At 55.3% G+C, this 55701-nt stretch carries 57 protein-coding genes and 1 other RNA gene (2 of these 58 only partly in view); 34 read left to right on the top strand and 24 right to left on the bottom strand.

The features are described from left to right. Nucleotides 1-1070, bottom strand: partial view of a CoA-acylating methylmalonate-semialdehyde dehydrogenase gene (locus tag ACR0IU_RS01415; RefSeq protein WP_039535334.1) — the 5' portion only. Its footprint begins 430 nt before the window's first position; the window shows 1070 of its 1500 coding nt (coding positions 1-1070); it begins with the start codon at nucleotides 1068-1070; the stop codon falls past the left edge of the window. 104 nt (nucleotides 1071-1174) lie between these two features. On the opposite strand from ACR0IU_RS01415, the gene ACR0IU_RS01410 reads away from it, so the two are divergent. The 3 genes from ACR0IU_RS01410 (at nucleotide 1175) to coaD (ending at nucleotide 3149) form a co-directional block, all read left to right on the top strand. Further along, complete coding sequence (locus ACR0IU_RS01410; protein ID WP_480714997.1) at nucleotides 1175-2077, top strand: LysR family transcriptional regulator; 903 nt, start codon at nucleotides 1175-1177, stop codon at nucleotides 2075-2077. Nucleotides 2078-2137: 60 nt separating this feature from the next. Then, complete coding sequence (locus ACR0IU_RS01405) at nucleotides 2138-2575, top strand: CBS domain-containing protein (protein WP_260025940.1); 438 nt, start codon at nucleotides 2138-2140, stop codon at nucleotides 2573-2575. A gap of 82 nt (nucleotides 2576-2657) precedes the next feature. After that, on the top strand, nucleotides 2658-3149 hold the full coding sequence (gene coaD, locus ACR0IU_RS01400) for a pantetheine-phosphate adenylyltransferase (protein WP_170539437.1): 492 nt from the start codon (nucleotides 2658-2660) through the stop codon (nucleotides 3147-3149). On the opposite strand, the gene gap (ACR0IU_RS01395) is transcribed toward coaD, so the two are convergent. From gap (ACR0IU_RS01395) to gap (ACR0IU_RS01385), 3 genes are all read right to left on the bottom strand, one after another. Then, nucleotides 3141-4145 carry a type I glyceraldehyde-3-phosphate dehydrogenase gene (gap, locus tag ACR0IU_RS01395; protein ID WP_480714996.1) on the bottom strand — a complete coding sequence of 335 codons (1005 nt, stop codon included), beginning with the start codon at nucleotides 4143-4145 and terminating at the stop codon, nucleotides 3141-3143. The genes coaD and gap (ACR0IU_RS01395) overlap by 9 nt on opposite strands. 81 nt (nucleotides 4146-4226) lie before the next feature. Next, nucleotides 4227-4370 carry a hypothetical protein gene (locus tag ACR0IU_RS01390; protein ID WP_008757368.1) on the bottom strand — a complete coding sequence of 48 codons (144 nt, stop codon included), beginning with the start codon at nucleotides 4368-4370 and terminating at the stop codon, nucleotides 4227-4229. 73 nt (nucleotides 4371-4443) lie between these two features. Then, a complete protein-coding gene (gene gap / locus ACR0IU_RS01385; protein WP_480714995.1) occupies nucleotides 4444-5445 on the bottom strand; it encodes a type I glyceraldehyde-3-phosphate dehydrogenase in 1002 nt (333 codons plus the stop codon). A 180-nt stretch (nucleotides 5446-5625) separates the two neighbouring features. Here gap (ACR0IU_RS01385) and ACR0IU_RS01380 point away from each other — a divergent pair, with 180 nt between their 5' ends. Both ACR0IU_RS01380 and ACR0IU_RS01375 read left to right on the top strand, forming a co-directional pair. Further along, entirely contained in the window at nucleotides 5626-6597 is a 972-nt protein-coding gene (locus ACR0IU_RS01380) for a DUF808 domain-containing protein (RefSeq protein WP_480714994.1), read from the top strand. A gap of 17 nt (nucleotides 6598-6614) precedes the next feature. After that, nucleotides 6615-7025, top strand: a complete 411-nt coding sequence (locus tag ACR0IU_RS01375) for a hypothetical protein (protein WP_480714993.1) — start codon at nucleotides 6615-6617, stop codon at nucleotides 7023-7025. A gap of 54 nt (nucleotides 7026-7079) precedes the next feature. Here the strand turns inward: ACR0IU_RS01375 and tkt are convergent, their stop codons facing one another. After that, nucleotides 7080-9104: a transketolase gene (gene tkt, locus ACR0IU_RS01370; protein WP_480714992.1), complete on the bottom strand. Its 2025-nt coding sequence runs from the start codon at nucleotides 9102-9104 to the stop codon at nucleotides 7080-7082. Between the two features lie 235 nt (nucleotides 9105-9339). On the opposite strand from tkt, the gene ACR0IU_RS01365 reads away from it, so the two are divergent. From ACR0IU_RS01365 to ACR0IU_RS01355, 3 genes are read left to right on the top strand one after another with little or no spacing between them, the layout of a single operon-like run. Continuing rightward, nucleotides 9340-10173 carry a hypothetical protein gene (locus tag ACR0IU_RS01365; protein WP_480714991.1) on the top strand — a complete coding sequence of 278 codons (834 nt, stop codon included), beginning with the start codon at nucleotides 9340-9342 and terminating at the stop codon, nucleotides 10171-10173. After that, nucleotides 10173-10565: a cell division protein ZapA gene (locus tag ACR0IU_RS01360; RefSeq protein ID WP_170469928.1), complete on the top strand. Its 393-nt coding sequence runs from the start codon at nucleotides 10173-10175 to the stop codon at nucleotides 10563-10565. Before ACR0IU_RS01365 ends, ACR0IU_RS01360 begins: the two co-directional genes overlap by 1 nt. Next, nucleotides 10565-10915, top strand: a complete 351-nt coding sequence (locus ACR0IU_RS01355; protein ID WP_480714990.1) for an MliC family protein — start codon at nucleotides 10565-10567, stop codon at nucleotides 10913-10915. The genes ACR0IU_RS01360 and ACR0IU_RS01355 overlap by 1 nt, the downstream gene beginning before the upstream one ends. Before the next feature lies 1 nt (nucleotide 10916). Here the strand turns inward: ACR0IU_RS01355 and grxD are convergent, their stop codons facing one another. From grxD to ACR0IU_RS01330, 5 genes are all read right to left on the bottom strand, one after another. Continuing rightward, nucleotides 10917-11279 carry a Grx4 family monothiol glutaredoxin gene (grxD, locus tag ACR0IU_RS01350; RefSeq protein WP_170469934.1) on the bottom strand — a complete coding sequence of 121 codons (363 nt, stop codon included), beginning with the start codon at nucleotides 11277-11279 and terminating at the stop codon, nucleotides 10917-10919. Nucleotides 11280-11528: 249 nt separating this feature from the next. Further along, nucleotides 11529-11765: a BolA family protein gene (locus ACR0IU_RS01345; RefSeq protein ID WP_010439863.1), complete on the bottom strand. Its 237-nt coding sequence runs from the start codon at nucleotides 11763-11765 to the stop codon at nucleotides 11529-11531. A gap of 142 nt (nucleotides 11766-11907) precedes the next feature. Then, nucleotides 11908-14067, bottom strand: coding sequence for a phosphoribosylformylglycinamidine synthase subunit PurL (gene purL, locus ACR0IU_RS01340; RefSeq protein WP_480714989.1), 2160 nt, complete (start codon nucleotides 14065-14067; stop codon nucleotides 11908-11910). Between the two features lie 190 nt (nucleotides 14068-14257). Then, a complete protein-coding gene (locus ACR0IU_RS01335; RefSeq protein WP_480714988.1) occupies nucleotides 14258-16495 on the bottom strand; it encodes a mechanosensitive ion channel family protein in 2238 nt (745 codons plus the stop codon). A 268-nt stretch (nucleotides 16496-16763) separates the two neighbouring features. Further along, on the bottom strand, nucleotides 16764-17672 hold the full coding sequence (locus ACR0IU_RS01330; RefSeq protein WP_170469946.1) for a LysR family transcriptional regulator: 909 nt from the start codon (nucleotides 17670-17672) through the stop codon (nucleotides 16764-16766). 169 nt (nucleotides 17673-17841) lie between these two features. On the opposite strand from ACR0IU_RS01330, the gene ACR0IU_RS01325 reads away from it, so the two are divergent. The 10 genes from ACR0IU_RS01325 to ACR0IU_RS01280 all read left to right on the top strand — a co-directional run bounded on the left by ACR0IU_RS01325 (nucleotide 17842) and on the right by ACR0IU_RS01280 (nucleotide 29258). Further along, nucleotides 17842-21261, top strand: coding sequence for an indolepyruvate ferredoxin oxidoreductase family protein (locus ACR0IU_RS01325; RefSeq protein ID WP_480714987.1), 3420 nt, complete (start codon nucleotides 17842-17844; stop codon nucleotides 21259-21261). A gap of 78 nt (nucleotides 21262-21339) precedes the next feature. Further along, nucleotides 21340-22218 carry a lysophospholipid acyltransferase family protein gene (locus ACR0IU_RS01320; protein WP_480714986.1) on the top strand — a complete coding sequence of 293 codons (879 nt, stop codon included), beginning with the start codon at nucleotides 21340-21342 and terminating at the stop codon, nucleotides 22216-22218. Nucleotides 22219-22226: 8 nt separating this feature from the next. Beyond that, nucleotides 22227-23036: a glutamate racemase gene (locus ACR0IU_RS01315; RefSeq protein WP_480714985.1), complete on the top strand. Its 810-nt coding sequence runs from the start codon at nucleotides 22227-22229 to the stop codon at nucleotides 23034-23036. Between the two features lie 94 nt (nucleotides 23037-23130). Then, a complete protein-coding gene (gene argC, locus ACR0IU_RS01310) occupies nucleotides 23131-24159 on the top strand; it encodes an N-acetyl-gamma-glutamyl-phosphate reductase (protein WP_480714984.1) in 1029 nt (342 codons plus the stop codon). A 7-nt stretch (nucleotides 24160-24166) separates the two neighbouring features. Continuing rightward, nucleotides 24167-24613, top strand: coding sequence for a cytochrome c maturation protein CcmE (ccmE, locus tag ACR0IU_RS01305; RefSeq protein ID WP_480714983.1), 447 nt, complete (start codon nucleotides 24167-24169; stop codon nucleotides 24611-24613). A gap of 123 nt (nucleotides 24614-24736) precedes the next feature. Then, nucleotides 24737-25348 (top strand): holin-associated N-acetylmuramidase, encoded by a 612-nt coding sequence (locus tag ACR0IU_RS01300; RefSeq protein ID WP_480714982.1) that lies wholly within the window; start codon nucleotides 24737-24739, stop codon nucleotides 25346-25348. Beyond that, entirely contained in the window at nucleotides 25339-25917 is a 579-nt protein-coding gene (locus tag ACR0IU_RS01295) for a holin family protein (RefSeq protein ID WP_480714981.1), read from the top strand. The genes ACR0IU_RS01300 and ACR0IU_RS01295 overlap by 10 nt, the downstream gene beginning before the upstream one ends. A 74-nt stretch (nucleotides 25918-25991) precedes the next feature. After that, nucleotides 25992-27956 carry a heme lyase CcmF/NrfE family subunit gene (locus ACR0IU_RS01290; protein WP_480715283.1) on the top strand — a complete coding sequence of 655 codons (1965 nt, stop codon included), beginning with the start codon at nucleotides 25992-25994 and terminating at the stop codon, nucleotides 27954-27956. Beyond that, nucleotides 27953-28408: a cytochrome c-type biogenesis protein gene (locus ACR0IU_RS01285; protein ID WP_170539483.1), complete on the top strand. Its 456-nt coding sequence runs from the start codon at nucleotides 27953-27955 to the stop codon at nucleotides 28406-28408. The genes ACR0IU_RS01290 and ACR0IU_RS01285 overlap by 4 nt, the downstream gene beginning before the upstream one ends. A gap of 73 nt (nucleotides 28409-28481) precedes the next feature. Further along, on the top strand, nucleotides 28482-29258 hold the full coding sequence (locus ACR0IU_RS01280; protein WP_480714980.1) for an enoyl-CoA hydratase-related protein: 777 nt from the start codon (nucleotides 28482-28484) through the stop codon (nucleotides 29256-29258). Between the two features lie 8 nt (nucleotides 29259-29266). On the opposite strand, the gene bmt is transcribed toward ACR0IU_RS01280, so the two are convergent. After that, nucleotides 29267-30280 carry a betaine--homocysteine S-methyltransferase gene (gene bmt / locus ACR0IU_RS01275; protein ID WP_480714979.1) on the bottom strand — a complete coding sequence of 338 codons (1014 nt, stop codon included), beginning with the start codon at nucleotides 30278-30280 and terminating at the stop codon, nucleotides 29267-29269. Between the two features lie 121 nt (nucleotides 30281-30401). Next, nucleotides 30402-30722, bottom strand: coding sequence for a DUF1476 domain-containing protein (locus tag ACR0IU_RS01270; RefSeq protein ID WP_170469973.1), 321 nt, complete (start codon nucleotides 30720-30722; stop codon nucleotides 30402-30404). A gap of 187 nt (nucleotides 30723-30909) precedes the next feature. Here ACR0IU_RS01270 and purC point away from each other — a divergent pair, with 187 nt between their 5' ends. The 6 genes from purC (at nucleotide 30910) to ACR0IU_RS01240 (ending at nucleotide 39155) form a co-directional block, all read left to right on the top strand. Further along, nucleotides 30910-31665, top strand: coding sequence for a phosphoribosylaminoimidazolesuccinocarboxamide synthase (gene purC / locus ACR0IU_RS01265; RefSeq protein ID WP_480714978.1), 756 nt, complete (start codon nucleotides 30910-30912; stop codon nucleotides 31663-31665). 100 nt (nucleotides 31666-31765) lie between these two features. Beyond that, on the top strand, nucleotides 31766-31996 hold the full coding sequence (gene purS, locus ACR0IU_RS01260) for a phosphoribosylformylglycinamidine synthase subunit PurS (RefSeq protein ID WP_010439914.1): 231 nt from the start codon (nucleotides 31766-31768) through the stop codon (nucleotides 31994-31996). Between the two features lie 26 nt (nucleotides 31997-32022). Next, nucleotides 32023-32691 carry a phosphoribosylformylglycinamidine synthase subunit PurQ gene (gene purQ / locus ACR0IU_RS01255; RefSeq protein ID WP_010439918.1) on the top strand — a complete coding sequence of 223 codons (669 nt, stop codon included), beginning with the start codon at nucleotides 32023-32025 and terminating at the stop codon, nucleotides 32689-32691. A 36-nt stretch (nucleotides 32692-32727) separates the two neighbouring features. After that, nucleotides 32728-34506 (top strand): sensor histidine kinase, encoded by a 1779-nt coding sequence (locus ACR0IU_RS01250; RefSeq protein WP_010439920.1) that lies wholly within the window; start codon nucleotides 32728-32730, stop codon nucleotides 34504-34506. Nucleotides 34507-34517: 11 nt separating this feature from the next. Continuing rightward, the gene (locus ACR0IU_RS01245) at nucleotides 34518-35852 is read left to right on the top strand and encodes a sigma-54-dependent transcriptional regulator (protein WP_010439922.1); all 1335 of its coding nucleotides are present in this window, start codon (nucleotides 34518-34520) and stop codon (nucleotides 35850-35852) included. A 510-nt stretch (nucleotides 35853-36362) separates the two neighbouring features. Further along, on the top strand, nucleotides 36363-39155 hold the full coding sequence (locus tag ACR0IU_RS01240; RefSeq protein ID WP_480714977.1) for an Rne/Rng family ribonuclease: 2793 nt from the start codon (nucleotides 36363-36365) through the stop codon (nucleotides 39153-39155). Between the two features lie 55 nt (nucleotides 39156-39210). Here ACR0IU_RS01240 and ACR0IU_RS01235 read toward each other — a convergent pair whose 3' ends face one another. Next, nucleotides 39211-39444: a sulfurtransferase TusA family protein gene (locus ACR0IU_RS01235; protein WP_480714976.1), complete on the bottom strand. Its 234-nt coding sequence runs from the start codon at nucleotides 39442-39444 to the stop codon at nucleotides 39211-39213. 105 nt (nucleotides 39445-39549) lie between these two features. Between ACR0IU_RS01235 and ACR0IU_RS01230 the strand changes: the two genes are divergently transcribed. The 4 genes from ACR0IU_RS01230 to ACR0IU_RS01215 all read left to right on the top strand — a co-directional run bounded on the left by ACR0IU_RS01230 (nucleotide 39550) and on the right by ACR0IU_RS01215 (nucleotide 43901). Next, on the top strand, nucleotides 39550-40302 hold the full coding sequence (locus tag ACR0IU_RS01230; RefSeq protein ID WP_480714975.1) for a cytochrome c biogenesis CcdA family protein: 753 nt from the start codon (nucleotides 39550-39552) through the stop codon (nucleotides 40300-40302). A gap of 87 nt (nucleotides 40303-40389) precedes the next feature. After that, nucleotides 40390-41601, top strand: a complete 1212-nt coding sequence (locus tag ACR0IU_RS01225) for a hypothetical protein (RefSeq protein WP_480714974.1) — start codon at nucleotides 40390-40392, stop codon at nucleotides 41599-41601. Beyond that, the gene (locus ACR0IU_RS01220; protein ID WP_480714973.1) at nucleotides 41598-42947 is read left to right on the top strand and encodes a cytochrome P450; all 1350 of its coding nucleotides are present in this window, start codon (nucleotides 41598-41600) and stop codon (nucleotides 42945-42947) included. The genes ACR0IU_RS01225 and ACR0IU_RS01220 overlap by 4 nt, the downstream gene beginning before the upstream one ends. A 72-nt stretch (nucleotides 42948-43019) precedes the next feature. Continuing rightward, a complete protein-coding gene (locus tag ACR0IU_RS01215; protein ID WP_480714972.1) occupies nucleotides 43020-43901 on the top strand; it encodes a fructose bisphosphate aldolase in 882 nt (293 codons plus the stop codon). Nucleotides 43902-43913: 12 nt separating this feature from the next. On the opposite strand, the gene ACR0IU_RS01210 is transcribed toward ACR0IU_RS01215, so the two are convergent. Genes ACR0IU_RS01210 through fumC form a run of 4 tightly spaced genes read right to left on the bottom strand, consistent with a single transcriptional unit; the run spans nucleotide 43914 to nucleotide 46364 of the window. Beyond that, nucleotides 43914-44516: a DNA-3-methyladenine glycosylase I gene (locus ACR0IU_RS01210; RefSeq protein WP_480714971.1), complete on the bottom strand. Its 603-nt coding sequence runs from the start codon at nucleotides 44514-44516 to the stop codon at nucleotides 43914-43916. Nucleotides 44517-44575: 59 nt separating this feature from the next. Next, nucleotides 44576-44797 carry a ribbon-helix-helix domain-containing protein gene (locus ACR0IU_RS01205; RefSeq protein WP_480714970.1) on the bottom strand — a complete coding sequence of 74 codons (222 nt, stop codon included), beginning with the start codon at nucleotides 44795-44797 and terminating at the stop codon, nucleotides 44576-44578. After that, complete coding sequence (locus tag ACR0IU_RS01200) at nucleotides 44794-44970, bottom strand: DUF4169 family protein (protein WP_170778704.1); 177 nt, start codon at nucleotides 44968-44970, stop codon at nucleotides 44794-44796. Before ACR0IU_RS01200 ends, ACR0IU_RS01205 begins: the two co-directional genes overlap by 4 nt. Next, on the bottom strand, nucleotides 44970-46364 hold the full coding sequence (gene fumC / locus ACR0IU_RS01195) for a class II fumarate hydratase (protein ID WP_480714969.1): 1395 nt from the start codon (nucleotides 46362-46364) through the stop codon (nucleotides 44970-44972). The genes ACR0IU_RS01200 and fumC overlap by 1 nt, the downstream gene beginning before the upstream one ends. Nucleotides 46365-46571: 207 nt before the next feature. On the opposite strand from fumC, the gene ACR0IU_RS01190 reads away from it, so the two are divergent. Further along, on the top strand, nucleotides 46572-47135 hold the full coding sequence (locus tag ACR0IU_RS01190; protein WP_480714968.1) for a hypothetical protein: 564 nt from the start codon (nucleotides 46572-46574) through the stop codon (nucleotides 47133-47135). A gap of 28 nt (nucleotides 47136-47163) precedes the next feature. On the opposite strand, the gene ACR0IU_RS01185 is transcribed toward ACR0IU_RS01190, so the two are convergent. The 7 genes from ACR0IU_RS01185 to ACR0IU_RS01155 form a co-directional block, all read right to left on the bottom strand. Continuing rightward, nucleotides 47164-47634: an SspB family protein gene (locus ACR0IU_RS01185; RefSeq protein ID WP_480714967.1), complete on the bottom strand. Its 471-nt coding sequence runs from the start codon at nucleotides 47632-47634 to the stop codon at nucleotides 47164-47166. A gap of 76 nt (nucleotides 47635-47710) precedes the next feature. Beyond that, nucleotides 47711-48961 carry a chromate efflux transporter gene (chrA, locus tag ACR0IU_RS01180; protein ID WP_480714966.1) on the bottom strand — a complete coding sequence of 417 codons (1251 nt, stop codon included), beginning with the start codon at nucleotides 48959-48961 and terminating at the stop codon, nucleotides 47711-47713. Beyond that, entirely contained in the window at nucleotides 48958-49773 is an 816-nt protein-coding gene (locus ACR0IU_RS01175; RefSeq protein ID WP_480714965.1) for a chromate resistance protein ChrB domain-containing protein, read from the bottom strand. Before ACR0IU_RS01175 ends, chrA begins: the two co-directional genes overlap by 4 nt. 127 nt (nucleotides 49774-49900) lie before the next feature. Further along, nucleotides 49901-50335, bottom strand: a complete 435-nt coding sequence (locus ACR0IU_RS01170) for an ester cyclase (protein ID WP_010439948.1) — start codon at nucleotides 50333-50335, stop codon at nucleotides 49901-49903. Between the two features lie 99 nt (nucleotides 50336-50434). Beyond that, nucleotides 50435-50782, bottom strand: a transfer-messenger RNA (tmRNA) gene (gene ssrA / locus ACR0IU_RS01165). A gap of 36 nt (nucleotides 50783-50818) precedes the next feature. After that, nucleotides 50819-51181, bottom strand: a complete 363-nt coding sequence (locus ACR0IU_RS01160; protein ID WP_480714964.1) for a DUF4345 family protein — start codon at nucleotides 51179-51181, stop codon at nucleotides 50819-50821. Between the two features lie 48 nt (nucleotides 51182-51229). Continuing rightward, nucleotides 51230-51961: a FadR/GntR family transcriptional regulator gene (locus ACR0IU_RS01155; RefSeq protein ID WP_480714963.1), complete on the bottom strand. Its 732-nt coding sequence runs from the start codon at nucleotides 51959-51961 to the stop codon at nucleotides 51230-51232. A gap of 89 nt (nucleotides 51962-52050) precedes the next feature. Between ACR0IU_RS01155 and ACR0IU_RS01150 the strand changes: the two genes are divergently transcribed. The 5 genes in view from ACR0IU_RS01150 to acuI are tightly spaced (at most 49 nt apart) and all read left to right on the top strand, a layout consistent with a single transcriptional unit that may run on beyond the window. Continuing rightward, nucleotides 52051-52842 (top strand): DUF2182 domain-containing protein, encoded by a 792-nt coding sequence (locus ACR0IU_RS01150; RefSeq protein ID WP_480714962.1) that lies wholly within the window; start codon nucleotides 52051-52053, stop codon nucleotides 52840-52842. Nucleotides 52843-52846: 4 nt separating this feature from the next. Next, complete coding sequence (locus tag ACR0IU_RS01145; protein ID WP_480714961.1) at nucleotides 52847-53551, top strand: DUF1326 domain-containing protein; 705 nt, start codon at nucleotides 52847-52849, stop codon at nucleotides 53549-53551. After that, on the top strand, nucleotides 53551-54057 hold the full coding sequence (locus tag ACR0IU_RS01140) for a DinB family protein (protein WP_480714960.1): 507 nt from the start codon (nucleotides 53551-53553) through the stop codon (nucleotides 54055-54057). Before ACR0IU_RS01145 ends, ACR0IU_RS01140 begins: the two co-directional genes overlap by 1 nt. Nucleotide 54058: 1 nt before the next feature. After that, the gene (locus tag ACR0IU_RS01135; protein WP_480714959.1) at nucleotides 54059-55153 is read left to right on the top strand and encodes a dimethylsulfoniopropionate demethylase; all 1095 of its coding nucleotides are present in this window, start codon (nucleotides 54059-54061) and stop codon (nucleotides 55151-55153) included. Nucleotides 55154-55202: 49 nt separating this feature from the next. Then, nucleotides 55203-55701: the 5' portion of an acryloyl-CoA reductase gene (acuI, locus tag ACR0IU_RS01130; protein WP_480714958.1), read on the top strand. 497 nt of this gene lie beyond the right edge of the window; the window shows 499 of its 996 coding nt (coding positions 1-499); the start codon lies at nucleotides 55203-55205; the stop codon falls past the right edge of the window.

Below are 55701 nucleotides of genomic sequence, written 5' to 3'. Positions count from 1 at the left end.
AGGCTAAAATCGCGGTTGTCGACAACCAGCTTCGCGCCTTGCTCAACACCCGAGTTGATCAGGCCAAGGATACGTTCTTTTGCAGCGGCAGTGACCACCGGACCCATGTCAACGTCGTCACCTGCTGTGTAGGGGCCGACTTTCAGCTTTTCGACACGCGGGATCAGTTTTTCGATCAGTGCGTCCGCGGTTTCTTCGCCAACCGGTACAGCGACCGAGATTGCCATGCAGCGTTCGCCAGCCGCGCCGAAACCCGCACCGACCAGCGCGTCAGCAGCCTGATCCAGATCGGCGTCAGGCATAACGATCATGTGGTTCTTAGCGCCACCGAAACACTGCGCGCGTTTGCCGTTGGCGGTTGCACGAGCATAGATGTACTGCGCGATCGGGGTCGAACCCACGAACGACACGCCCTGAATGATTTCACTGTCGAGCAGGGTGTCAACGGCCTCTTTGTCGCCGTTTACAACCTGGAACACGCCTTTGGGCAGACCAGCTTCGACAAACAGTTCAGCCAGCATCAATGGAACAGATGGGTCACGCTCGGACGGTTTCAGAACAACTGCGTTGCCGCAGGCCAGTGCCGGGCCAACGTGCCACAGCGGCATCATGGCAGGGAAGTTGAACGGCATGATCGAAGCGACGACACCCAGCGGCTGACGCATCGAATACATATCGATGCCCGGGCCCGCGCTGTCGGTGAATTCACCTTTCAGCATCTGGGGCGCGCCGATGCAATATTCGATTACTTCCAGACCACGCTGCAAGTCACCCTTCGCATCGGGAATGGTCTTGCCATGTTCACGGCTGAGCGCCTCGGCCAGTTTGTCCATGTCGCGGTTCATCAAGCCAACCATCGCCATCATGACCCGCGCGCGTTTCTGCGGGTTGGTCGCGCCCCAAGCGACCTGAGCTGCGGCGGCGTCCTCAATCGCTGCGGTGGTCTCGGCAACACTTGCCATCGGGCATTGATACTGCACTTCGCCCGTTGCCGGGTTGAACACATCGTCAAAGCGGCCAGATGTACCGGCGACATGTTCGCCGTTGATGAAATGGGTCAGGTTCTGCATGGCAAATTCCTCCGGATTAGGTTGCGCGCAGAATAGACTTGCGAAAATCACCTGAACAGAGGCAATATTTCAAATCAGTTTTGCAAAAATGCAAAGGGCGGGGCATGACGCCGAATTGGGATGATTTGCGGGTTTTCCTGGCAGTTGCTCGCGACGAAAGCCTTTCAGGGGCTGGGCGGGTTCTTAAGATAGACCCCGCGACTGTCGGTCGCAGAATCGCGCGATTGGAAGCGGCTTTGGACGCTGTGTTGTTCACGAAATCACAGCAGGGCTATGTGTTGACGACTGCGGGACAGCGTCTCATGGAGCATGGTCTACAGGCAGAAGAGGCTATGCGCGCGGCGACCGGTGTCATGTCGGGTTCCGCCAAGTCGCTGAGTGGTCAGATCAGAATTGGCGCGCCGGATGGAAGCGCCAATTACCTTTTGCCTCAGGTCTGCGCCAAGATCAGCGATGCCAACCCTGACCTCGATATTCAGATTTTGGCATTGCCGCGCATTATCAACCTATCCCGGCGAGAGGCCGACATGGCGGTCACTGTCAGTGCGCCCACTGCCGGGCAATTGCTGGTTCAAAAGATATCCGATTATCGGCTGCATATGGTCGCAACGAGAGAATACCTGAGTCGCCACGCTGAAATTCGATCCATTGAGGATCTGAAAGGGCACAGGATGATCGGCTATATCCCGGATATGATCTTTGATCGGGAACTTGACTACCTCAACGATATTGGTGTTGAGCGTGTCGCGCTTGCATCAAACTCGGTCTCGGTCCAGTTGCGGCAGGTGTCGCTGGGCACCGGGGTTTGTGTTGCGCATGATTTCACATTGCCGTTCCACACGGGATTGCAAAAAATACTGACGGATCAAGTGAGTCTAACCCGGGGGTTCTATCTGGTCCGCCATCAGGGTGACCAGCGCAATGAGCGGTTGAATCGGTTTGCCGAAGCACTGACACGTGGCCTGCGGGACGAAGTAGCGCGGCTGGAAGCCGAAGCTTCACCTTGACACCTTCAGACATTCCGGCAACGCTTAGAAAACAGTACGTTATTCCGGAGGTTTTTGCAGATGCTCGTTCAGGCCATTCTCAAGTCCAAAGCTGGCAGCGGCGTAGTGACGGTCGAACCATCGGCGTCGGTCTCGCAGGCCGCCGCAATTCTGGCGGAGAATCGGATCGGTACTGTGATCGTTTCCGAAGATGGCGGGCAGACGGCTTCGGGCATCCTGTCCGAACGTGATATCGTGCGCGAGCTGGCGGCCAGTGGCAGCGGGTGTCTGGACAAACCGGTCAGTACCTACATGACCAAGAAGCTTGTAACAGCCAGCCAACAGGACTCGGTCGAGTCGATCCTGTCGCAAATGACTGAAGGCCGATTTCGCCACATGCCTGTATTGGAAGACGGAAAACTGGTCGGCATCGTAACGCTGGGCGATGCGGTCAAGGCGCAACTGGCTGAACTAGCTATGGAAAAAGACGCGCTTGAAGGCATGATCATGGGCCACTGAACGCGGGGGCTGTTTCAGCCTCTTGCACCTGCGGCAAAGTTATGTTTGCTTGCGCAGAAATTTTGTTGCGCTGGAGAGCCCTATGCGGGTTGGATTATATCCCGGTACCTTTGACCCAATCACATTGGGCCATATCGACATCATTCGCCGTGCCGCTGCATTGGTGGATAAGCTTGTGATTGGCGTCGCTATCAACCGCGACAAGGGCCCTCTGTTTTCTTTGGAAGAACGAGTCGCGATGATCGAAGCCGAGTGTGCGCATCTCACCGAACAGACCGGAACCGAAATCGTAGCGCACCCATTTGAAAACCTGCTGATCGATTGTGCACGAGATGCCGGGGCGCAAATCATTGTGCGCGGTCTGCGAGCGGTCGCGGATTTCGAGTATGAATTCCAGATGGTTGGCATGAACCGCGCGCTGGACGACTCGATTGAAACGGTCTTCCTAATGGCCGAGGCTCGGCATCAGGCGATTGCCTCGAAACTGGTCAAAGAAATCGCCAGATTAAACGGGGACGTGTCGAAATTCGTCACGCCCCGCGTCAATGAAGCTCTTCGTGAGCGTTTAGGCTAGGGCACCCATCGCGGCGGCCGTGTCCAGCATTCGGTTCGAGAAGCCCCACTCATTGTCGTACCAAGCGAGGACGCGCACCAGCGTGCCGTCGGTTACTTTGGTTTCAGCCAGCGAAACGGTCGAGCTGTGTGGGTCGTGGTTGAAATCGATCGATACCAGCGGGCGATTCTCGGCTGCCAAAACGCCGGGGACTTTCGCGGCGGCTTCTACGAAGAGGGCATTGACCTCCTCTTCGGTTGTTGGGCGTGATACTTCGGCGACCAGGTCAACAACTGAGACATTGGGCGTAGGCACGCGAATGGCTTGCCCGGTCAACTTTCCGGCCAGTTGTGGCAAAACCAGACCCACTGCAGACGCCGCGCCGGTTGTCGTGGGAATCATCGACAGTGCTGCTGCGCGCGACAGGTAGGGGTCTTTCCCAGCTGTATCATGAACCGGTTGGCTCGCCGTGTAGGCATGAACGGTTGTCATATTGCCGTGCTTGATGCCAAGCCCTGCGTCCAGTGCTGCGGCCACGGGCGACAGGCAGTTGGTGGTGCACGAGGCGTTCGAGACAACGATATCGTTAGCGGTCAGCTCATGATCGTTTACGCCAAAGACGACGGTCTTCACACCGCCATCGCCGCGGGCAGGGGCGGAGATCAGTATTTTCTTTGATCCGTTTTTCAGATGCCGCTCGGCTGCTTCGCGGGTACGAAAGACGCCGGTACATTCCAGAACCACATCCACATCAGACCAGTCCAGTGCTTCGGGGTCTCGCTCGCTGGTCAACCGGATCGGTCCGGCACCAACATCCAGACCGGCGTCAGTCAGTGTGACAGGTCTGGGATAGCGGCCATGCACACTGTCGAACTCGAACAAATGTGCGTTCATTTCGGGTTTTGCCAGATCGTTGATTGCGATGATTTCAACATCAGTACGTCCGGACTCCATGACGGCTCGCAGAACGCCACGCCCGATCCGTCCAAATCCGTTGATTGCCAGCTTGAGTGTCATAATGCGCTCCGTCAGAATTCGGTCGATTGATGGTTAGCGCTAACAAAGCTAGATTGGCGCGAAAGTCAAGCAAAACCTCTGTCATCGCCAGAAGGCGAGCCAATCCAGGAAATCGTAGAGTTTCTTACCAAGGAACAGCAGGTGTTCGGTGCCGAACAGTGCAACGTCCAGCATCAGCCCACCCAGGATCAGGACTCCAAGCCAGATGGCGATTTGATTTGTCATTGCTGCGCCCTGAACGAAAATGCCCGCTCAGATAACCTGAGCGGGCATCAAGGTACAAGCGATGTGCGAAGGGTCAGTTAAGGCGGCCCATCGCTACGGCGACATCCGCCATACGCACCGAGAAGCCCCATTCGTTGTCATACCATGCCAGCACACGTACCATACGGTTGTCAACGACGCGGGTCTGGTCTGGCGCGAAGATCGAGCTCTCTTCGGTGTGGTTGAAATCGGTCGAGACCAGCGGCGCGCGCTCATAGCCCAGAACCCGCTGCATCGGGCCCTTGGCGGCTTCTTCAACGATCGCGTTAACCTCTTCTACAGTCACGTCGCGCGATGCGCGGAACGACAGGTCGACGGCCGAGACATTTGGGGTAGGTACACGGATCGCGGAACCGTCCAAGCGGCCCTTAAGGTTAGGCAGGACTTCACCCAGCGCTGCCGCAGCACCGGTTGTGGTCGGGATCATCGACATCGCCGCTGCGCGCGCGCGATACAGGTCGCTGTGACGACGGTCCAGAGTGGGCTGGTCGCCGGTATAAGCGTGGATCGTGGTCATGATGCCATGCTCGATACCGATGCCTTCATCCAGAACTTTGGCAAGCGGGGCAAGGCAGTTGGTCGTGCAGGAGCCGTTGGACACCATATTGTCGTTTGCAGTCAGGGTGTTGTGGTTTACGCCAAACACAATTGTCTTATTGACATTCTTACCTGGCGCCGAAAGCAGCACCTTACCAGCGCCGCGATCTAGGTGCGTCTTTGCCTTTAACCCGTCATTGAACTTGCCAGTACATTCCAGGACGACATCACAGCCTTCCCAGTCAAGCTCGTTCATGTCATAGGTCGAGAACATTTCCATCGGGCCACGGCCCAGATCCATGGTGTTGCCTTCGACAGACACTTCGCGCGGGAAACGGCCGTGAATGCTGTCATATTTCAGCAGATGTGCCGATGTTTCCAGCGGGCCAGTGGCGTTGACCTTGATCACTTCGATGTCGTTACGCGCCGATGCGGCGATGTGCGACAGTGTACAGCGGCCGATGCGGCCAAAACCATTGATACCGACCTTGATGGTCATCCGACGTCTCCAAACTGCGCTTGTGTTGCTGGCCATATAGCCGTGAAAACCGAATCTCAAAAGGGCAAAAATGGCATATTTTTAAGGTGTTAGCGCAAACCTGAGCCGGTTGCGCTAACGCTTGCGCTAAGGGTTGGATCAGGTAGTGTCGGCAACAGCGGATAAACAAGAGGATGCGCGATGAGTGGTCTGTTGGCCCTGTTGGATGATGTGGCAGGCATTGCAAAGGTTGCAGCGTCATCAGTGGACGATGTCGTAGCGGCGGCTGGCAAGGCCGGGGCCAAGACTGCCGGTGTAATAATCGACGACGCGGCGGTAACTCCGAAATACGTGCAGGGGTTCGCGCCGGCACGAGAATTACCCATCATCTGGCGCATCGCTCGCGGATCAGTTTTCAACAAGATTGTCTTGCTGTTGCCCGTGGCACTGCTGTTGGCGAACTTTGCGCCATGGCTGATTACGCCTTTGCTGATGATAGGTGGCTCGTATCTGTGCTTTGAGGGCGCCGAGAAGATTTTTCATGTCTTGTTCCCGCATGGCAGTCACGTCATCGAAGAAGACATGAAAAATCGTGACCCAGGGCATTTGGAAGAGCAGAAGGTCAAGGGGGCAATCAAGACCGATTTCATTCTGTCCGCCGAGATCATGACCATTGCATTGGCGGCTATCGAAGCGCCCAACATCTGGATGCAGGCTGCGACGCTTGCGGTGGTTGGGTTGGGTGTGACTCTGGCAGTTTACGGTTCGGTTGCGCTGATCGTGAAGATGGATGATGTCGGGTTGTATCTGGCTAAGAACGCACCGACGCCCGTAGGCCGAGGTCTTGGTCGGGGCTTGGTCAAAGCCATGCCCGGCGTGATGAAGACACTTTCAATCGTTGGAACTGCCGCGATGCTCTGGGTCGGAGGATCGATTATCATCCACGGGATGGAGGTTCTGGGCTTTGGCTGGTTGGGCCATCATATTCATGACTGGGCTTATGCGGTAGGACACGCAGTGCCTGCCCAATGGGAAAAAGCCGCCGAATGGATCGCAAAAGCGACAATGGATGGGGTGTTCGGTTTGGTTTGGGGGTTTGTGTTGATACCGTTGGCGACGAAGGTCATTGCGCCGATGATCGGGAGGTTTTCAAATAAGCCTGGAGTTCACTGAATCGAAGGCGTGAGGTGATGGATCTTAGTCATTTACCAGCCTTTCGACCGGTTCAATACCGCACCCGGTTTAAGTTGAGGGGGCTCGCTGCCAAACGTAAAGCAGCGGCATTGGCTGCCATGAACCTTGGTGCGGAACAAATGCCGTTTGAACCGAACGCGCTGTATCGGGTTCTGCATTTTCGGATCGATACGGCGGACAAAGCTGCCGAACGTGCCAGGTGGGCAGGCGGGCGAATGTTCGACCTGCTTACGGGTCAATCTGCGCACTTCATTGCGCTTTATGGAACGCATGTGCGGCAAGTTTTGTCTTGGGCAGGGCAAAACGTACCCGGAGGGATCGTGCCAGCGGAACGGTACGAACTGCGATTGGACTTTGCGAAATTGGCATATGAGGCGTTAAGGGCGAAATTGGGCCAGCCAAAATAAGAAAGGGCGGCCTAGAAAGCTGCCCTTTGTATCTACAACTGTTGAGCCGAGTGCTTACAGCCCCAGCAGTTCTTTTACCTTCGCGACGGTCGCATCTGCGGTAATGCCAAAGTGTTTGTAAAGCTCACCTGCCGGGGCCGATGCACCAAAGCTCGACATGCCAATAAACCCAGCTTTGGCTTCGCGGCCACGTTCACCCAGCAACCAGCGGTCCCATCCGCCAGCGCGTACGGCGGCCTCGATACCAACGCGGACGGCACCGGCAGGTAGGACGCGTTTGCGATAGGATTCATCCTGTTCGGCAAACAACTCCATGCAGGGCATTGATACGACGCGGGTGCCGATGCCCTCGGCCTCCAGCATCGCTTTGGCTTCCATGGCCAGCGAGACCTCGGATCCGGTAGCGATCAGGATTGCCTGACGTTTGGCTTCTGCGTCAGCGAGCACGTATGCGCCTTGTGAGGTCAGGTTTTTACCTTTGTGCTCGGTCCGCACTGTTGGCACGCCCTGACGGGTCAGCGACAGGACCGAGGGGCTGTCTTTGAAGGTAAGTGCCAGTTCCCAAGCTTCGGCAGTCTCAACAGTGTCAGCGGGGCGGAAGACATAGGTGTTTGGCGTTGCGCGCGAAATCGCCAGATGTTCCACCGGCTGGTGGGTCGGGCCGTCTTCGCCCAGACCAATCGAGTCATGTGTCATCACAAAGACCGTAGGCACCTTCATCAAGGCAGCCAGACGCATGGAAGGGCGGGCATAGTCAGTGAAAGCCATGAAGGTGCCGCCATAGGGGCGGATGCCCCCGTGCAGAGCCATACCGTTCATCGCAGCGGCCATGCCGTGTTCACGGATACCATAGTGGATGTAGCGGCCTTTGCGGTTTTCCGGCAGGAAAACGCCCATATCCGCCGATTTGGTATTGTTTGAACCAGTCAGGTCAGCCGAACCACCAATGGTTTCTGGCATGATCGGGTTCACCACGTTCAGAACCTTTTCGGACGACGCTCGGGTGGCCAGCTTTGGCTGCTCTTCCGACATCTGTTTCTTGAATGACCGGATGGCACCAGCCAGTTTCTTCGGCGCTTCAAACGCATAGGCACGGTTGAATTCCGCCTGCTTACGCTCGGAGATTTGCGCGAAACGCCCTTCCCATGCAGCGCGCTCGGCAGCACCACGTGTACCGATAGCTTCCCATGCGGCTTTGACCTCTGTGGGGATGACAAACGCATCATGCGGCCAGCCATAGCCATCTTTGGCCGCCTTCAACTGATCCTGATCGGTCAGTGCGCCGTGGCCTTTCGAAGTATCCTGCGCCGCGTGGCCAAGTGCGATGTGGCTCTCGCAGGCGATCATTGTCGGCTTGTTCGACTTTTTCGCCCGCACGATGGCGTCGTCGATGGCCTTGGGGTCATGACCGTCAATCTCAAGCACATGCCAGCCCGAAGCCGCAAAACGGCGCACCTGATCGGTGCGGTCGGCTATATCAACGGTGCCGTCGATGGTGATGTTGTTGTTGTCCCAGAAGACGATCAGCTTGCTCAGTTCGTGTCGGCCAGCCAGCGTGATCGCCTCTTGGCTAACGCCTTCCATCAGGCAGCCGTCGCCCGCAATCACATAAGTGTAGTGATCAACGATCTTCTTGCCGTAATGCGCGCGCTGTATTTCCTCGGCCATGGCAAAGCCCACAGCGTTCGAGATGCCCTGACCCAGAGGGCCAGTGGTGGTTTCGACACCGTCTATCAGGAAGTTCTCGGGGTGGCCGGCTGTTTTGGCACCCAACTGGCGGAAGTTTTTGATATCTTCCAGCGTAACGTCGCCATGACCAGTCAGGTAAAGCAGCGAATAGACCAGCATCGAACCGTGGCCCGCCGACAGGATGAACCGGTCACGATCCGGCCAATTCGGGGCAGAGGCGTCAAATTTTAGGTGCTTTTCGAACAATACAGTCGCAACATCGGCCATGCCCATTGGCATACCGGAATGGCCGGAATTTGCGGCGGCGACGGCATCGAGGGTCAGGGTGCGGATGGCCGCAGCCTTGTCCCAGTGTTCGGGGTTGGCATTGCGCAGCGCAGTCAGGTCCACGGGCGTTATTCCTTTGGGTTACGGGCAGATTTAGCGCTGAATACCATCCGTCTGACAAAGTGCAAGCAGAACCGGGTTCTGCGCCGAACTGGCGCTTCAAGAGCGGTGTGCAAGTGATTGAAACCAAACAGTGGGTATTTTCTGTTACATTCCGTTAGACTAGTGCAGAGAGCCGCCGCTTTTGATTCGGACAGGCGTATAGCAGAACGAACCTTGATAAAGAGGTGACAGGGGCATGAGTCAGATCGAAGAATTACAACGCCGTATCATTACTGCGATGGAGCGGATCGGCACCGGAGTCGAGGCACTGCAGGACGCTGAGCCCGCGGTCGATAATGGTGCTGCATTACGATCAGAACTTGAAGAAGAGCGCTTGGCCAACGCGCAGTTGGAAGAGCGGCTGAAATCGCTCATAGAAAGGCACGCTCTTGAGGTTGATGCACTCCGGGAGCAGGCGGGATCAGGAGAAGAAGTTGCTGCACTGCGTGATCAATTGGCCGAGGCGACCGCAAAGCTTGCAACGGTCGAGGCCGCGCGCGCAGAGTTAGCCGAGGCCAAGGCCGCTCTGGATAACAGCGACGAAGTAAATTCGCTGAAAGCCGAAATCGAAACCCTGCGATCCATGGAAAATGCCGCAGAAGAAGCCGAGTCGTTGCGGGCCGAGGTCGAGCAATTGACCCCCATCGCAGATCGCGCCGAAGAGATGGAGGCAGAGCTGTCCCGTCTGCGCGCTGAATTGGTCGATAGCGAGCGGCTGACCGAACTGAACGCCGAGCTTGAAATGCTGCGTGCCGAGCGTGCCAGCCATGGCGCGGCGATGTCGCGACTGGATGACGATTTGCAACGGTTGCGCAAGGCAAACGAACAGTTGCGTGGAACAGTGGATGAATTGCGCGCCGCTGCAGAAGAGGGTGTGACCGATGCAGACATGCTGAATCGCGCAACTGCTGCAGAGTTGGAGGCAACGCGTGCCGCAAGAGCCTCGGACGCGGCCGAAGCACACGCGGTTCTGGCCCGGCTCGAACCGTTGTTGACCCATGCCAATCTGGCTGAAGGAGAGGTTGAATAATGCCCGAGGTGACCATTCATATCGGTGGACGAGGATTTGATGTCTCGTGCCAGGACGGTGAAGAGCCCTTTCTGCAGGCCGCGGCCAAGCTTTTGGATGATGAAGCACAGGTATTGTCGGACCAGATCGGACGCATGCCTGAATCGCGCATGTTGTTGATGGCCGGACTAATGTTGGCCGACAAAGCTGCAGCGCACGAAGATCGCCTGAAGCTGGCCGAGGCAAAGCTTGTGGAAGCCGAAGCCGAGTTAAATCGTCTGCGTAGTCAACCTCTGCCCGAGCCCGAGCGAATTGAAGTTGCAGTGGTGCCGCCTTCGGTAACAGACACATTGGCGGAGATGGCCGCGCGTGCAGAAGCGCTGGCTGCGGTGATCGAGGAAAGGAACGCCTGATGGGCTTTGTTCGAACGGCAGCAGGGGCCGCGGTATTGTCTTTTTACGCTACGGCGGGTTTGGCCGAGATCGATATACTGTCTGTGACATTTAACTGCGAGAGCAACACGCAGGTGCCAGTGTCCTATTTCAACGCCGCAGATGGATCGGGTGCTGCCGCGATGCTGATTGAGGACCATTTAATTGCGCTGAAACAGGTTCAAAGCGGATCAGGTATTCGCTACGAATCTGTAGACGGGGCAGGGACATACACCCTTCGATCCAAAGGCTGGGAAGCTACGATCAGCCATCAGGCCCAAGGCAGCACAGCCCCCGAACGTGTCTTGTTCAAGGACTGCTCTAGCCGGTGAATTAGGCGTTTGCTTCACGGATTTTATCGGCTGCATCTTTGTCGTAGCCGACATTGTTTTCTTCAAACAAAGTATCCAGCTCTCCCGAAAGGGTCATCTCGGTGATGATGTCGCAGCCGCCGACAAACTCGCCTTTGACGAAAAGCTGGGGCACAGTTGGCCAATCTGAATAATCCTTGATGCCCTGACGGACAGATTCGTCCGCCAAAACATTCACGTCGGTATATTCGACACCCATGTAGTTCAATACACCAGCGACGCGCGACGAGAACCCGCACTGCGGCATCTCTTTGGTACCTTTCATATACAGCACCACGTCATTGGCTTTGACGGTTTCGTCGATCTGGGTTTTCACGTCGGTCATTTGGTGTTTCCTTTGCTCTTCGGCATTATTGCTTTGGCGTAGTCTTGAGGATTCTTCGGAATATGGGTCTGCGCCGAGCTAATTGCACCGTCATGTGAATTGTAGGAGGAATGCAGGAGGTGTTCTCCCTGTCCAGGTGGCGATCCTCGTCTTGTATTACGTCCCGCCTTTGAATGGTTCCAAGCTATGAGCGCGATCAACACAACAAAGACGGTGAATGTAATTGAGATTACAATCGCGTGCTCCATATTACTCCGGTACTTTCGTGGTCAGCGCCAGCGCGTGCAACTCTCCATCCGGGCCATCCATCTTGCCTTTCAACGCGGCATAAACAGCACGTTGTTGCTGAACGCGGTTCTTACCGCGAAAGCTTTCATCCACGACCATGGCAGACATGTGCACGCCATCGCTGCCACCAACCTGGATTTCCGCATCTGGAAAGCTCTCGCGTAGCAGAGTTTCAATTTCGTGGGCGCTCATCGGCATGTAGGTTTACTCCTGAAGGTCTTTCCCAAGATGTAGAGCGATGAGACGGGGCGTGCAAGATGGGGCCGGTTCCGTTCAACAACAATTCCTGCGCGCCGACACGCGCAAGAAATCTGTTTAATCGCACCAGAACAGAGATTGACTAGGCAACGGCTTCGGCAAAGCTGCTGCGGAACGTATCCGCCAGCTCGGCAAGCGAGACTTCGGAGCTGCCGATTTTGACACTATCCCCAATGAAACGTCCGACTGACACTAGGGGAACACCGGCCTGACCAGCTGCGATCATCAATGCTTCGGCCTGATCAAAGTTACAGGCGACCAGATAGCGCGCCTGATCTTCTCCGAACAGGAACTCGGTCGAGGCATCGTCGAGGCAGACGCCGACACCAGCAGCCTCGGCTAGTTCAAAAGCGGCTAGGGCAAGGCCACCGTCACCCAGATCGGTGCAGGCTTTGATCATTTCACGATTGGCGCGAATGAACTCTCCGTTGCGCTGTTCAGCGTCCAGATCGACATGTGGGGCGTCCCCGTCTTCGCGGTTGAAGACTTCGGCCAGCAGGGCCGACTGGCCCAGATGGCCTTGGGTTTCGCCGATAACCAGAGCGACATGGCCTTCACGAACCTCGTTGCCGATGATTTCATCGGCAGTTTGCAGCAGGCCCACGGCCCCAATCGTGGGAGTTGGCAGGATCGCCTGCCCATCAGTCTCGTTATATAGCGACACGTTGCCGGAAACGATGGGCATGTCCAAGGCTCCGACTGCGGCTCCGATACCTTGGATTGCCCCTACAAACTGGCCCATGATCTCAGGCTTTTCGGGATTGCCGAAATTCAGATTGTCAGTGGTGGCCAGCGGCTTGGCGCCCACGGCAGTCAGGTTGCGGTAGGCTTCGGCTACGGCCTGTTTGCCGCCCTCAACAGGGTTTGCGCGGACATAGCGCGGGGTCACGTCGCTGGTGAACGCCAGCACCTTGTCAGTACCGTGCACACGCACCATCCCAGCACCCAGACCAGGCGTGCGGGAGCTGTCGGCCATGACCATTGTGTCATACTGTTCGTACACCCATTGCTTACCCGCGTAGTTCGGCGAAGAGAGCAAGGCGCGAAGGCCATCAACAGGGTCGATCTGGGGCACATCTGTCAGCTCTTCCGCGTTGGGTGTTGGTTCCCATGGGCGGTCGTACTCTGGTGCCGTGGAAGACAGTTTGGAAAGGACGAGGTCTGCTTTGACTTCGCCGTTGTGCATGATCAGGAACCGGTCTTCGGCGATCGTTTCACCGACAATGGCGAAATCCAGATCCCATTTCTCGAAAACCGCACGGGCTTCGGCTTCAAGCTCAGGTTTGAGGACCATCAGCATCCGCTCCTGAGATTCAGACAACATCATTTCGTACGCGGTCATGTTCTCTTCGCGCTGAGGGACATTCTCCAGATCAAGGCGAACGCCTAGGCCACCCTTGTCTCCCATCTCAACGGCCGAACAGGTCAGCCCTGCCGCACCCATATCCTGAATCGAGATCACGGCGCCGGTCTGCATCAGTTCCAGCGTGGCTTCCATCAAGCGTTTCTCAGTGAAGGGGTCGCCGACCTGAACAGTGGGCCGTTTTTCTTCGATAGTGTCGTCGAATTCCGCCGAAGCCATAGTCGCACCCCCCACACCATCGCGTCCGGTTTTAGCGCCTAGATAAACAACAGGCATACCGACACCCGAGGCCGCCGAGTAGAAAATCTTGTCACTGTCGGCCAGACCTGCGGCAAAGGCGTTCACAAGGCAGTTGCCGTTATAGGCCGGATGGAACCGAACTTCGCCACCAACGCAAGGCACACCGAAGCAGTTACCGTAGCCGCCGATGCCTTCAACCACGCCATTTACAAGCTGACGGGTTTTGTGGTGGCCGGGCTCGCCAAAGGACAGCGCATTCATAGAGGCGATGGGGCGGGCTCCCATGGTGAAGACATCCCGCAAAATACCACCAACGCCGGTCGCGGCACCCTGATAGGGCTCAATGTAGGAGGGGTGGTTGTGGCTTTCCATTTTGAACACCACGGCCTGACCGTCGCCAATATCAACCACGCCTGCGTTCTCACCCGGGCCGCAGATAACTTGTGGGCCTGAGGTGGGCAGAGTGCGTAGCCATTTCTTCGAGGACTTATATGAACAATGCTCGTTCCACATAGCCGAGAAAATGCCCAGTTCGGTGAATGTTGGCTCGCGCCCGATGATCTCGAGGATCATGTCGTATTCCTCGGGCTTGAGCCCGTGTGCAGCAATCAGATCCGGGGTGATGGCGGGCTCTTGCATCTTCTGTCCTGTGTCCATAGTGGCCGAGATTGCGGGCCTTTTAGGGCAAGGGCGCTTCCGTGGGAAGGGTCAAGTCACCGCAGGGCCATTTAGAAAAGAAAATGCGGAACCGACAATGCCGCCGATTCCGCACATCTGGAGGTTGGCTTATAGATTGGCGCTGTAAAATCCCAGCGCCAATCCTACCGATTTAGGCCGGGTTCTGACCTTTGTTGACGGCATCAGCTGCAGCTGCACCGGCGGCCGCTTTTTGTTCTTCAGTCATATTCTCGCTGCCAGGTATCGCAACGCGCACCTCTCGGCGGGCGAAGTCGATGCCATTGGCGTTGAACTCTGCTTTCACGCGATTGAAGATTTCCTTCCGCAGCGTGAACTGCTTGCCCGGCTTGGCCATGAACTTGCCTCGGATGATCATACCGACATCATCAAAGTCGAACACACCCTGAGATTTGAACGGCTGCAGGAACCCATCTTTGTGAGTTTCGTCCTGCATCATCTCGGCACCGATCTTCTTGAAGATCTTTTTGACCTTATTGGGATCGGTATCGAAAGGCACAGTGAACTTGAGCTTCATGATGACCCAGTCGCGGCTGAAATTGGTCAGCTTTTGAATCTCGCCATATGGGATCGTGTGAACGGGCCCGCGATGGTGGCGCAATTGCATGGATCGGATCGAGATCTTTTCGACCGTTCCCATGGTGCCGCCGACATCGACATATTCGCCGACACGGAAGGCGTCATCGATCAAGAAGAAAATACCGCCTACGATATCGGCCACCAGTTTTTGCGCGCCAAATCCAATAGCCAGACCCAGAACACCAGCACCGGCCAGCAGCGGTGTAATGTTGATCCCAAGCGCACTCAACGCCAGCAGGCCAAAGATGACGCAGATTGTGACCTGTGCAGTGATCCGCAGCAAAGGCAGAACCGTTGCCAGACGCGAACCACCAGCACCGCCACCTTCGCCGCCAGCTTCTTCATCCAGCTCTTCCGCAGCAGTTTGTTCTTTCGCCAGACGACGATTGATCCAGAGCGAGACAATCTCGTTCAAGATGTAGCCGACTGCGATGATCAGCAGGAACTGGATGACCGCGCCACCGACTTCGGCTCCGATGCCAGCTGATGCGACATGGCGAAGGTCAAGTTGCCAGGCACGCGAAATCATGAGGACCACGAATAGTCCCGCAATAACCCGCCCAATCCGGATATAACTGCGCTTGGCCGAGCGATAGGCGCGTTCCGCCAAAGGTCCTTCACCCGAAAGCGGTGGCTGCAGATGGCGCACCAATCCACGTATCAACGTGTCTAGCGCTGGTGCGATCAACAGCCAGAACATAGTGGTGAAATGCGCCCCGGTTCCAAGCACGCGCAAGATTGCCGGATTACGCTGTGCCACGAGGAATTCAACGAGCAACCAGATCACCACCGACACGCCAATGGCGAAGTAGGGGTAATAATGCGCGACTTCCTCATCAAACTTGGTGCGATCCGGGTCTGTGCCCAGCATCATCTGCGACAGTCCTTCACGAGCAGTCCAGGCGATTACACCGATATAGATGTGGATTGCCGCATTCAGCCAAAAGCCGATGCGCGTCTCGCTTGGAGTAATTCCGTTGAGTCCATTGAAGCGGACAACAAATAGCGTGAAACCGATCAGGATCAGAAGGCCAATCAGATTTCTGTGCAGGTATTTAGCCCAGTGGTCATCAATATTCACCAAGCGGTATTGAGGTTTTTGCGGCGCGAGTACAAATCGCGACACAGCTGCCCCAAGACGCGGGACCCAAATCAAGAAGAATACGAATGGTGCGGCAAACGTGATTTGTTCGGGGGTCAGTAATGCGCGACCAAGCGCCCGGATAACCACGTAGAACACGATGAGACCGGCAATTTCGCGGCAAAACCGGCGGAATAGGTACTGCACGGCTCCCCTAAGGTCAGCTTCATCTCCGACTTCGGATGCCTTTGACCAGCGACGGGTTAATATGCTGAACAACTTTTCTGCTACATATCCGACCAGTAGGACCGATAGCACTAGCCCGATCAAGGTAAGGACCCCGGTTTCGTTGAATTTATCCGCAAAATTGCTGAACGCTTTTATTTGCGCACTGACGATATTGGGAACTGTCGTTAGTACTTGCGTCCAGGAGGTAACCATTTCCGCCCAGATCTCGTTCAGTTCAGTCAGCGGATCTTCGTGACCTTCCTTCTCTGCGGCATGTTTTTCCGCAACCGCGTCAAGGCGTTCAAGCAAGATCGCCCGCACCTGGTCATCAGACATACGCGCAACCAGATCATCGACTTGCTCAGGCGTTAGATCCTGGGGGATCGTAACCGTAGAAGTTGTGCTTGTGTCTTGTGCGTGCAGCGGCACCGCCAGAAACAAGACTGAAATCATCGCCAACAATAGGCGCAATGAATGGAACATGAATTAGCCCTCGAACACGATTTTAAGTGTTTTTTCGGGATCATAGGCTCGTGTATTCAATTTTCCCAGTGCTTTCCTGAGAATTGCCAAACGTAAGGCCAAAAAAAAGGCCGAGCACTAAGCTCGGCCGTAGTCCAACAGGGAGGTATGAAGATGATGAGCGTTACAGCATCATCGCCTTCAATTGCTCATTTAGGGATCAGTTTGTTAACGATCAAGGTTTAATAGGAGATAAGATCGTCATGCCCGCTATGCCCTGAGTGCATGGCTAGAGTTTCCCCATCTGCCTCAGATGTTTGCGGTGGGCGATGATTTCGTCCTGCACGAAATCACGAAAGGCCGCGATCCGCTTGGAATGGCGAAGCTCTTCGGGATAAGCGAGGTAAACCGGTACATCAGCAGTTTCAATGTCCGATAGGATCGGAACCAGATCGGGAAAGTCTTCGGTCACATAGTCGGGAAGGACACCAATTCCAAGATCGTGGAGTACACCTTGCAGAACGCCAAAATAGTTGTTCACAGTTAATAGCGATCCAGGATTATAGGTCATTAGGTGCTTTACCATCGAAGCGCCGGCCCCGACCTGAGGCGCGGATGGTGTCTGGCAGATCAGCCTGTGCTTGGTGATTTCTTCCAGTGATTCAGGTTTGCCACCGTGGCTGTCCAGATAGGCTTTGGTGGCATAGAGCATCATTTGCACTGTCATCAGGCGCTTGCGCACCAAATCCGCCTGACTGGGCTCTTTCATACGGATGGCGACGTCTGCTTCGCGCATCGGCAGGTCAAGAACGCGTTCTTCCAACATCAGATCAATATTGAGATCGGGATATCTTTCGTAAAGCTTTGGCAGTCGAGGTGCGAGCCAGAGCGTGCCGAAACCAAATGTGGTGGTAACACGCAAAACACCGAACACCTCGTCCTCACTGTCCCGAATTCTTGCAGCCGCAGTGTCCAGACGTTTGGACATTGCCGAAGTCGCGTCGAACAGCAATTCGCCTTGTTCAGTTAGAATCAGGCCACGGGCATGGCGGTGGAATAAGGTCGCATCCAGTGATTCTTCGAGAGCGCGAATTTGACGGCTCACAGCAGATTGAGACAAATTGAGCTTGTCCCCTGCATGTGTGAGGCTGCCTGCATCCGCAACCGCGTGAAATATTCTGAGCTTGTCCCAATCCATCGCCGCAACTTTCGTTATCTTTCGGCAGCCCTATATGAAACACGTAACAAATTCCACATTCAAACCGGGAAATCGTTACGGCAAAGGAGAAAATTGCTATACAGGTCAGCAATTGTGACCTAAAATACCTAAAGATACAGCACACTAATCCGACGAGGGGAGACGTCAGATGAGTCAGCCGAAGATCACGTTAAATGATCGGTTTGATCTATCCAAAAGCCCGGTTCTTTTGAACGGAACGCAGGCGTTGGTACGTCTGATGTTAATGCAGAAAGAACGTGACCGCGCGACGGGGTTTAATACTGCGGGTCTGGTTACGGGATATCGAGGATCACCCCTCGGGGCTGTCGATTTGCAGATGTCACGCGCTGAAAAGCAATTGGCCGAAAGCAATGTGACGTTTCAATACGGTCTGAATGAAGACCTTGCCGCCACCGCATTGTGGGGCAGTCAGCAAGCCGGGTTACGTGGCGACGGCAAGTTCGATGGTGTATTTGGCCTTTGGTATGGCAAAGGCCCTGGGGTCGACCGGTCCGGAGATGTGATGCGTCATGCCAACATGGCCGGTACCGCGCAACATGGCGGCGTCCTGATGGCCATGGGCGACGATCATACGGGCGAAAGCTCGACCGTCCTGCATCAGTCTGAATGGTCTTTGGTCGATATGTATATGCCAGTCGTCAGCCCGGCCGGAGTTCAGGAAATCCTGGATTACGGCGTCTACGGATTTGCGCTAAGCCGATTTGCTGGGGTTTGGGTCGGGTTGAAAACGATGAAGGACACGATCGAGGTCACTTCGGTCGTTGATGGTAGCCCCGATCGGATGCAGATAACGATACCACAGTTCGATATGCCCGAAGGAGGGCTGAACATTCGGCTGGGAGACACGCCGCATCTACAGGAAGCGCGGGTCATTGACTATAAACGTTTTGCGGCTGAGACGTTCTCGCATGCGAACAATCTGGACAAACGGGTCTGGGGAAAACCCGGTGCCAAGATCGGGTTTGTTGCCGCGGGCAAGAACTGGCTTGATCTGATGCACTCAATGTCACTGCTTAACATTGATGCAGACGAGGCTGAGCGACTTGGCATTACAACTTACAAGATCGGCCAGACCTTCCCTCTGGATATGAGGGGTTTCCACGATTGGGCGGAAGGTCTCGACCTGATTGTGATCGTCGAGGAAAAGCGCAAGCTGATTGAGGTTCAGGTCAAAGAGGCGATCTTCGACGATCGGCGTGGTCGTCGCGTTTACGGCTGGTACAAAGGCGGGGCAGGGACACTGCACCGCGAAGAGCTGTTCCCGACCCGAGGGGCGCTTGATCCAATCATGATCGCTGAAAAACTTGGGCAGATTCTGGTTGAGGAAGGCCATGATACTGATGGCGTTCGCGCAGGTCTTGCAAAACTGGACGAGGCACGCCGCGCTGATAATGCTCAGGAAATCGCAGCAAGATTGCCCTATTTTTGTTCAGGATGCCCGCATAATAGCTCGACCAAGTTGCCGGAAGGCAGCCGTGCCTATGCCGGGATTGGCTGTCATTACATGGTGCAATGGATGGATCGCGAAACTACCGGATTCACCCAGATGGGCGGTGAAGGGGCGAACTGGATTGGCGAGGCTCCGTTCTCGACCACCAAACACGTGTTTCAGAATCTTGGCGACGGAACCTATAATCACTCGGGCGTTCAAGCGATCCGGGCCGCGTTGGCGGCTGGCACCAATATAACCTTCAAAATTCTATACAACGATGCCGTTGCCATGACTGGTGGGCAAGAGAACGAAGGTGGTCTGAGTGCTGAGCGTATCGTTGCTGAGGTCAGCGCGATGGGTGTCAGCAACGTTGCCATCGTCTATGACGAAAAAGAAGATGTGAACTTCGGGGCGCTACCCTCGGGCGTCGAGACCTTTGAGCGTGCCAAACTGATGCAGGTTCAGGAAAAGTTCCGCGAATTCGAGGGCGTATCAGTCATTGTTTATGTCCAGACCTGCGCTGCCGAAAAGCGCAGGCGGCGCAAGCGGGGCACGTTCCCGGACCCGGACAAGCGCGTGTTCATCAATACCGATATCTGTGAAGGTTGCGGGGACTGCGGCGTCCAGTCGAACTGTGTCTCAATTGTCCCGAAAGAGACCGAGCTCGGGCGCAAACGTGCAATTGATCAGTCGAGCTGCAACAAGGACTTCTCATGCTTGAATGGGTTCTGCCCTTCCTTCGTGACGGTAGAAGGCGCGAAAATCCGCAAAGAAGCCACCACTGAGCTTGATTTACCTGACCTGCCGGAACCTGAGCTGCCGCAGATCGATGGAACCCATAATGTCGTAATCACGGGTGTTGGCGGCACAGGCGTCGTCACGATAGGTGCGGTACTGGCACAGGCTGCACAGATCGACGGTAAAGGGGCAGGCATGATGGAGATGGCGGGCCTCGCACAAAAGGGCGGTGCCGTTCATATCCACTGCCGGCTTGCAAACCAGCCAGAAGACATCAGCGCGATCCGTGTCGCCACTGGTGAAGCGCACGCGCTGATCGGCGGTGATCTGGTGGTCTCGGCTGGGGCAAAAACGCTGGGTCTAACGCAGACTGGTCGTACCGGGGCAGTTGTGAACAGCCATGAGATCATTACCGGTGATTTCACTCGAGATACCGAGTTTACTATTCCAAGTGATCAGCTGCAGCTTGCCCTGCAAGCACGGCTAAAGGATAGGGTCGCACTGTTCGATGCAACCGATCTGGCCCGCGCGGTGATGGGGGATTCGATCTATTCCAACATGATGGTCTTTGGCGCCACATGGCAGCGTGGCCTGCTACCGATCAGTCATCAGGCGATCATGGAAGCGATTGAACTGAACGGTGCGGCGGTCGAACGCAACAAACGCGCGTTCGAAGTTGGCCGCTGGGCTGTGACCCATCACGAAGAGGTCAACAAAATCCTAAGGCCGAACGTGGCCGATTTACCTAAATCGTTGGATCAGATGATCGATTTCCGCGCGGCACATCTGATCGACTATCAGAGCAAGCGATTGGCCAAACGCTATCGTAATTTGGTCGAAAGCGTCGATGATCAGAAGGTCCGTGAAGCGATCGCCAAAGGCTACCATAAGCTATTGTCCTATAAGGATGAATATGAGGTCGCACGGTTGCTGCTCGACAGTCGCCAGAAGGCAGAGGCCGAGTTTGACGGCGACTTCAAAATGACCTTCCATCTTGCACCGCCGACTTTGGGCACAAAGGGCGATAATGGACGTCCGGCCAAGAAAGCCTTTGGCGAGTGGTTTCTTGGCCCTCTGAAAGTGCTTGCAAAACTGAAAGTTCTGCGTGGCACTCCACTGGATTTGTTCGGTTACACGGCGGAGCGCAAAATGGAGCGTGCTTTGATCCGTCAGTATGAAAAGGATTTGAAAGAGGTTCTGCCCAAGCTGACACCCGAGACTAGCGATGCAATTACGGCGCTTGCCGCTCTGCCTTTGGAGATTCGTGGATTTGGTCCGGTTCTGGTCGCGAATGAGACCAAGGCCGCGAAACGGCGCGAAGAATTGCTGGCTGTTATCCGCGATGGCGGGCCTCAAATGCAAGCTGCGGCAGAGTGAGGCTTTACAATCCTGTCATAAAATCTAGGCAAATTGGTTACCTCGTCATATTTAGTCGGTAGCAAACCGGAGTAGCCAATGCCGACGCATCATCACGTCGCTCGTGACATATCCTACGCTCATTCCGCAGAAACGCGGGGTGGGCGTATGGTGATCAAGTTGATGGAAAACACGACGGGCCGCTTGCGTCTTATCCGTCGCGCAGATGGCTACGATCAGGAAGTCGCACAGGGACGTGATTTCTGGTCGGTGATGGTGGAACGCTATGGGCTGACATTGGATGTGGTCGGTGGCGCGTTATCGAATATTCCTAAAGATGGCCCGCTGATTTTGATTGCGAACCATCCATACGGCATTCTGGACGGGCTGATGATGGGTCATATCCTGTCTCAGACGCGCGGAGATTTTCGTATTCTTGCCAACCATGTCTTCCGCAAAGCTGAAGATTTGGATCGGATCGTCCTGCCAATCTCTTTTGATACTACCAAAGAGGCGATGCGGTTAAACCTTGAGACCCGCAAGACTGCTCTGAGCTATTTAAGCGACGGCGGCGCAATCGGGATATTTCCGGGTGGCACCGTCAGCACGGCTGCGAAGCCATTTGCGCATCCGATGGACCCGGGGTGGCGCGGATTTACCGCTCGGATGGTGGCCAAATCTGATGCGACTGTTGTGCCGGTGTTTTTTGATGGACACACCTCGCGATTGTTCCAGATTGCTAGCCATCTGCACAACACGTTGCGCATGGGTCTTCTAATCAAAGAGTTCAAGAAACGTGTTGATACTCCAGTGCGCGTGGTTGTTGGAGACCCCATCGGGCGCGACATTCTGGACCCATTGGGCAAGGATACGCGCAAGATGATGGATTTCCTGCGCAAAGCGACGTATGAGCTGTCTCCAGAGCCATTAAAGTCTTATGACTACGGCTATGAATTTGAGGAACGGCATCGCGCCTGAAGGGGCAAATGGCAGTAGGTATCTTTGATTCCGGGTTGGGCGGTCTAACCGTCCTGAACGCCGCGCAGAAACATCTGCCGGACGTGGATTTCCTGTATTTTGCGGACAGCGCGCATGCGCCTTACGGCGTTCGCGATGCCGAAGACATCTACAACCTGACCCGTACTGCCGTTCATGATCTTTGGGATCGCGGCTGCAATCTGGTGATTCTGGCCTGCAACACTGCCAGTGCTGCCGCTTTGCGCCGGATGCAGGAGGCGGGTGTGCCAGATGGTAAGCGGGTACTGGGCGTGTTCGTTCCTTTGATCGAAGCGCTGACCGAGCGGCAATGGGGTGACAATTCACCTCCGCGCGAGGTCGAAGTGCAACATGTCGCGCTGTTTGCGACACCCGCGACTGTGTCTAGTAGGGCGTTTCAGAGAGAACTGGCGTTTCGGGCGATTGGCGTTGATGTTGAGGCGCAGGCCTGCGGCGGTGTGGTCGACGCCATTGAGGATGGCGATATGATCTTGGCCGAAGCCTTGGTGCGCAGTCATGTTGACGCTCTGAAACGCAAGATGCCGGAACCGCAAGCGGCTATTCTCGGCTGCACCCATTACCCGTTGATGGCGGAAACGTTTCAGAATGCATTAGGCCCTGATGTGAAGGTCTATAGCCAAGGAGACTTGGTGGCTGAAAGCCTTGCAGACTACCTGAAACGTCACCCAAACATGCTTGGCGAAGGCTCGGGTGGGTTCATGACCACCGGCAAGCCCAGCACGGTGTCGGATCGCGCAACGCAATTCCTCCGACGACAAATCACCTTTGAAGCCGCCTGATTTTGGTCAAGGACGGCGCTTTTCTGATTTTGTAATTCGTTGACCGTCGCATCGGCGGTCACCCCATGTGACACATGAATGAAAGAGGTCTGACATGACCCATAAAATCGCAATTCTAGGTGCTTCCGGCTATACCGGCGCGGAACTGGTACGGCTGATCGCTGGGCATCCGAATATGGAGATCAAGGCTCTGGCCGCCGAGCGCAAGGCCGGGCAGACAATGGCGCAAGTGTTCCCGCATCTGCGGCATATGGATTTACCAGTGCTTTGCAAGATTTCCGAGATCGATTTTTCCCAGATCGACCTGTGCTTTTGTGCCCTGCCGCATAAGACCAGCCAGGAAGTCATCCGTGATCTACCCAACACATTGAAAATCGTTGACCTTTCGGCTGATTTCCGGCTTCGGGACGGAGGCGAATATCAGAAATGGTACGGCAACCCGCACGCCGCGTTGGGACATCAGGAAGAAGCCGTTTATGGCCTAACTGAATTCTATCGTGATGATATCAGTTCTGCGCGGCTCGTCGCTGGCACAGGTTGTAACGCAGCGACCGGGCAATATGTACTGCGGCCATTGATATCAGCGGGCGTGATTGATCTGGATGACATCATTCTGGACTTGAAATGCGCAGTTTCAGGCGCAGGTAGGGCACTGAAAGAAAACCTTCTGCACGCAGAGCTCAGCGAAGGAGCAAATGCCTATGCAGTTGGTGGGACACACCGGCATCTGGGTGAGTTCGATCAGGAATTTTCTGAACTTGCCGGTCGGACCGTTCATATTCAATTCACGCCACATCTGATCCCGGCCAATCGGGGCATTCTGGCGACCTCTTACGTGAAGGGTGATCCGCAGAGCGTCTATGAGACTTTGCAATCGGCCTATGAGGATGAGCCGTTCGTCGAGGTGCTGCCCTTCGGAGAAGCACCTTCAACCCACCATGTACGGGGGTCGAACTTTTGCCATATCGGTGTCGTTGGTGATCGGATCGAGCGCCGCGCAATCGTTGTGGCAGCTTTGGATAACCTGACAAAAGGTAGCAGCGGGCAAGCCTTGCAGAACGCCAACCTGATGTTAGGTGAGGATGAAACCCAAGGGCTGATGATGGCCCCTCTGTTCCCGTGAGGACGGTATGAAAACGCTCAAGAAACGTCGTCGAATACAGATCATTGTGCTAGCCGCGGTGGCCCTTGCCTTATCGACGGCGTTGATTGGGGTGGCCATGAAAGATGGCATCAACTTCTTCCGTTCACCCAGTCAAGTGGTCGCCGAGCCGCCTAAGCCGTCCGAAGTGTTCCGCATCGGTGGGCTTGTCGAAGAGGGCTCGGTCATACGTGGGCAGGGTGAAACTGTGTATTTCGTCGTCACCGATGGCGGTGAAAGCGTCAAAGTCGCATTCACGGGTGTCCTGCCTGATCTGTTTTCAGAAAACCAAGGCATGGTTGGGACAGGCAGCTATGTGAACGGTGTCTTCGAAGCCACTGAAATCCTTGCGAAACACGATGAAACCTATATGCCGAAAGAGGTTGTGGACGCATTGAAAGAGCAAGGTGTTTACAAAGAAGCCGGCGACAGCTGATCAGTTCCAAAGCATTGAAATCTTGAGGGCGTTGCGTGCAAGAAACACGCAGCGCCCTTTGTTCTATCGTCGGATTAACTTATTTGCCGGACCGTTAGCCTGACCACACTAAAGGGGGCGGGCATGCGGACGGTTCGACAGATCGCAGATGAAATCGTGGCGCGGGAAGGTGGCTTTGTCGACGATCCCGACGATCCCGGTGGGGCAACAAAATTTGGTGTGACGATCCACACCATGCAGCGTTTGGGTCTTGATCTGGATCGCGATGGTGCTGTGACACATCGGGATGTGAAAGCTCTGACCAGGGCGCAGGCCATAGACATCTTTGTCGACCAATATTTTGAAAGGCCTCGCCTTGGGTTGCTGCCCCAGACTGTACAGGCCTCGGTGTTTGATATGTACGTCAATGCGGGTTCGCAGGCAGTCAGAATATTGCAAAGCCTGCTGTGCCAAATGGGGTTTGAGGTCGCGGTTGATGGCGTGATCGGCGCCCAAACCGCACGTTCAACAGATGCTGCTGCCAAACCAAAACCTCAGGCCCTAACAGATGCCTATGGCGTCGCACGGCGTAACTATTATTTCCGGTTAGCAGATCGGAGGGTTTCACTACGTAAATATGCCCGAACTCGGGCCGGGGGCAAAGGTGGTTGGATCAAGCGCGCTGAAGAGTTTTTGTCTCCTCAATATCACCTGACGGATGCAGACTTTCAGAGGAGGATTTCAGGATGGGTTTGATCTCTGGACTTTTTGCCCTGTTGTTCGGTGGAGGCCGCAATGTGGTTCGTGAAACTACCGAGATATTTCGAGAAAATGCTGAAAGTGAGGCGCAGCGGACCACAGCGTTGCGCAGTGCGGCGATGGTGCAGTTCGGGGCCGAGTTCCAAGTTCCCAGAAAAGGGGGGTTTGATCGATTCATAGACGGGCTGAATCGTCTGCCGCGCCCGGCTTTGGCGTTGGGCACCTTGTGCCTGTTCCTTGCCGCTATGATCGACCCGCTCTGGTTCGCGGCGCGCATGCAGGGCATTGCACTGGTGCCGGAACCGCTGTGGTGGCTGTTGGGTGTGATCGTGTCATTCTACTTTGGTGCGAGGCATCAGATCAAAGCGCAGGATTTTCAGCGAGAGATCAATCAAACGGTGCTGCAAGCGCCAGAAGTATTGGCCAACCTTGCGACAATCCGTGAACTTCGCGAGGACAGCCCCGGCATCGCGGATACCCGGTCGGATGCGGCCTTGACCGAAGTAGTAATACAGGCCGATTTCAACCCGGCACTAGAAGATTGGCTACGGCTGCGCGCAGCCTGAGGCGCGACACTATGTGCGGCGATACTTGACGAATGTTAATGGCACATGCCGACCTGCCGCAGTATAAGCGCGTCATGATTACAGAGCTCGGCCATTTCGCACTGATCCTAGCCTTCCTGGTCGCCATCGTTCAGACTGTGGTGCCTCAGATCGGGGCTGCCAAACGATGGAACGGATGGATGGTTTTCGCAGAACCTGCGGCCATCGCTCAGTTTTTGCTGACCGCGTTTTCCTTTGGAGCACTGGTTTGGGCTTTCGTGGCGTCCGACTTTTCGTTGCGGATTGTGGTTGAGAACAGCCATTCCGCCAAGCCGATGCTGTACAAGATCAGCGGGACTTGGGGAAACCACGAGGGCTCGATGCTGCTATGGGTCCTTATCGTCACAATTTTCGGGGCGATGGCCGCGATCTTTGGCGGCGGATTGCCCCCGACGCTCAAAGCACGGGTTCTGTCGGTGCAGTCAGCCATCGCTGTTGCGTTTTTTGCGTTCATTCTGTTCACATCTAATCCGTTTGATCGCTTGCCAGTTCCACCTTTCGACGGTCGGGACCTGAACCCACTGTTGCAGGACCCGGGCCTAGCGTTTCACCCACCGTTTCTCTATCTGGGTTATGTCGGCCTGAGCATGGCCTTCAGCTTTGCTGTCGCGGCCCTGATCGAAGGCCGCGTAGATGCGGCATGGGGCCGTTGGGTGCGACCTTGGACGCTTGCGGCGTGGATTTTCCTGACCATTGGTATCGCACTGGGGTCTTGGTGGGCCTACTACGAATTGGGTTGGGGCGGTTTCTGGTTCTGGGATCCGGTCGAAAATGCCAGCTTTATGCCATGGCTGCTGGCCGCAGCGCTGCTGCATTCGGCCATCGTTGTCGAAAAGCGCGAGGCGCTAAAAAGCTGGACTATTTTGCTGGCGATCATCGCCTTCGGGTTCTCGCTGATCGGGACGTTTATCGTGCGCTCGGGGCTTTTGACCTCGGTCCATGCGTTTGCCAACGACCCCGAAAGGGGTGTGTTCATCCTGTTCATTCTGGTGATTTTCATCGGCGGCGCACTGACTCTGTTTGCAGCCCGTGCGCAGGCGATGGAAGCAAAGGGAGTGTTCGGGATGGTCAGCCGGGAAAGCGCGCTGATTCTGAACAATATCCTGCTGGCAGTCAGTTGTTTCGTCGTGTTCTTTGGTACGCTGTGGCCCATGGTGGCTGAGATGGCATTTGACCGGAAACTCTCGGTCGGAGCGCCATTCTTTAATGCGGCCTTCACACCATTCATGATTGCCCTAGGGATCGTGCTGCCTGTTGGCGCTATGCTGCCCTGGAAGCGGGGCAGGTTAGGTCGCGCGGCGTGGTCTCTGCGCTATGCATTCAGTCTTGCTGTAGCGTTGGCGATACTGGTCTGGGTGATGCAGACAGGGCGCAGCGCTTTAGGGCCTGTTGGTCTTTTCCTCGGCGCTTGGATTGCGTTCGGCGCTCTTGTCGATCTTTGGAGCCGAACAGGCCGCAAAGGCAACCTTGCACGCCTGTTCCGCCTTCCGGGTGCTGATTGGGGTAAAGCCGTCGCCCATACTGGCTTGGGTGTCACAATGTTTGCCATTGCGGGGCTGACAGCGTGGGAAGTCGAAGATATTCGAGTCGCCCAACCCGGTCAGCCATTCGAAGTTGGGCAGTTCACGTTGACATTGCAGGATGTGCGCCGGGTTCAGGGACCGAACTATTTCTCGACGATGGCGGATGTGATGGTGGAACAGGATGGGCGTTTTGTCACGACGCTTAACCCTGAAAAGCGTGACTACCCCGTGGCGCGCATGCCGACGACAGAAGCCGCGATTGACTATCGTTTCTTGCGTGATCTTTATGTTGTGATCGGAGATCAACAGGCAGATGGCGGCTGGGTGATGCGGACCTACATAAAACCCCTCGCCAACTGGATTTGGGGCGGATGTATCTTAATGGCTCTGGGTGGTGCACTCAGCCTGTCGGACCGCCGTTTCCGGGTCGCAGCTGGTGCGCGTAAGACGCCTGCAGGTGGGGTGCCGGCCGAATGAAACGTTTGCTTTTGATACTGCTGCTGATCGCGTCACCGGTCTTGGCTGTTCAGCCGGACGAGGTTCTGGATGACCCGGCGCTTGAAGCGCGGGCGAGGGATATCAGCACGGGCTTGCGCTGTCTGGTCTGTCGGAACGAAAGCATTGATGAAAGTAATGCCGAGCTTGCGCGTGACTTGCGCATTCTGCTGCGGGAACGTCTTGTTGCGGGCGATACGGACCAAGAGGCAGTCGAATTTATCGTTGATCGCTATGGCGAATACGTTCTTCTGAAACCAACCACGACCGGAGCCAATCTGATGCTTTGGTTGGCAGGCCCGATCATGTTGCTGATCGCGGCGGGCATGGGCTGGAGCTTTTTGCGGAAGCGTTCGCGGCACCAACAAGCGGCGCATTCTGATGCGCTGACCGATGAAGAACAGGAACGCTTGCGCCAAATCTTGGAAGACTGACGCGCGGTTCTGCTTTTCCTTTTTCCACATTTGCGTCAGGGTTTTGCGAAACACTGCGCAGGTGAGGTTGTACATGGAATACGAAGCGGTCCTTCTAGATATTACCGATGATTTGGCGGTTTTGACATTGAACCGACCAGACAAGATGAATGCGCTGACGAGGCAGATGCGGGCCGAGATCACCTATGCGATGAAAGAAGCGGCTCGCCATGCCAGGGCAATTGTTTTGACAGGGGCTGGGCCTGCGTTCTGTTCTGGCCAGGATCTAGGGGACGCGTCGAGCACAGGAAAGATCGATCTCGAACGAGCATTACGGGATGAATATGAGCCTATGCTTGAGGCGGTTTACGACTGCCCGGTGCCAACGATCGCGGCCGTTAACGGGGCGGCAGCAGGGGCAGGGGCGAATCTTGCACTCTGTGCCGATGTCGTAATCGCAACCGAGAGCGCCTATTTCCTGCAGGCCTTTGCTCGGATCGGATTGCTGCCTGATGCTGGCGGAACTTGGTTCATGCCGCGTCAGATGGGATTTGCCAAAGCGATGGGGGCTGCTTTGTTTGCAGACAAGATCAGCGCGCGTCAGGCGGACGACTGGGGGTTGATCTGGGAAGCAGTCTCTGACGATCAGTTCGACGCGCATTGGCGCGAACGGGCCGCTTATCTGGCTAATGGCCCAACTGCCGGGTTCCGGGCAATCAAACAGGCGATCCGGGGGACCTACGATAGAACATTGCCGAAACAGCTTGCCGCCGAGGCGCACCTGCAAGGCGAATGCGGTAGAACCCGTGACTTTGCCGAAGGTGTGGTTGCATTTCTGGAAAAGCGCCCCCCGAAATTCGAGGGGCGCTGAGAGATCATTCAGGCGCGGCGGCGACGTCGTGTGCGTCGTTCAGGCACCGCCTCGTCGCCGGTGCCATCTGAGGCTGAGGTAAACGGACCAAGCGCCGATGTAATCTGATCCAGGGTCGGGCGATCTCCGCGTTGGCCGCTATCCAGTGCTTCCCGCATCTTGCGCAGATGCGCAGGCATGGTGCCGCAGCACCCGCCAATAATTGTCGCACCTGCATCTCGGGCCATGGCGGCGTATTGGCCCATCAGTTCGGGCGTTCCGTCGTAGTGGATATGTCCGTCCACGTATTTCGGAATGCCCGCGTTTCCCTTGGAGATCAGCGGACGTTCGCTGCCCTGAGCAGCGAAACCAAGCACCGTACGCAAAATGTCGGACGCACCCGTACCGCAATTGGCCCCAAAGGCCACAGGGGGATTGGGTAGGGTTTCGACAATCATCGCCAGATCAGAGGATGTAACACCCATCATGGTCCGGCCTGCGGTGTCAAAGCTCATTGTGCCGCACCAAGGCATGTCGGCCAGAGCAAAGGCCTCGGCTGCGGCGCGGAACTCTTCTGGGGCGCTGATGGTCTCAAGCCACAGAACGTCTGCGCCTCCGGCTTTCAACGCCTCTGCCTGCTCATGAAACATCTCGACGGCTTCAGCATGCGAAAGGCTGCCAACGGGCTCCATGATTTCACCGGTCGGGCCAACAGAACCTGCCACAACAATTGGGCGGCCTGCATTGTCTGCAACTTCACGACCCAGCTCTGCCCCGATACGGTTCAATTCGGTCACACGGTTCTGGGCATCATGCAGTTTCAGACGTGCTGAGGTTCCGCCGAATGTGTTGGTGAGAAACAGATCGCTACCGGCATCGACCGAGCCCTGATACAGCGCGCGAATCTTGTCGGGAGCATCGACGTTCCACAACTCAGGTGCATCACCAGATTGCAGGCCCATGTTGAACAGGTTCGTGCCCGTCGCACCATCCGCAAGAATGACGTCGACGGTTTCAAGTAGAGTGTTGAGCGCGTTTGTCATTAGGTATTCCAAGAATAAGGCCGTGGCCCGTCAAAATATGAGACGCCCCGTGTCTCATGACCGGGGCGTCAAATCAAATTCATAAAACTCATGAAGATCATGAGTTTTGCATTTTACGCAATCAATCTTCGGCTTCCGCCATAACCTGTTCTTTGGCTTCAACCAGCAGTTCCGCCATTTTCGCACGAATCTTGGCCTCGTCTGCAAGATCGCCAAGATAGCCTTTAACCGCCTCGACGACATCGTCCTCGCTGACATTCTGCAGATCGGTATGGACCAGTTCCTGGCCATATTTCCGAGCTTGCTCTACGGTTTCGCCCTTCAGTGCCGATGCCCAGACAGCCATAAACCGGTTACGGCGCATCCGCGCGATGAACTGCATCTTTTCGTCATGAGCGAATTTGCTTTCAAATGCGGCTTCGCGTTCGTCGAATGTGGTCATTGGTTGGGGACCCCTTGGCTTGAATTCTCTTTCCTGATGATATGACTATACGACGCCTCGGGCGCAAGGTATTTGCGCTGCGTCAAAGCCTCTCGGGGTCGCGAACTTGCGGGAAGGCGGGGCTTGCACTATGAGGGCGCCAACGTAAGGGGACTCATTCCCTTTCCCCAGCCTGGAAAGGTCGCTCATGGCGCGTCGCAAGAAGATTTACGAAGGTAAAGCCAAAATTCTGTATGAAGGCCCGGAACCGGGAACCATCGTGCAGTATTTTAAGGACGACGCCACTGCTTTCAACGCCGAGAAAAAAGATGTCATCGACGGCAAGGGTGTTCTGAACAATCGTCTGAGTGAATTCTTCATGACTGGTCTGGCCCAGATCGGGGTGCCAACGCACTTCATCCGCCGTCTTAACATGCGCGAACAACTGGTGCGGAATTGCGAGATCGTGCCGCTGGAAGTCATCGTGCGCAACTATGCCGCCGGAACGATGTCCAAACGTCTTGGTATCGCCGAGGGGACTCAGCTGCCGCGCCCGATTGTTGAATACTGCTACAAGGACGATGCGCTGGGTGATCCGCTGGTGACTGAAGAGCACATCGCGGCATTCGGCTGGGCTGGCCAGCAGGACATGGACGATATCCTGAGCCTTGCACTGCGTGTGAATGATTTCATGAGCGGTGTAATGCTGGCTGTCGGCATTCGACTGGTCGATTTCAAGATTGAGATCGGGCGCGTGTTCGAAGGTGATTTCCAACGCCTGATCATTGCGGACGAGATCAGCCCCGACAGTTGCCGTCTGTGGGATATCGAAACCGGTCAGAAGTTGGACAAGGATGTGTTCCGCCGCGACTTGGGCAGCCTGACGGATGCCTATTCGGAAGTCGCCCGTCGTCTTGGTGTTCTGCCCAAAAGTAATGTGACCAAGCCAACGCTGATCAACTGATCCTGCCCCGGACGGGCAGGGTTGTCCGACACGCCCAAGCGGGGTATCCCGCGCGCAACGAAACGGATCGGAGAGCGGTCCACCAGTGGAGTTTTCGAAAATGAAGGCACGTGTGCATGTGATGCTCAAGAACGGGGTTCTGGACCCGCAGGGTGAGGCTGTGCGTCACGCATTGGGTGCGATGGGTTTTGATCAGGTCGAAGGTGTCCGTCAGGGCAAAGTGATCGATTTGGAACTGGCCGACGGCGCGACCGAAGCGGACGTAACTAAAATGTGCGAAAAACTGTTGGCCAACACGGTCATCGAACGCTTCGAGATCGAACTGCTCTGAGTTTTTCCGACCTAGGAGGGTCCGCCATGCGCGCAGCCGTCATCGTTTTCCCCGGTTCCAACTGCGATCGCGATCTCGCTGTCGCCTTCGAACAGGCCGGTTTTTCCGTCGATATGGTCTGGCACAAGGATGCCGCGCTGCCCGAGGGTATCGATATCGTTGGTGTTCCGGGTGGATTTTCCTACGGCGACTATCTGCGCTGTGGCGCGATTGCGGCGCAGTCACCGATTTGCAAAGCGCTGGCTTCGCATACCGAGCGTGGTGGTTACGCCGTCGGTATCTGCAACGGGTTTCAAGTTTTGACCGAAACCGGAATTCTGCCCGGCGCACTGCTGCGAAATGCTGGTCTGAAATACATCTGCAAAACTATCGGACTAAAAGTCGAAACCAGCGACAGTGCATTTACCGAAGGGTATAATGCCGGTGATGTGATCGATATCCCGATTGCCCATCATGATGGTAACTATTTCGCCGACGACGCGACCATTTCTGAACTTAAGGATCAGGATCGCATTGCCTTCACTTACGCCGAGAATCCCAACGGTTCGCGCGACGATATTGCGGGCATTTTATCACACAACCGCCGCGTGTTAGGCATGATGCCCCACCCCGAGCGGGCGGCGGATTCAGGCCACGGTGGCACTGATGGAACGGCGCTCTTCCGCGCATTGGCCGGGGTGTTGGCGCCAGCGTGACTTGAGGTCATCAGTCGGGACGCGTAGCGTCAGAACATGACTGCCCAAGATCAATCAGACCGCAACGGGTTCCTGAACCGACTGCGTGGCTCGCCAATGGGCTGGCGGTTGCGTCTTGCTGTGTTCTTGCTGCTGCTTGTAACGGTCGCCACAGTCTGGATTACCAACAGTCTTCTGACCAGCCGTTTCACGGAATCCACCCGCAACCGGGCCGAACTGCGTCTGGCGCTGTATTCCGGTAACTTGCTCAGTGAATTGCGTCGCAATTCCATCGTTCCGCAACTTCTTTCCAGAGACCCAACGCTGATCTCGGCCTTGCAGTCCAGTGACTATACGCTGTCGACTCAGCGGCTGATCTCTTTTGTAGAAGAAATCGGAGCGGCGTCGCTGGTTCTGTTGGACGGAGATGGGCTTACGGTGGCGGCAACCGATCGCAATCGATTGGGTGAGGGGCATCGTAGCTCTCCCTACTTCATTGATGCGATGCGATCGAATGCTACGATATTCTCGGTCATCCCGCGCGAGGCTGGGGGATACAGCTTTGTCTATTCACGCAGAATTGAAGCCAATGCAGAGATACTCGGGGTGATTGTGGTCGAGGTCGATTTGCAAAAATTCGAGCGCGCCTGGGCCGGGATTTCTGATGCAGTGATGGTGACAGACAGCACCGGTGCGATCATTCTGTCGACTGAACCACAATGGCGCGGCCTGGAAGAAGGAAGCGCTATTCTGCGCCAGCCCCCTCAAAGTGCCATTCAACGTGCGATCCGCGCGACGGCCGACTGGAATGCGCTGCCGCCGGATGCTTACTTGCAAGGCGAAGCTGTGATGCGAATGGAAACTCGCATACCGTTCCGGGGTTGGCAGATGACATCGTTCACCACCTATTCGTCAATCCGGGAACGTGTGAACAGCGTCCTCGCGCTTGAAATCATGGCATTTGCGATTCTTCTGGCGCTGACCTTCTATGCGCTCAGTCGCAGGGCCACCTCGCGCATGACTTTGTTCCAGCGAGAGTCGGCGGAGCTTCGCGCATTGAACGCCAGGCTGCAGCGGGAAATCGCTGAGCGAGAAAGGGTTGAAAAGACGCTGGAAGTTGCCGAGCAAACGCTTGCTCAAAGCTCGAAACTGGCGGCTCTGGGTGAGATGTCGGCAGCGGTGAGCCACGAGTTGAACCAGCCGCTGGCCGCTATGAAAACCTATCTGGCAGGCGCGCGTTTGCTGTTGCGTCGGAACCGACCCGAAGAAGCTCTAGCAAGTTTTGGTCGCATTGATGGTTTGATTGAACGGATGGGTGCGATCACGCGCCAGCTAAAGTCGTATGCCCGCAAGGGCGCGGATGCGTTTTCGCCTGTAAATCTAGGCGAAGCACTGGCATCGAGCCTGTCGATGATGGAGCCGCAGCTCCGTCAAAGGCACGTTAAGATAACCCAGATTTTACCCGAAGTCCCTGTTATAGTGATGGGGGATCGGATGCGGATTGAACAGGTTATGGTCAATCTCTTGCGCAATGCGCTGGATGCCACCAAATCTGTCGCTGAACCTGATGTCGAGATTATCCTGGCTGCAGGAGATACCGCTGTACTGACCGTACGTGATAATGGCCACGGGATCGAAGATATCGAAAACCTGTTTGAGCCGTTTTATACGACCAAACGCCCCGGAGACGGTGTTGGTCTAGGGCTTGCCATCTCGTCCGGGATCGTGAACGACCATGGCGGACGTTTGACTGCACGAAACGGCCAACAGGGCGGCGCGGTGTTTGAGATGCAATTGCCCATACTGGGAAGCGACGGCCTTGAGGCCGCGGAATAAAGGAAGTGACTATGGCACAGGCCATGAAAATCGCCATCGTGGATGATGAACAGGACATGCGCCAGTCGATTAGCCAGTGGCTGGCTCTGTCGGGATATGACACGGAAACCTTCGCCAGTGCCGAAGATGCGCTCAAGGTGCTTGGTCCGGAATATCCGGGGATCGTGATCTCAGACATCAAAATGCCGGGCATGGATGGCATTCAGCTTCTAAAGAAATTGATGGGCGCTGATAGCACATTACCGGTGATTATGATCACTGGTCACGGCGATGTTCCAATGGCCGTCGAAGCCATGCGGGTGGGTGCTTTTGATTTTCTTGAGAAACCGTTCAATCCTGACAAGATGTCTGAACTGGCCAAGAGGGCCAGCAACGCACGACGTTTGACACTGGACAACCGGGCGCTGCGCCGCGAATTGTCGGGTGGCACTCAGATCATGAACAAGCTGATTGGTGCCAGCCCCGTCATGGAACGCTTGCGCGAGGATATTCTTGATCTGGGGCAGGCCGATGGTCACGTTCTGATCGATGGTGAAACGGGGACCGGGAAGACATTGGTGGCGCATGCCTTGCACGCTGTCGGGAGCCGGGCGGGCAAAAAGTTTGTTCTGGTTTCTTGTGCCGCGTTGGAGGAGGAAGCGCTGTCGAAGCGCTTGTTTGGCCCGATGCTGCCAGAGGATACTCAGTTGCCTGCCATCGAAGAAGCACGAGGCGGGACATTGGTTTTGGAAGATGTCGAAGCGCTGAGCGATACGCTGCAGGCGCGTTTGCTAAGTGTTATGAACGAACAGGGGACGCCTGCGGAAACGCGGATCGTTGCGATCTCGAATCTGCAGGAGGCCGGCAAGACATCCGAGGATGTTTTGCGGCCTGACCTATTCTACCGGCTTGCGGCCTTGCGCATCACGATGCCGCCGCTGCGTCAGCGCGGCGAGGATATCCTGACTCTGTTTACGCGCTTGAGCGAACAGTTTGCCGAGGAATATGGTTGCGATGCACCCCAAGTCAGCGCACAAGAAGCGGCGCAGCTATTGCAAGCCCCTTGGCCGGGGAATGTTCGGCAGTTGATCAATATTGCCGAGCGCGCAGTGCTTCAATCGCGACGCGGATCAGGGACGATTGCGTCGCTGCTGATGTCAGATCATGAAGAGATGCAGCCCGTAATGACCACCGAGGGCAAGCCGCTAAAGGAATATGTCGAAGCTTTCGAACGGATGCTGATCGACAATACGATGCGCCGTCATAAGGGTTCGATCGCGTCCGTGATGGAAGAGCTTTGCCTGCCGCGCCGAACATTGAATGAAAAGATGGCAAAGTATGGATTGCAGCGCTCGGATTACCTGTAGGCCGCAGAGGGGGCCAGCCCTCTCTTGAGCCTTGGGCTCAATTCACCCCCGAGAAATTTTCAGCCAGATGAAGAGATCCTGTGCTGTGATCTGCGGGTGTTATTCAGTTTGCCCATTGTCTTTTCCACAGGACTGCTTTTATTGTGTTCGGACGGGCCGGGCGATTTGACGCCCAGAAGTCCCGAATCATTGAGTTTCGCTGCTGATCTGCTGCTGAGGATCATTTCCACGCAGTTCAGCAGGCCGATTGTGCCCCAACCGGGGCAACTGAGTACCTGAACCCGTTCTGGCGGGTGAAAGGAATAATGGGCAGGCCGCGGCCCTATCCCGCGCCTGTCGGAGAAGAACCGCGATGACGCGCGCGCAACGATTGAGTATATGGGCAGGGGGCCACAGTGCCGCACCCTGCCGCGCGCCGTCTGAAATCGCCCGTACAAGACACCTCCCCAAAAGCGCCTGTCCGCCTGGACGGGTCAGGACAACGCGTTTGGCGCGGTGCACCAAGGACACATGGCTAAGAAAATGCTTATCGATGCCACCCACGCGGAGGAAACCCGCGTTGTGGTGGTCGATGGAAACAAGGTTGAGGAATTTGACTTTGAATCCGAAAACAAACGCCAGCTTGCTGGCAACATCTATCTTGCAAAAGTAACGAGGGTTGAGCCGTCGCTTCAGGCGGCCTTTGTGGATTATGGCGGGAACCGGCACGGGTTTCTCGCGTTTTCTGAGATTCATCCGGATTATTATCAGATCCCGGTCGCCGACCGCGAAGCGCTGATGGAAGAAGAGCGCGCTTATGCCGAAGCCATGAGGGCGCGGGATGAAGCAGAGGAATCCAAACCCAAAAAACGTCGCTCGCGCTCACGAAGCAAGGCGGCAGATGTGAAAACGGATGATCCGGTCGAAACCCTCGAAGTTTCGTCCGAACCCACCGGTATGGAAACCATCGATCTGGGAGATGAAACTGAGGAGACCGATCTATCGGTTCCCGAGGGGACTTCGCCCATGGAAACGGTTGCCGAGACCCCTGTAGAGGAACCGGCCGACGAAGCAGTTGACCAGCCGGAAGAGACCGCGTTTGAGAAGGTTGCCGAGCAAGAGGCACCCAGCGCGGAAGATACCTCTGAGGAGCATTCCGAAGCTGTTGCAGAGGATGTCACGGAAGGAGCATCCGAAGAGACTGCCGAGCATGTGGCTCAGGAAGAAGCCGTTGAGGGCTCTGTTGACGCGGAGACCTCGGAGGAGGCTGATCAAGACATGGACGAGAGCGAGGAGGCCAAGGCGCCGGACGCTGCCTCGAAAGACGACTCGATCGAATCCGTGGCGGATGAGGATGATAGCGAGGACATCCGTCCCCCGCGTAAACCGCGCCCACGCCGGTACAAGATTCAGGAAGTCATCAAGGTGCGCCAGGTTCTGCTGGTGCAGGTGGTCAAGGAAGAACGTGGCAACAAGGGTGCGGCGCTGACCACATATCTTTCGTTGGCCGGTCGTTATTGCGTGCTGATGCCAAACACGGCGCGCGGTGGAGGGATCAGCCGCAAGATCACCAATGCGGCTGACCGGAAGAAATTGAAGGACATCGCCTCGGAGATCGACGTACCAACAGGTGCGGGTCTGATCGTGCGCACGGCAGGGGCCAAGCGCACCAAGTCAGAGATCAAGCGCGACTATGAATACTTGCAACGTATGTGGGAGCAGATCCGCGAACTGACACTGCAATCCATCGCGCCGGCAAAGATTTACGAAGAAGGCGACCTGATCAAACGATCGATCCGCGATCTCTATAATCGTGATATCGATGAAGTTCTGGTTGAAGGTGAGGGCGGGTATCGCATCGCCAAAGACTTCATGAAGATGATCATGCCGTCCCATGCCAAAAACGTGAAACGGTATGAGGATGCGCTGCCGCTGTTCGCGCGTTATCAGGTGGAGAGCTATCTGGCGGGGATGTTCAACCCGACGGTTCAGTTGAAATCGGGTGGCTACATCGTTATCGGCGTGACCGAAGCCCTGGTGGCAATCGACGTGAACTCGGGTCGGGCGACCAAAGAAGGCTCGATCGAGGAAACTGCGCTGAAAACGAACCTAGAGGCCGCAGAAGAGGTGGCACGCCAATTGCGTCTGCGCGATCTTGCAGGCCTGATCGTCATCGATTTCATTGATATGGACGAGCGTAAGAACAACTCGGCTGTTGAAAAACGCTTGAAGGATAAGCTGAAAACAGATCGCGCCCGTATTCAGGTGGGCCGGATTTCGGGCTTTGGTCTGCTTGAGATGAGCCGCCAACGGCTGCGGCCCGGTATGCTTGAAGCGACGACACAGCCGTGCCCATCTTGCCATGGCACCGGTCTGATCCGATCGGATGACAATATGGCGCTGTCGATCTTGCGCCAGATCGAAGAAGAAGGCACCCGCCGCCGTTCGCGTGAGGTTCTGGTGAGGTGTCCCGTCAGCATCGCCAACTTCCTGATGAACCAGAAACGTGAACATATCGCTCAGATCGAGGCGCGGTATGGTTTGTCGGTGCGCATCGAAGGGGATGTGCATCTGGTTAGCCCTGATTTCTCGATGGAGAAGTTCAAAACCGCCAGTCGCGTTGTTCCCGAGGCTACTGCCCCGGTGGTATCGGTGGATGCGTCCCTGATGGATTTGGTCGACGCCACCAACGAGGAAGAAAGCGAAGAAGAAGTCACAGTACAGAACGAGGAAGAGGCCAAGCCCAAGCGCAAGCGTCGTCGGCGTCGGCGCAAAAAGAACGCGGGCGGTTCAGAGGCGTCTGATAGTGATACTGACGAAACTGAGGCCGAGAATAACGCTGAGGCGGCTGAACGGGCTGAAACTGTTGAGACCGAGCAGGCCGAGGCTGAACCGGTTAATGAGGAAGCGGCTGAGAAACCAGCCAAGCCCAAGAAGCGTCGGGCGCCGCGTCGCCGTAAAAAGGATGCAGATACTGATACCGGTGCCAACGAAACTCAGCCTGCCACAGATGACACGGCGGCTGAACAGGCGAACGAACCAGTTGCTTCCACAGTTGAGGTTTCCGAGGTCGAACCAGAGCAAACCCCAGAAGCCCAGAACCCCGGGGAAGTACCCGAACCTGAGGTTGCCGAGGCTCAGCCAGTAGAAGCTTCTGAACAGGCTGAACCGGTGGCCATAGAGGCCGAGGAACAGCCAATAGAGATTGAATCTGAAGTTGTTGAGACTGACACCCCGGAGCCTGTCTTGGAGGTTGTGACGGAAGAACCTGAACCTGCGCCAGCCAAGCCAAAGCGGCGCGGGTGGTGGTCACTCGGGCAATAATGAAAAGGCGGGCTGATTGGCCCGCCTTTTTCTTTAATACTATCGTGACGAGTCGCTAGTCGGATTTTTGGATCAAATAGATCTGATGACCATCTACACTGTCTTGTGAAATGAGCGTGTGACCCGCCTCAGTACAGAAATGCGGCACGTCGATTATCGCCGCCGGATCATCAGCAAGCAGGCGCAGGACGCCACCTGCAGGTAAGGATTTAAGCCTTTTTCGGGCCTTGAGGACGGGTAGAGGGCATAACAATCCCAGCGCATCCAACGTATCTGTCTCATCTGTCATTCGGTTGAGATATTTCCAACAAGGGGCACTGTCCAGCGTGTAACCACGAGGATGTGACCGAATGGCCCCGTGACGAAACCCACTTGATACCATATGTGCTGATCCATGTTCGGAATTGAGATCATCGATGCAGGACTTTTACCTGCCATGTTTGTCGCCTTGCTCGGCGGGCTGATCAGCTTTTTGTCGCCCTGCGTGTTGCCGATTGTGCCCCCATATCTTGCGTATATGAGCGGCGTGACCATTCACGAGATGCAGGACGAGGCGCGTGCGCGGCGCAAGGCGACCCTGTCGGCACTTTTCTTTGTTCTGGGTCTGTCGACGGTATTTCTTCTGCTGGGCTTCACAGCATCGGCCTTTGGGGCGTTCGTACTCCAGAATCAGGTGCTTTTTGCTAAATTGTCAGGCGCGGTGGTGATTGTTTTTGGCCTGCACTTTCTGAATGTGTTCCGTATCCCTCTGTTAGATCGCGAAGCGCGCGTTGATGCGGGAGAATCCGGTGGTTCCGTATTCGGGGCCTATATTCTGGGCCTGGCATTTGCTTTTGGCTGGACGCCCTGCATCGGTCCTCAACTGGGGGCAATCTTATCGTTGGCCGCGTCAGAGGCGTCTGTCGCACGCGGCACGTTGTTACTAGGTGTTTATGCTGCAGGGCTGGGTATTCCGTTTCTTTTGGCCGCAATGTTCCTGAACCGCTCCATGGCCGTTATGAACCGTATCAAACCTCATATGGGTGCGATCGAAAAGGTGATGGGTGGGTTGCTATTGTTCGTCGGTATCATGTTGATCACTGGGCTGTTCACGGAATTCAGCTGGTGGCTGCTTGAAACATTTCCAGCTTTGGCGAATTTTGGTTAACCCTCTGGCGCTAAACGTGGATGGTTAAACGGCGGGTCTTACCTTGACCTTGCCGCTGCGCTAATCTGCGGATCAGAGGGCCGGGTCATGAGCAGTCAACAAACCCAACCACAGGTGCGCAAGCGCCGGGTGTTTTATATACCCGGCTATGATCCGATTCCCCCACGCCGCTATCGCGAACTCTATCGAAGAGAGAGCCGTTCCCAGGCCGCGATATCTGGCTACGAGATCGATGTGATCGGCAAAACCGATGGTGGAGCCTATGGTTGGCGCGTTCTTTCACATCAAGACGGTGTATCTGTTGAGACCGAGATCGAGGTTTTGGTTTGGGCTGATATCGTTAAGGACAGCATGGCGCGCTCGATACTGGCGACGTATTTTCAGATGGTACAGACCGCCTGGATCTACATATCAACGGGAACGCTTTGGCGCCTTATGCAATTGCGCAAGGGTCCGGTTATCGCCGCACTATATCCGGTAGGAATGTTATTGGCTCAACTTGCGCTGGCTCTGCTGGTTGGGTGGGGTGTTGCTGTTGGGTTAAGCACGTTCATGTGGTGGTGGTCTGTGCTGCCTGCTGCTGTGGCCGTTTACGCTCTGATGCGCTGGTTTCGAGCGATCGACAACCGATTGTTCGCCTATTACCTGATGCATGACTATGCGCATTCCGCACGTTTAAAAGGTGCATATTCACCTGAGCTGACAACGCGGCTTGACCAGTTTTCAGATCAGATTTTTCAGGCCCTCGGATCTGACGTTGATGAGGTTTTGGTGGTCGGCCATAGCTCTGGGGCTCATCTTGGCGTGACAGCCCTGGCTGAGGTTCTAAGGAGGCAGGGCAAGATCGGCGGTCCGGCCTTGTCATTCCTGTCATTGGGGCAGGTCGTGCCGATGGTTTCCTTTTTGCCAAAGGCCCGCGCATTGCGGACCGATCTGCAATATCTCTCGGGTAGCGAGGGGCTGGCTTGGGTCGATGTTTCAGCACCCGGAGACGGCTGCGCCTTCGCTTTGTGTGATCCAGTGGCGGTTAGCGGAGTATCGCTACCCAACAAATGCTGGCCGCTGGTACTGTCTGCAGCGTTCACTCAAACCCTTTCACCCAAGCGCTGGAAACAGCTCAGGTGGCGGTTCTTTCGGCTGCATTTCCAGTATCTGTGCGCGTTCGATAGGCCCAATGATTACGACTACTTCAAAATAACCGCGGGCCCGCAAACGCTGGGAGAAAGGTTTGCTAACCGAACACCTTCGCGATCACGCATTGAACGCACCATTTCGAAACACACTACGGTGGCGGCATGAGGCCACCTAAACCTGCTTCACGGCCCGATAAGGTTTCACTCTGGCGGTATATGCGTTTGTTTCGACAAGACCTTCTGTCGGCGCAACCTCAACGTTTGTATCGGGCCTGGATGGCTGAGTTTCGGACGCCTTTTTTTCGATCGTTCCTGATCAACCAACCGGAACTGATCCGCACTGTGTTGAAAGATCGACCCGATGTGTTTCCCAAATCAAGCCGCATCAGTGAAGGTTTGCGCCCGCTGCTGGGGCAGTCCGTGTTTCTGACCAATGGGGCGGTCTGGAAGCAGCAGCGCAGGATCATCGATCCTGCGTTTGAAGGTGGCCGATTGAAAGACACATTTCCTGCGATGGTAGATGCGGCGCAAGCTTGCGTCGACAGGCTTGGGGTGCGCATTGAGCAGGACGTGGAATGTGAAGAGATCACCAGCCACGTGGCCGCAGATGTCATATTTAGAACCCTGTTCTCGGTACCGATTGAGCATGAGGTAGCTGCGCAGGTTTTTGAAAAGTTCAGGATCTATCAGCGCGAACAACCTTTGTTGAACCTGGCAGCCTTTGTACCGCTTCCCAGATGGGCCCCCCGGTTACATTCGCGCAAGACGCGTCAGACCGCCCGACAAATACGCGCTCTGATCAGCCAACTAACACTTGACCGGGCAGCAGCAATCAAGAACGGAACGGCACCTGATGATCTGGCCACGAAGATCATGACGACCCACGATCCAGAGACAGGCAAGTGTTTTGACGCGCAAGACATGGTCGATCAGGTCGCTATTTTCTTTCTCGCGGGGCACGAGACCAGTGCCTCGGCGTTGGCATGGGCCCTGTATCTACTGGCGTTGTATCCCGATTGGCAGGAAAAGCTGGCAGAAGAGGCGCAAGCGCTGGATACAGCCGAATTCTCAGTCATGTCCCACCTACGACTTAGCCGCGACGTATTTCGTGAGGCGCTGCGCCTGTATCCGCCTGTTCCAATGATGGTGCGTGAAGCCTCCTGTCCGGAAAAATTCCGTGACAGAGATATCCCGCAAAAATCTCAGATCGTGGTCAGCCCCTGGCATTTACATCGCCACGAACGCTTATGGGACAGACCAGACGAATTTGACCCCGGGCGATGGGCAACAGAGAACGGAAAGGCCTGTCAGCGTGACGCCTACATCCCATTTTCTGCCGGCCCTCGGGTTTGCACAGGCGCGGGGTTTGCCATGGTTGAGGGTCCACTCATACTGTCGATGCTGCTGCGTCGATATCGCTTTGAAACAATCGAAGGCAAAACGCCCGTACCGGTCGCACATCTGACCGTCAGATCAAAGGATGGGATTTGGTTGCGCCTAGTTGAGCGCTAACAAACTACCATCGTTCGTCGGCTTGCTGTATGCGGTTGGAAAATGCGGAATCATATTGAACGGGAATGAGTTATGTCGAAAGCAGAACAGCGCGCGCAGATGTCCGAAGGCGCAGGATTTATTGCAGCCCTGGATCAAAGCGGCGGTTCAACCCCGAAAGCACTGGCTTTGTATGGCGTTGATGCCTCTGGGTATAACTCGGACGAAGAGATGTTCGGAGAGATCCAGAAGATGCGCGCCCGGATCATACTGGCAGAAGATTTCACCAAGGAAAAAGTGATCGGGGCGATCCTGTTCGAACGAACGCTGGGTGAAGAAATCGAAGGCAAGAAGGTCGCAGATTACCTATGGTCGGTCAAAAACATCGTGCCATTTCTGAAGATCGATAAAGGGCTTGAGGATCAAGCCAATGGCGTTCAAATGATGAAGCCTATCCCGGGGCTGGCAGAAACCCTGTCCACAGCGGATGGCGTTTTCGGAACCAAGGAGCGCTCGGTCATCCACGAAGCCAATGCGCAGGGCATCGCGGATGTTGTTGCACAGCAATTTGAAGTGGCCCGGGTCGTTACAGACGCAGGCATGGTGCCGATTGTCGAGCCCGAAGTGAACATCCATTCGGAAACCAAGGCCGAGGCCGAAGACATCTTGAAATCAGAAATCCTGAAGAACCTCGATCAATTGGCCGAGGGGCAGGAGGTGATGCTGAAGCTGACCATTCCAAGTCAGGCCAACTTGTATGACGAGGTAGCCGACCACCCACGTGTCCTGCGCGTGGTTGCGCTGTCGGGTGGATATTCGACAGCGCAGGCTTGTGACCTGCTCGGCAAGAACGGCAAGATGATCGCGTCTTTCTCTCGCGCGCTGACTGAAGGCTTGTCCAAGCAACAATCCGATGCGGAATTCAATGCAGCGCTCGGAAGCAACATTGACAATATCTACCGCGCCTCGATCTGATCGCAGGAGATTTTATTCTGGCTTGATGAAATCGCGGCGCATTTGCGTCGCTTTTTCGCGCATGGCACATCCCAATGCGTGATCATTGATCAACCCCATGGCCTGCATGAAGGCAAACACGGTCGTAGGACCGACGAATTTCCAGCCGCGTTTTTTCAGATCTTTCGACATCGCAATGGATTCTGCCGAAGTGGATGCGCTTTGCGGGGCAGGTGGCGTCTCAGGCTCGTGCCTCCAGACAAACGCTGCCAATGATCCTTCAGCTGCGATTAGGTCCTGCACGCGACCGGCGTTATTTATCACGGCTTCGATCTTGCCGCGATGACGTACGATGCCTTTGTCGTCCAGAAGACGATTGATATCTGCATCAGAAAACTCTGCTATCTTGTTGAAATCAAAGTTTCTAAATGCTGCTCTGAAATTCTCGCGTTTTGACAGAATGGTGCGCCAGCTCAGGCCCGACTGAAAGCTTTCAAGGCATAGTTTTTCAAACAACCGTCTGTCGTCGGAAACGGGATATCCCCATTCGTTGTCATGATAGTCGAAGAATTCAGGGGCGGCATTGCACCACGCGCACCGAGGTTTTCCATCTGGGCCCGTTGCCAAATCGCTCATGAATGTACCCTTTTTGTTCCCCGCGAGGATAAGCGACGAGATTGGCTGAAATCAAGCAATCATTCAGTTTGACGATACCAATTTAGAATGAACACGCGAATGGCCGAAGCTAGCCCGGTTTCAGGATCACGTTCTGCATCAATATTTGCCGCCAGAACATTGATTGGAATATCTTTTTTCCGCGCAATTTCACGGAATGCCTGCCAGAATTCATCCTCAAGCGAAACGGATGTTCGATGACCTTGCAAAGTCAGAGAGCGTTTGACAGGCCGCCCGCTCATTCGTCGACCTTGTGACCGTCGAGGTCGCGGCGCTGGCGCATTTTCTCCAGCCTTACCACAGCTTTCTCGGATTTGGTCTGTCCGTGTTTCGCAGAGTTTGCATCTGCACGGGCCTTCTTTTCGGCCCGCGCTTTCTCTTTTCGATACCGGTTCAGGTTGACCGGCTTGCCCATCAGTTCTTGGGCCCGATCATCTTCTCCGGGCGGACAACTGCGTCGAAGGTTTCTTCATCGACAAAGCCCAATGCGATCGCTTCTTCCTTGAGCGTCGTGCCATTCTTGTGCGCCGTCTTGGCGACGGTCGTGGCGTTGTCATACCCGATGGTGGGGGCCAGAGCGGTCACCAGCATCAACGACTCTTTCATCAGTTTATCGATGCGCGGTTCATTGGCCTTGATGCCTAGTAGCATCCTTTCGGTAAAGCTGTCGGTCGCATCACCCAACAGTTGGATGGATTGCAACAGGTTATACGACATCATCGGGTTATAGACATTCAGTTGGAAATGTCCTTGCGAGCCAGCAAACTTCATTGCTGCGTCATTGCCCATCACGTGCGCGGCCACTTGTGTCAACGCTTCGGCCTGGGTCGGATTGACCTTACCGGGCATGATGGACGAGCCGGGTTCGTTCTCGGGCAGGATAAGTTCACCTAGGCCCGAGCGGGGCCCCGAACCTAACAGACGAATATCATTTGCGATTTTATAGCAGGATCCGGCGATCGTGGCCAAAGCACCGGACAGGAAGACCATGGCGTCATGAGCGGCCAACGCTTCGAATTTGTTCGGTGCTGTAACGAAGGGAAGGCCGGTGATTTCGGCCATATTCTTGGCGACAGCCTCGTCCCAACCGTCATGAGTATTCAATCCAGTACCAACGGCGGTGCCACCTTGTGCCAGTTCATAAATGCCGGGCATCGAGGCTTCGACCCGCGCAATCCCCTGACGAATCTGATGCGCGTAACCGCCGAATTCCTGTTCCAGTGTCAGTGGGGTGGCGTCCTGTGTGTGGGTGCGACCGATCTTGATGATCCCGGCGAACTCTCTCGCCTTGGCCTCCAGCGCGGACGCAAATTTCTCGAGCCCTGGCATCAGCACATCTCGTACACTCATTGCGGTGGCGATGTGCATAGCAGTAGGAAAGGTATCGTTCGAGGACTGACCCATGTTGCAATGATCGTTCGGATGCACTGGCTCTTTCGAGCCGATCACGCCACCCAAAATCTCGATCGCGCGGTTTGCGATGACCTCGTTCGAGTTCATGTTGGATTGAGTACCCGATCCGGTTTGCCAGACGACCAAGGGGAAGTTGTCATCAAACTTACCCTCGAATACTTCTCCTGCGGCCTGAATAATCGCGTCAGCGATCTTATCATCCAACTTGCCCGTCGCCTTGTTTTCCATTGCGCAGGCCTGCTTGATCACGCCCAGCGCACGCACAATTGCGACGGGTTGTTTTTCCCACCCGATTGGGAAGTTCATGATCGAGCGTTGTGTTTGTGCGCCCCAGTATTTGTCGGCGGGCACCTCAAGAGGGCCAAAGCTGTCGGATTCGGTACGGGTTTTAGACATCGGTCGCTCCGGTCTGGTATGCAGTCGTATGCCGTTTAACCGCAGCGGGGCTGAGGCGCAATCGGCCAGTTGAGCGCACCATAAACCTAGGCCGGACAAAGGTATAGACGAAGCGCCGCACCAATTAGTTTCTGTTAGCGAAAACAGTGCCATTGTGCACAGACGGACTAAAGTTAGAATGTAGTTACATAGAGGACGGAGTCAGCCATGCGAGTATCATTTATGAACAGACCCCTGCATGCGGTTGCGTTGGCGTTTGCCGCATGTATCTGGCTGGCCGCATCTTTACAGCAAGCCAACGCGACCAACATTGAGCCTTTTGTCGGCGATTATACTGGATCTGCCGAAGTTGTTGACGCCGATGGTACTTCGACGCCTCGGGATATGAGTGTTTCAATCCACGAGATTAAAGGTGGTTTCAACATAAGTTGGACCACCACGACCTACAAAGCAGATGGGCGCATCAAGGATGAGAAATATTCGGTTGATTTTCAAAGCTCGGATCGTGCGGATGTTTATTCTGCCGCGATGAAACGCAACGTGTTCGGGCATGAGGTGCCGCTTGACCCGATGAAAGGTGAACCATTTGTCTGGGGCAGGATTGAAGGCGACACTCTGACTGTATTTTCGTTGTTCATCGCAGAAAATGGAGGCTACGAGTTGCAACAGTTTGACCGGACCTTGGCGGATGGCGGTCTGGATTTGTCATTTTCGAGGTTCCGGGACGGAGTCAAATCACGCTCGGTCGAGACATTTTTGAAAAAGAAGTAAACCCCGCATAAAGCGGGGCTTTATCTGATCACTTGCGAAAGCTATCCAGCGAAACAACATCCGCATCATGGTGCTGTGGTTCCGGTTCTTCCGCTTCCAGTTCGATTGGGGCTTCATCCGCCACAAAGACTTCGTCGTCCTCATTCTCGGGGCTTTCAAAGCGCAAGCCAAACTCGACCGAAGGGTCAACGAAGGTTTTTATTGCCATATACGGTATGTACAGCGGCTCTGGCGCATCGCCGAAATTCAACGTGATCGAAAATCCTTCATCGCCGACTTCGAGATTTTCGAACCAATGCTGCATGACGATCGTCATTTCACCGGGATACCGCTCTCGTAGCCAGTCAGCCAGTTCAACGCCTTCATATCGTGTATCAAAGGTGATGAAGAAATGGTGTGCTCCGGGCAGGCCAGTCTTGGACACATCCGTCAGGACGGTCTTGATCAGGCCCCGCATGGCCGTGTGCATCAGATTCCCGTAGTCGATGTCTTGCGACATGTTTGATCCTCGAAAGTGGTTATTACCAGCATAGTTCATTCGGACGGAAACGAAAGGCCGTGCTGGGCTGTATTGATCACAAAAACTGCAACCCGATCCCGGCCAGAACCATAATTCCTAATGTGGTCGCTAAACCGGATTTCATACGGAAAATCAACAGGCCAGCTAGCACCGTAAGAACAAGCGCCCTGATATCGAGCGTAGCAGGATCGGGCAGGGGGATTGACACAGGTCCCAATGACCAACCGGGGAGAGAGCCAAACAGAACGTTCAACCCAAACCACACGGAGAGGTTGAGAATCACTCCGACAACCGCAGCCGTGATGCCGTGCATAGCGGCCCCAAGCCAAGGGCGTGCTGCAATTCTGTCCAGTTGTGGCGCTGCGAGGAAGATCCAGAGGAAGCAGGGAACAAATGTCGCCCATAAAGCGACAACTCCGGCCGCCAGCGCAAGTGATGGCCCTCCGGCAACCTGTCCAGTCAGCATCGCCACAAATTGCGTCACAAGGATTAGAGGTCCCGGCGTGGTTTCTGCCAGGCCAAGCGCATCGATCATCTGATCCGTGTTGATCCATTGGTAGGTGTCCACAACGGTCTGGGTCATATAAGCCAGCACCGCATATGCTCCGCCAAAGGTGACGACGGCAAGACGGGCAAAAAACCAACCCAAATCGGTGAGTAATTCTTGCCCTGACAATTGCAAGAAAAACAGAGGCCCCAGCCACAATATGAGCCAGAATACTGCCGTTTGAACGGGTTTACCTAATACCGGGCTTGCCTGGACGGCTGTAGGAGCTTGGCCTTTGGACGTGGCAAAGCCCCAAAGGGCCGCGCAGAAAATGATCAGAGGGAATGGCAGGTTGAACAGAAATATTCCAAGAAACGCGAGCCCGGCGATCATCTGATGTTCGGTATCGGTCAACGCCTTTTTCGACAGATTACGCAAGGCTTGAAGAACGATGATAATGACGGTGGCTTTGATGCCCAAAAACCCCGCCTGAACCAGTGGCAATGTACCATACGCTGCATACAGCGCTACAAGTATTGCAATGACCAGCGCCCCTGGCAGGACAAACAAGCCACCTGCAATCAAGCCTCCGGTCACACCACGCAATCGCCAACCCGCGTATGTAGCCAGCTGCATGGCCTCAGGCCCCGGCAATAACATGCACAACGAAAGCGCGCGTAGATAGGTTTGCTCGTCCAGCCAGGGGCGTTTCTCGACAAGTTCCTGATGCATCAGTGAAATCTGCGCCGCTGGCCCACCAAAGGACAAAAGCCCGATACGCCCGAAAACGCTGAACAACTCACGGTACGATGGTGTCATTTCCCGTGACCTGCTGGCCAGTCATGTGTTTCACCAGATCCATCCCGCGCCCATCGATAAAGCGCATCGTAGATATGCAGACCAGCCTCCAGTTGTTGCTGATCGTCCCGATATTGGCGCGACAGTCCGACCGATATTGCCAATAATCCAGCAGCTTCTGGCGCTAAATTATGCCTGTTGGTGTCAGCCGCGCGTATTATGGTGGCCAATCGGTCCATTGGTTCGGAATGCAGGTTGAACACGTCCAGCATGGTATCGAAGGTGCATTTCTCGCCGCGATGGCTCCAGTCGACACCTTCAACGTCAAAGGGAGTGGCGCCGAAATGCTCCGCCACTCCCTGTATTTCGCCGGGCGCCACAAAAAGGAAGCGCGCTTGAGCGTCGACAAACCTTCGGATTAACCAAGGGCACGCAATGCGATCAATCTTGGGGCGATGTCGTGTCACCCAAATCGTACCGCCCTGGGCAATCTCAGGCAGGGCAGAAACAGGCACGGAGGGTGCCCCTGGCAGATCGCGCCAGGCAAACATGCCGCCCTCAAGATATTCGGACATTACGCCTTCGGATTGCAGCCAAGAGACGACACCCTGGCTTAGTTTTTTGCCTTTTTGGCAAATCACAACAGAAAAGCGATCTCCGATCCTTTCTCTGATTTTGTCAACATCTTTGAAGGAACGACGAATAGCGCTCGGAACAAGCACAGGGTCGTCCGCAAAATCCGCCTCGGTTCGCACGTCGATAAGGACAGGCGCCTTGGGTGTACCGATTAAGCGAAGCAGTTGTCGGGGTATTATTGCATTGGGGGCAGCCATTGCATGTTTCCTTGTGGCTTTGGATACATGCGAACTTGGGCTGCCGCCTCACGGGGTGTTCGCAAGCTTACCCCTTGAACCTCTGCTATCGCGTGGATGCGGTAGGGGTCAAGCTTGCGGTTGTGGTTTAACCGACCCAGTCCAACCTTTGCCCAGTCATGCAAACCGGAAGCGTATCCTGCGGGAACTGCCCAAGCTGCTCAAAGAGTGAAATGAAATCGAACTGATTATACGCCTCGACCATTTTCTCGCCTTTGAATCGGGCCATGACTTGCCCGGTAACCTCTAATGGTGCGCCGTTGTCAGCCCGAAATGTGCGGACGTGAAGAACTCCGGACACCCAATCACCGTTTTCAATGATTTTGGGGAGGTCGACCTTGATTTCGCCCAGCACATGTCGGAAGGCCATTACCAGATCGCGAAAGTCATCGGCCCCAACCTGCATTTCTGGGATCAACCCCTCGGCCATCGTGTCTGGTGCAAAAAACTGATCGATTGCGTCGGTATTGCCCTGTTCCCAAACCTCAGAATACCACGCCCTAAGCCTGTCAGAATTCGTCATCTTATCCCTCCTGTCGCCTGGACAGAAATTTGGGTTAAACAAGTGAATAAATCCTGAATCTCTAATGAGCTATGAGCAATAAACAGACATAACAGGGAAAATGCAGGTTTCTGTTGCCAGGTACCTGCGAACCCCGCCTTACGCGGCTAGGCGCAAGGGCTTAAGTTTCGGTCTTGCTACTGCTTACGCAGCAACTGCAACCGGAGCACGATTGTCGTTTGCAATTGTACTATTTTCGCCGGTAACGGTGGCAGACAGCCGAGACAAAGCTAACCCCTTTAGACGTTCGTCGATCCTATTTCGGCCCCAAAATCCCCAAACGAAGGATGATTGGTGGAGCCGCCGGGTACCGCCCCCGGGTCCGATCCGCTTATTACGAGCGCGTTTATGTCTATAGTCCCGAGGGACCTCTCTTATATAGGTGAGGTAACGATGGGATGCAAACTCGGAATCTGGGCTATAGGGTGGTTTTGTTTCAATGTGTTACGACGCTCTGTTCATGTTTGCCAGAATAAGCCAGATGGCGAGAACAAGTTCGATTCCACCAAAAATCATTGCTTTTGCCAAAGGTGGATGATCGAGAGCAACAGAAACGAATCTGCCAAGTGCCGCACCAGAATAGACTATCCCCAGCATCACATAAGCCATCGGATTGTTAAGCCACAGCACAGCAGCGCCGGTGACTACAAACAGCCCACCAACCGAGGCGCGCATTTCACTGAGACCCATGGTGCTTTTGGTCGGGACCAGATCCAATGCGTTAGCAGTATGCGCAGGCGCCAGGAAGCCAAATAAACCGAATGCAATTGTCAGCAAAGCGGCAGCTACATTGAGGATAGTGATCATTTCCACCTCATAATTCGTTTTCAAACCTCTGTTATAAAATCATTTAGATCAGGTCGGTTTGCGTTTTTTCTGGGCAACATCTTGCGCCAGTTGCCGAGTATAGCTCTCAAGCTGAACCAGCGCCGCATCAACCTTTTCAGCGTCACGCGCCTCTAAGGCATTGGCGATGTTGGTGTGTAACGCGATGATTTCTTCCCGCGACCGTGCAGTGAAGGTGATCATGTTCATCAAAGGCTGCATCGCCTCGACAGCGCCAGCCAGTTGGTAGGACAAGACGGGATTGCCAGCGCCATCGACCAGCGCTCGATGGAAGGCAACATCTGAGGCGCAGAATGCTTCGTCGGTCAGACCGGGCTGTGCCTGCCGAAAGATCTCGGCCCGCATTGTAGCAAGCTGATCCGCCGTCCGACGCTGTGCAGACAGGGACGCACAGGCTCGTTCCAACGCGTACCGTGCCTCGCACGCAGTGTCGAAACTGACCGCGTTCATCGACAGCAATAGCGTTGAGGTCGTAACCTGTTGAGAATAAGCGCCTTCAAAGCTTAGTCGATTTACAAACGCGCCCCCTGTGGCCCCACGTTGTGTACGGATCAGAGATTGTGCCGCCAAGCGTTTCAAAGCTTCGCGAACAGTCGGGCGCGAGACATTGAATTGCTCGGCAAGTTCAGATTCGGAGGGCAAGCGTTCATCGACGATGAGTTGCCCCGATATGATGGCATCCCGGATAGCTTGGGCAATTTGAGCCGATAGATCGGCAGAGCTTTGGGGGTCAATCTTCATGGTCGCTTGCGTCAAAAGTAAATTTTTATTTGTCTGACATTTAAAAGTCTGACATTTGAAAAGCAAGAGAGTTGAGTCGGGAGAGGCAAGTGAGTCGCTCAGTTTTCCGCAGCGCGCTTTGGTTGGGCTTCTACATCGCGATCCTTTGGGCGTGGTGGATGATGGTCTCGATGAGTCGCGATATGGATTTGGATTGGATCGGTCGGCCCGGCCCAATGGGACAGGCCATGGCGGCGATGGACCCGCGCATGGATATGTATATGCCCATGGCCGAGTTTGGCCCGCTGTTCTGGATGTGGGCGATCATGATGGCGGCAATGATGCTGCCAACACTAGTCCCCACATTGCGCAGTTACGATGATCTGATCCGCAGCGCGAATGGCACGCGGCCAGGGTGGCTGGGCGTTCTATCCGGGTACTTCATAGTTTGGGTGGGTTTTGCTGCGTTGATCACCGGCCTGCAGCTGGCACTGCTGTTCGGAGGTGCGGTCGATATGCTGGGCATCGCCAAATCGCCCTACTTGGCTGCAGGTCTGCTTTTGGTAGTGGGCGCTTTCCAATTCACCCGTGCAAAAGAGGTCTGCCATGGCGTTTGTCATGCGCCCATGACGTACTTTCTGGGACATTGGAAAACGGGTTTCTCAGGCGGCCTGCGCATGGGCTTAGGGTTGGGTGCATTTTGCGTGGGCTGTTGCTGGGGCTTCATGGCTCTGGGCTTTGTGGGCGGCGTCATGAGCCTGCTGTGGATGGGGCTGGCGACGCTGTTCATGGTTTTGGAAAAACTACCCCAAATCGGACACGTAGTGAGCCGGCCGATGGGGTTCATCTTAATAGCGGGCGGTCTGGCACTGCTCGTACATCACATTACTTACGGAGGATAGGTCTATGGCTAAGAACAGAAAACCGGATGCGGATAAGCTGCCGGTCAGTCAGAGAATTGACAGCCGGATGCCCAATCCCAAGCGCCGGGAGATGAGCCCGACCAACTGGGCAGTCAAGGGTGAACTGATCCTGAACTGCTCCTGCGATGTGTTTTGTCCTTGCGTCGTTTCGCTAGGTGCACACCCTCCGACCGAAGGGCATTGCCATGCGTGGATGGGTATCATGATCGACGAAGGCCACTACGAAGGCGAAGATCTGTCAGGCCTCAACGTCGGGCTGTTGGTCGATATCCCCGGGCGCATGGGCGAGGGCCAGTGGAAAGTCGCGGCTTATGTCGACGAACGCGCCAGTGGGAAGGCCTATAACGGGTTGCTGCAAATCTTCAGCGGGCAGGCAGGCGGCACTACCGGTCTGTTCACCATGTTGGTTAGTGAAATCATCGGGGCAGAGCGTGCACCGGTTCAAATCGAGCGAGATGGGACAAAGCGCCGGATCATGATCGGGCGGAAAATTCAGGGCGAGATCGAGATGCTGGCTGGTAAAGACCCTGAGCATCCGGTGATGGTTTCAAACTCGAAATACTGGATGGGCCCGGACATCATCGTGGCCAGAGGAACGAAATCCAAGGTACGTGATTATGGTCGCGTCTGGGACTTTGGCGGGAAATCAGCCGAGATTTGCCCCATCGACTGGCACGGGCCAAAGTAATGATCACCGGTGCCTATGCCCGTGAGATGGCGCGTTACAGTCGATGGGAGAACAGTCAGTTAAAGAGTTTTCTTAAGGCTCTTTCCGACGAAGAACTGACGCGGAAACGGGGCGCCTTTTTCGGTTCAATCATGGGAACAGCCAATCATCTGCTTTGGGGGGACTGGATCTGGATCTCACGGTTCGACAAAGGCCCTGGACCAGGCGGTGGCATCCCAGAGAGCGTGTCAATCTGCGCTGGTTTGTCCGAGTGGTTGCCGCTGCGGGATACCATTGACGTTCGGATTACTAGGTGGAGCGAAACGCTGGGAGACAACGAACTTACGGGCCCGTTCACATGGTATTCCGCTGCAAAAGAAGAAGATGTAACAAAGCCTTATGCGCAATGCATCATTCACATGTTCAATCACCAGACGCATCATCGCGGACAATTGCACCAAATGCTGACCGAGGCAGGCTCTGATGCGCCTGTGAGCGATTTTGTTTTTCTGCCAGAGGATTTCTGACATGGCAGTCATTACGCCGAACCGACGCGTGCGCAAAACCCCGTTTACTCCGGGTGTCGAAGCCGAAGGGGTTAAGGGATACACTGTCTATAATCACATGCTTCTGCCTACAGTCTTCGAAAGTGTCGAGGCTGATGCTGCGCATCTGAAAAAGCATGTGCAGGTGTGGGATGTCTCGTGTGAGAGACAGGTTCTGATCAAAGGCCCGGGCGCGCTGCGACTGATGAAAATGCTCAGCCCGCGCGATATGGACAAGATGCAGACGGATCAGTGTTATTATGTGCCGATCGTTGACCAAAATGGCGGTATGCTGAATGACCCGGTGGCGATCAAACTGGCAGATGACCATTACTGGCTTTCCGTCGCTGATGGAGATCTTTGGCAATTTGCTCTGGGCATCGTGCTTGCCCTGGGGCTGGATGTCGAAGTCTCCGAAACAGACGTGTCTCCGCTAGCCGTTCAAGGCCCCAGGGCTGATGATCTGATGGCACGGGTATTTGGAGAAGATGTCAGGGACATAAAATTCTTCCGATACAAGAGGTTGCCCTTCGAAGATACATCGTTTGTCATCGCCCGATCCGGCTGGTCGAAACAAGGTGGGTTCGAGATCTATGTCGAAGGGGCGGATTACGGAATGCCGCTTTGGGATACGTTGTTCGCAAATGGTCGCGACCTGAATGTACGTGCGGGTTGCCCCAACGGGATTGAACGGATCGAGAGTGGCCTATTGAGTTTTGGGTCGGATATGCGACGCGAGAACACTCCTTATGAATGCGGGCTTGAGCGCTTTTGCAATTCTCCGCTTGATTACATCGGTAAGGCCGCTTTGGCGGATCAGGCAGAAAACGGGCCGCCCAGACAAATCCGTCCGCTGACTATCGAGGGCGAGATCGGCCCGTGCACCGAATCCTGGCCTTTGATGGCTGAGGGTCGTCAGGTGGGGCAAGTGGCCTCTGCTGCATATTCGCCCGAGTTCGAGGTGAACGTCGCCATAGGGATGGTGGACCGGTCGCATTGGGCACCCGGCACACGGATCGAGTTGATGACTGAACACGGTATGCGATGGGCCGTCGTACAAGAGAAATTCTGGCGCTGAGCCCTGTATCTGAGGACATGCCCATACGGGCTACTAAAGGAGTAAGTTTATGTTTAATTCACTCGTCGTTGAAAAAGATGAAGAAAGTGGCCTCGCAAGCGCCTCGGTAAAACAGATATCTCTGGATGATTTGCCGGATGGAGAAGTGACTGTTGCTGTCGAATATTCAACGGTTAACTACAAAGACGGGCTGTGTATGTCGCCAAAGGGTGGCGGCTTGGTGCGGAGTTATCCGCATGTCCCGGGTATCGATTATGCGGGCACCGTCGAGCAATCCTCTGATGATCGCTATAAACCCGGTGACAAAGTCGTTTTGACGGGCTGGCGCGTGGGTGAGGCGCATTGGGGCGGGTATTCTCAGAAGGCCAATGCCCGTGCAGATTGGCTGGTTCCTTTGCCGCAGGGTTTGGATACGCGACAGGCGATGGCGGTTGGCACCGCAGGATTTACGGCCATGTTAGCCGTCATGGCGTTGGAAGATCATGGAATGCAGCCGGGCCATGGCCCGGTGCTTGTCACGGGTGCCGCAGGCGGCGTGGGTTCGGTCG

The organism is Ruegeria sp. CL5, assembly GCF_056536485.1.
The sequence above is the reverse complement of the archived record's forward strand: the minus strand, read 5'-3'. Positions and strand labels throughout refer to the sequence as shown.

Bases quoted from the DNA above. Each gene is read 5' to 3' on its own strand.
- ACR0IU_RS01410 (WP_480714997.1), top strand. From the start codon at position 1,175: ATGACGCCGAATTGGGATGATTTGCGGGTTTTCCTGGCAGTTGCTCGC.
- ACR0IU_RS01405 (WP_260025940.1), top strand. From the start codon at position 2,138: ATGCTCGTTCAGGCCATTCTCAAGTCCAAAGCTGGCAGCGGCGTAGTG.
- coaD (WP_170539437.1), top strand. From the start codon at position 2,658: ATGCGGGTTGGATTATATCCCGGTACCTTTGACCCAATCACATTGGGC.
- gap (WP_480714996.1), bottom strand. From the start codon at position 4,145: ATGACACTCAAGCTGGCAATCAACGGATTTGGACGGATCGGGCGTGGC.
- ACR0IU_RS01390 (WP_008757368.1), bottom strand. From the start codon at position 4,370: ATGACAAATCAAATCGCCATCTGGCTTGGAGTCCTGATCCTGGGTGGG.
- gap (WP_480714995.1), bottom strand. From the start codon at position 5,445: ATGACCATCAAGGTCGGTATCAATGGTTTTGGCCGCATCGGCCGCTGT.
- ACR0IU_RS01380 (WP_480714994.1), top strand. From the start codon at position 5,626: ATGAGTGGTCTGTTGGCCCTGTTGGATGATGTGGCAGGCATTGCAAAG.
- ACR0IU_RS01375 (WP_480714993.1), top strand. From the start codon at position 6,615: ATGGATCTTAGTCATTTACCAGCCTTTCGACCGGTTCAATACCGCACC.
- ACR0IU_RS01365 (WP_480714991.1), top strand. From the start codon at position 9,340: ATGAGTCAGATCGAAGAATTACAACGCCGTATCATTACTGCGATGGAG.
- ACR0IU_RS01360 (WP_170469928.1), top strand. From the start codon at position 10,173: ATGCCCGAGGTGACCATTCATATCGGTGGACGAGGATTTGATGTCTCG.
- ACR0IU_RS01355 (WP_480714990.1), top strand. From the start codon at position 10,565: ATGGGCTTTGTTCGAACGGCAGCAGGGGCCGCGGTATTGTCTTTTTAC.
- grxD (WP_170469934.1), bottom strand. From the start codon at position 11,279: ATGACCGACGTGAAAACCCAGATCGACGAAACCGTCAAAGCCAATGAC.
- ACR0IU_RS01345 (WP_010439863.1), bottom strand. From the start codon at position 11,765: ATGCCGATGAGCGCCCACGAAATTGAAACTCTGCTACGCGAGAGCTTT.
- purL (WP_480714989.1), bottom strand. From the start codon at position 14,067: ATGCAAGAGCCCGCCATCACCCCGGATCTGATTGCTGCACACGGGCTC.
- ACR0IU_RS01335 (WP_480714988.1), bottom strand. From the start codon at position 16,495: ATGTTCCATTCATTGCGCCTATTGTTGGCGATGATTTCAGTCTTGTTT.
- ACR0IU_RS01330 (WP_170469946.1), bottom strand. From the start codon at position 17,672: ATGGATTGGGACAAGCTCAGAATATTTCACGCGGTTGCGGATGCAGGC.
- ACR0IU_RS01325 (WP_480714987.1), top strand. From the start codon at position 17,842: ATGAGTCAGCCGAAGATCACGTTAAATGATCGGTTTGATCTATCCAAA.
- ACR0IU_RS01320 (WP_480714986.1), top strand. From the start codon at position 21,340: ATGCCGACGCATCATCACGTCGCTCGTGACATATCCTACGCTCATTCC.
- ACR0IU_RS01315 (WP_480714985.1), top strand. From the start codon at position 22,227: ATGGCAGTAGGTATCTTTGATTCCGGGTTGGGCGGTCTAACCGTCCTG.
- argC (WP_480714984.1), top strand. From the start codon at position 23,131: ATGACCCATAAAATCGCAATTCTAGGTGCTTCCGGCTATACCGGCGCG.
- ccmE (WP_480714983.1), top strand. From the start codon at position 24,167: ATGAAAACGCTCAAGAAACGTCGTCGAATACAGATCATTGTGCTAGCC.
- ACR0IU_RS01300 (WP_480714982.1), top strand. From the start codon at position 24,737: ATGCGGACGGTTCGACAGATCGCAGATGAAATCGTGGCGCGGGAAGGT.
- ACR0IU_RS01295 (WP_480714981.1), top strand. From the start codon at position 25,339: ATGGGTTTGATCTCTGGACTTTTTGCCCTGTTGTTCGGTGGAGGCCGC.
- ACR0IU_RS01290 (WP_480715283.1), top strand. From the start codon at position 25,992: ATGATTACAGAGCTCGGCCATTTCGCACTGATCCTAGCCTTCCTGGTC.
- ACR0IU_RS01285 (WP_170539483.1), top strand. From the start codon at position 27,953: ATGAAACGTTTGCTTTTGATACTGCTGCTGATCGCGTCACCGGTCTTG.
- ACR0IU_RS01280 (WP_480714980.1), top strand. From the start codon at position 28,482: ATGGAATACGAAGCGGTCCTTCTAGATATTACCGATGATTTGGCGGTT.
- bmt (WP_480714979.1), bottom strand. From the start codon at position 30,280: ATGACAAACGCGCTCAACACTCTACTTGAAACCGTCGACGTCATTCTT.
- ACR0IU_RS01270 (WP_170469973.1), bottom strand. From the start codon at position 30,722: ATGACCACATTCGACGAACGCGAAGCCGCATTTGAAAGCAAATTCGCT.
- purC (WP_480714978.1), top strand. From the start codon at position 30,910: ATGGCGCGTCGCAAGAAGATTTACGAAGGTAAAGCCAAAATTCTGTAT.
- purS (WP_010439914.1), top strand. From the start codon at position 31,766: ATGAAGGCACGTGTGCATGTGATGCTCAAGAACGGGGTTCTGGACCCG.
- purQ (WP_010439918.1), top strand. From the start codon at position 32,023: ATGCGCGCAGCCGTCATCGTTTTCCCCGGTTCCAACTGCGATCGCGAT.
- ACR0IU_RS01250 (WP_010439920.1), top strand. From the start codon at position 32,728: ATGACTGCCCAAGATCAATCAGACCGCAACGGGTTCCTGAACCGACTG.
- ACR0IU_RS01245 (WP_010439922.1), top strand. From the start codon at position 34,518: ATGGCACAGGCCATGAAAATCGCCATCGTGGATGATGAACAGGACATG.
- ACR0IU_RS01240 (WP_480714977.1), top strand. From the start codon at position 36,363: ATGGCTAAGAAAATGCTTATCGATGCCACCCACGCGGAGGAAACCCGC.
- ACR0IU_RS01235 (WP_480714976.1), bottom strand. From the start codon at position 39,444: ATGACAGATGAGACAGATACGTTGGATGCGCTGGGATTGTTATGCCCT.
- ACR0IU_RS01230 (WP_480714975.1), top strand. From the start codon at position 39,550: ATGTTCGGAATTGAGATCATCGATGCAGGACTTTTACCTGCCATGTTT.
- ACR0IU_RS01225 (WP_480714974.1), top strand. From the start codon at position 40,390: ATGAGCAGTCAACAAACCCAACCACAGGTGCGCAAGCGCCGGGTGTTT.
- ACR0IU_RS01220 (WP_480714973.1), top strand. From the start codon at position 41,598: ATGAGGCCACCTAAACCTGCTTCACGGCCCGATAAGGTTTCACTCTGG.
- ACR0IU_RS01215 (WP_480714972.1), top strand. From the start codon at position 43,020: ATGTCGAAAGCAGAACAGCGCGCGCAGATGTCCGAAGGCGCAGGATTT.
- ACR0IU_RS01210 (WP_480714971.1), bottom strand. From the start codon at position 44,516: ATGAGCGATTTGGCAACGGGCCCAGATGGAAAACCTCGGTGCGCGTGG.
- ACR0IU_RS01205 (WP_480714970.1), bottom strand. From the start codon at position 44,797: ATGAGCGGGCGGCCTGTCAAACGCTCTCTGACTTTGCAAGGTCATCGA.
- ACR0IU_RS01200 (WP_170778704.1), bottom strand. From the start codon at position 44,970: ATGGGCAAGCCGGTCAACCTGAACCGGTATCGAAAAGAGAAAGCGCGG.
- fumC (WP_480714969.1), bottom strand. From the start codon at position 46,364: ATGTCTAAAACCCGTACCGAATCCGACAGCTTTGGCCCTCTTGAGGTG.
- ACR0IU_RS01190 (WP_480714968.1), top strand. From the start codon at position 46,572: ATGCGAGTATCATTTATGAACAGACCCCTGCATGCGGTTGCGTTGGCG.
- ACR0IU_RS01185 (WP_480714967.1), bottom strand. From the start codon at position 47,634: ATGTCGCAAGACATCGACTACGGGAATCTGATGCACACGGCCATGCGG.
- chrA (WP_480714966.1), bottom strand. From the start codon at position 48,961: ATGACACCATCGTACCGTGAGTTGTTCAGCGTTTTCGGGCGTATCGGG.
- ACR0IU_RS01175 (WP_480714965.1), bottom strand. From the start codon at position 49,773: ATGGCTGCCCCCAATGCAATAATACCCCGACAACTGCTTCGCTTAATC.
- ACR0IU_RS01170 (WP_010439948.1), bottom strand. From the start codon at position 50,335: ATGACGAATTCTGACAGGCTTAGGGCGTGGTATTCTGAGGTTTGGGAA.
- ACR0IU_RS01160 (WP_480714964.1), bottom strand. From the start codon at position 51,181: ATGATCACTATCCTCAATGTAGCTGCCGCTTTGCTGACAATTGCATTC.
- ACR0IU_RS01155 (WP_480714963.1), bottom strand. From the start codon at position 51,961: ATGAAGATTGACCCCCAAAGCTCTGCCGATCTATCGGCTCAAATTGCC.
- ACR0IU_RS01145 (WP_480714961.1), top strand. From the start codon at position 52,847: ATGGCTAAGAACAGAAAACCGGATGCGGATAAGCTGCCGGTCAGTCAG.
- ACR0IU_RS01140 (WP_480714960.1), top strand. From the start codon at position 53,551: ATGATCACCGGTGCCTATGCCCGTGAGATGGCGCGTTACAGTCGATGG.
- ACR0IU_RS01135 (WP_480714959.1), top strand. From the start codon at position 54,059: ATGGCAGTCATTACGCCGAACCGACGCGTGCGCAAAACCCCGTTTACT.